This is a genomic window from Spirillospora sp. NPDC052242 (genome assembly GCF_040679555.1).
Taxonomy (GTDB): Bacteria; Actinomycetota; Actinomycetes; order Streptosporangiales; family Streptosporangiaceae; genus Spirillospora.
The window spans coordinates 1-55,697 of record NZ_JBFAUZ010000054.1 but is presented as its reverse complement, the minus strand read 5'-3'; the positions used below and the strand labels follow the sequence as shown (position 1 = coordinate 55,697).

At 75.4% G+C, this 55,697-nt stretch carries 54 protein-coding genes (1 of these 54 running past the window's edge); 26 read left to right on the top strand and 28 right to left on the bottom strand.

The genetic code is table 11. The features are described 5' to 3' along the window. The 3 genes from AB0L25_RS33860 to AB0L25_RS33850 all read left to right on the top strand — a co-directional run. Window positions 1–1,216, top strand: the 3' portion of a protein-coding gene (locus AB0L25_RS33860; RefSeq protein ID WP_500176836.1) for an MCE family protein. 68 nt of this gene lie to the left of the window's left edge; only the last 1,216 of its 1,284 coding nucleotides appear in the window; its start codon lies off the left edge, out of view; it ends in the stop codon at window positions 1,214–1,216. Then, window positions 1,213–2,163 (top strand): hypothetical protein, encoded by a 951-nt coding sequence (locus tag AB0L25_RS33855; protein ID WP_500176835.1) that lies wholly within the window; start codon window positions 1,213–1,215, stop codon window positions 2,161–2,163. Before AB0L25_RS33860 ends, AB0L25_RS33855 begins: the two co-directional genes overlap by 4 nt. 65 nt (window positions 2,164–2,228) lie before the next feature. Further along, the gene (locus AB0L25_RS33850) at window positions 2,229–2,855 is read left to right on the top strand and encodes a TetR/AcrR family transcriptional regulator (protein WP_500176834.1); all 627 of its coding nucleotides are present in this window, start codon (window positions 2,229–2,231) and stop codon (window positions 2,853–2,855) included. 76 nt (window positions 2,856–2,931) lie between these two features. Here the strand turns inward: AB0L25_RS33850 and AB0L25_RS33845 are convergent, their stop codons facing one another. The 7 genes from AB0L25_RS33845 to AB0L25_RS33815 all read right to left on the bottom strand — a co-directional run bounded on the left by AB0L25_RS33845 (window position 2,932) and on the right by AB0L25_RS33815 (window position 10,704). Further along, window positions 2,932–4,125: a cytochrome P450 gene (locus tag AB0L25_RS33845; RefSeq protein WP_500176833.1), complete on the bottom strand. Its 1,194-nt coding sequence runs from the start codon at window positions 4,123–4,125 to the stop codon at window positions 2,932–2,934. Window positions 4,126–4,169: 44 nt separating this feature from the next. Then, a complete protein-coding gene (locus tag AB0L25_RS33840; protein WP_500176832.1) occupies window positions 4,170–5,006 on the bottom strand; it encodes a mycofactocin-coupled SDR family oxidoreductase in 837 nt (278 codons plus the stop codon). Between the two features lie 38 nt (window positions 5,007–5,044). Further along, window positions 5,045–5,551 (bottom strand): (2Fe-2S)-binding protein, encoded by a 507-nt coding sequence (locus AB0L25_RS33835; protein ID WP_500176831.1) that lies wholly within the window; start codon window positions 5,549–5,551, stop codon window positions 5,045–5,047. Continuing rightward, window positions 5,544–6,437 (bottom strand): FAD binding domain-containing protein, encoded by an 894-nt coding sequence (locus AB0L25_RS33830; RefSeq protein WP_500176830.1) that lies wholly within the window; start codon window positions 6,435–6,437, stop codon window positions 5,544–5,546. The genes AB0L25_RS33835 and AB0L25_RS33830 overlap by 8 nt, the downstream gene beginning before the upstream one ends. Next, the gene (locus AB0L25_RS33825) at window positions 6,434–8,776 is read right to left on the bottom strand and encodes a xanthine dehydrogenase family protein molybdopterin-binding subunit (RefSeq protein ID WP_500176829.1); all 2,343 of its coding nucleotides are present in this window, start codon (window positions 8,774–8,776) and stop codon (window positions 6,434–6,436) included. Before AB0L25_RS33825 ends, AB0L25_RS33830 begins: the two co-directional genes overlap by 4 nt. Window positions 8,777–8,897: 121 nt before the next feature. Continuing rightward, window positions 8,898–9,164, bottom strand: a complete 267-nt coding sequence (locus tag AB0L25_RS33820) for a hypothetical protein (protein ID WP_500176828.1) — start codon at window positions 9,162–9,164, stop codon at window positions 8,898–8,900. A 103-nt stretch (window positions 9,165–9,267) separates the two neighbouring features. Next, window positions 9,268–10,704, bottom strand: coding sequence for a sugar porter family MFS transporter (locus AB0L25_RS33815; RefSeq protein WP_500176827.1), 1,437 nt, complete (start codon window positions 10,702–10,704; stop codon window positions 9,268–9,270). Window positions 10,705–10,883: 179 nt separating this feature from the next. On the opposite strand from AB0L25_RS33815, the gene AB0L25_RS33810 reads away from it, so the two are divergent. From AB0L25_RS33810 to AB0L25_RS33790, 5 genes are read left to right on the top strand one after another with little or no spacing between them, the layout of a single operon-like run. Then, window positions 10,884–11,780 (top strand): ABC transporter ATP-binding protein, encoded by an 897-nt coding sequence (locus AB0L25_RS33810; protein WP_500176826.1) that lies wholly within the window; start codon window positions 10,884–10,886, stop codon window positions 11,778–11,780. Next, on the top strand, window positions 11,777–12,505 hold the full coding sequence (locus AB0L25_RS33805; RefSeq protein ID WP_500176825.1) for an ABC transporter permease: 729 nt from the start codon (window positions 11,777–11,779) through the stop codon (window positions 12,503–12,505). The genes AB0L25_RS33810 and AB0L25_RS33805 overlap by 4 nt, the downstream gene beginning before the upstream one ends. Window positions 12,506–12,518: 13 nt before the next feature. Then, on the top strand, window positions 12,519–13,661 hold the full coding sequence (locus tag AB0L25_RS33800; RefSeq protein ID WP_500176824.1) for a sensor histidine kinase: 1,143 nt from the start codon (window positions 12,519–12,521) through the stop codon (window positions 13,659–13,661). Next, on the top strand, window positions 13,658–14,263 hold the full coding sequence (locus tag AB0L25_RS33795; RefSeq protein ID WP_500176823.1) for a response regulator: 606 nt from the start codon (window positions 13,658–13,660) through the stop codon (window positions 14,261–14,263). Before AB0L25_RS33800 ends, AB0L25_RS33795 begins: the two co-directional genes overlap by 4 nt. Before the next feature lie 44 nt (window positions 14,264–14,307). Continuing rightward, entirely contained in the window at window positions 14,308–15,033 is a 726-nt protein-coding gene (locus tag AB0L25_RS33790) for a class I SAM-dependent DNA methyltransferase (protein ID WP_500176822.1), read from the top strand. Between the two features lie 106 nt (window positions 15,034–15,139). Here AB0L25_RS33790 and rfbH read toward each other — a convergent pair whose 3' ends face one another. Beyond that, entirely contained in the window at window positions 15,140–16,459 is a 1,320-nt protein-coding gene (gene rfbH / locus AB0L25_RS33785) for a lipopolysaccharide biosynthesis protein RfbH (RefSeq protein WP_500176821.1), read from the bottom strand. A gap of 173 nt (window positions 16,460–16,632) precedes the next feature. On the opposite strand from rfbH, the gene AB0L25_RS33780 reads away from it, so the two are divergent. Genes AB0L25_RS33780 through AB0L25_RS33755 form a run of 6 tightly spaced genes read left to right on the top strand, consistent with a single transcriptional unit; the run spans window position 16,633 to window position 19,284 of the window. Continuing rightward, complete coding sequence (locus AB0L25_RS33780) at window positions 16,633–16,953, top strand: TcmI family type II polyketide cyclase (RefSeq protein WP_500176820.1); 321 nt, start codon at window positions 16,633–16,635, stop codon at window positions 16,951–16,953. Between the two features lie 56 nt (window positions 16,954–17,009). Beyond that, window positions 17,010–17,267, top strand: a complete 258-nt coding sequence (locus AB0L25_RS33775; RefSeq protein WP_026401575.1) for a phosphopantetheine-binding protein — start codon at window positions 17,010–17,012, stop codon at window positions 17,265–17,267. Further along, window positions 17,267–17,731 (top strand): SRPBCC family protein, encoded by a 465-nt coding sequence (locus tag AB0L25_RS33770; RefSeq protein WP_500176819.1) that lies wholly within the window; start codon window positions 17,267–17,269, stop codon window positions 17,729–17,731. The genes AB0L25_RS33775 and AB0L25_RS33770 overlap by 1 nt, the downstream gene beginning before the upstream one ends. Further along, complete coding sequence (locus tag AB0L25_RS33765; RefSeq protein ID WP_500176818.1) at window positions 17,728–18,504, top strand: SDR family NAD(P)-dependent oxidoreductase; 777 nt, start codon at window positions 17,728–17,730, stop codon at window positions 18,502–18,504. Before AB0L25_RS33770 ends, AB0L25_RS33765 begins: the two co-directional genes overlap by 4 nt. Then, window positions 18,501–18,890 carry an antibiotic biosynthesis monooxygenase family protein gene (locus AB0L25_RS33760; protein ID WP_500176817.1) on the top strand — a complete coding sequence of 130 codons (390 nt, stop codon included), beginning with the start codon at window positions 18,501–18,503 and terminating at the stop codon, window positions 18,888–18,890. Before AB0L25_RS33765 ends, AB0L25_RS33760 begins: the two co-directional genes overlap by 4 nt. After that, complete coding sequence (locus AB0L25_RS33755; protein WP_500176816.1) at window positions 18,865–19,284, top strand: SchA/CurD-like domain-containing protein; 420 nt, start codon at window positions 18,865–18,867, stop codon at window positions 19,282–19,284. The genes AB0L25_RS33760 and AB0L25_RS33755 overlap by 26 nt, the downstream gene beginning before the upstream one ends. A gap of 109 nt (window positions 19,285–19,393) precedes the next feature. On the opposite strand, the gene AB0L25_RS33750 is transcribed toward AB0L25_RS33755, so the two are convergent. From AB0L25_RS33750 to accB, 3 genes are read right to left on the bottom strand one after another with little or no spacing between them, the layout of a single operon-like run. Beyond that, entirely contained in the window at window positions 19,394–20,593 is a 1,200-nt protein-coding gene (locus AB0L25_RS33750) for a DegT/DnrJ/EryC1/StrS family aminotransferase (protein WP_500176815.1), read from the bottom strand. After that, window positions 20,590–21,810, bottom strand: coding sequence for a nucleotide disphospho-sugar-binding domain-containing protein (locus AB0L25_RS33745; RefSeq protein WP_500176814.1), 1,221 nt, complete (start codon window positions 21,808–21,810; stop codon window positions 20,590–20,592). Before AB0L25_RS33745 ends, AB0L25_RS33750 begins: the two co-directional genes overlap by 4 nt. Then, a complete protein-coding gene (accB, locus tag AB0L25_RS33740; protein WP_500176813.1) occupies window positions 21,807–22,310 on the bottom strand; it encodes an acetyl-CoA carboxylase biotin carboxyl carrier protein in 504 nt (167 codons plus the stop codon). Before accB ends, AB0L25_RS33745 begins: the two co-directional genes overlap by 4 nt. A gap of 150 nt (window positions 22,311–22,460) precedes the next feature. Between accB and AB0L25_RS33735 the strand changes: the two genes are divergently transcribed. Then, window positions 22,461–24,002, top strand: coding sequence for an FAD-dependent monooxygenase (locus AB0L25_RS33735; protein WP_500176812.1), 1,542 nt, complete (start codon window positions 22,461–22,463; stop codon window positions 24,000–24,002). A 7-nt stretch (window positions 24,003–24,009) separates the two neighbouring features. Continuing rightward, window positions 24,010–25,131 carry a nucleotide disphospho-sugar-binding domain-containing protein gene (locus AB0L25_RS33730; RefSeq protein ID WP_500176811.1) on the top strand — a complete coding sequence of 374 codons (1,122 nt, stop codon included), beginning with the start codon at window positions 24,010–24,012 and terminating at the stop codon, window positions 25,129–25,131. A gap of 71 nt (window positions 25,132–25,202) precedes the next feature. On the opposite strand, the gene AB0L25_RS33725 is transcribed toward AB0L25_RS33730, so the two are convergent. Genes AB0L25_RS33725 through AB0L25_RS33715 form a run of 3 tightly spaced genes read right to left on the bottom strand, consistent with a single transcriptional unit; the run spans window position 25,203 to window position 27,021 of the window. Beyond that, entirely contained in the window at window positions 25,203–26,219 is a 1,017-nt protein-coding gene (locus AB0L25_RS33725) for a hypothetical protein (RefSeq protein ID WP_500176810.1), read from the bottom strand. Further along, window positions 26,216–26,563: an antibiotic biosynthesis monooxygenase family protein gene (locus tag AB0L25_RS33720; protein WP_500176809.1), complete on the bottom strand. Its 348-nt coding sequence runs from the start codon at window positions 26,561–26,563 to the stop codon at window positions 26,216–26,218. The genes AB0L25_RS33725 and AB0L25_RS33720 overlap by 4 nt, the downstream gene beginning before the upstream one ends. Then, window positions 26,560–27,021 (bottom strand): anthrone oxygenase family protein, encoded by a 462-nt coding sequence (locus AB0L25_RS33715; RefSeq protein ID WP_500176808.1) that lies wholly within the window; start codon window positions 27,019–27,021, stop codon window positions 26,560–26,562. The genes AB0L25_RS33720 and AB0L25_RS33715 overlap by 4 nt, the downstream gene beginning before the upstream one ends. Window positions 27,022–27,168: 147 nt before the next feature. Between AB0L25_RS33715 and AB0L25_RS33710 the strand changes: the two genes are divergently transcribed. After that, window positions 27,169–27,975 carry an SDR family NAD(P)-dependent oxidoreductase gene (locus AB0L25_RS33710; RefSeq protein WP_500176807.1) on the top strand — a complete coding sequence of 269 codons (807 nt, stop codon included), beginning with the start codon at window positions 27,169–27,171 and terminating at the stop codon, window positions 27,973–27,975. A 46-nt stretch (window positions 27,976–28,021) separates the two neighbouring features. On the opposite strand, the gene AB0L25_RS33705 is transcribed toward AB0L25_RS33710, so the two are convergent. Genes AB0L25_RS33705 through AB0L25_RS33685 form a run of 5 tightly spaced genes read right to left on the bottom strand, consistent with a single transcriptional unit; the run spans window position 28,022 to window position 34,267 of the window. Further along, window positions 28,022–29,209, bottom strand: a complete 1,188-nt coding sequence (locus tag AB0L25_RS33705) for a nucleotide disphospho-sugar-binding domain-containing protein (protein WP_500176806.1) — start codon at window positions 29,207–29,209, stop codon at window positions 28,022–28,024. A 13-nt stretch (window positions 29,210–29,222) separates the two neighbouring features. Beyond that, entirely contained in the window at window positions 29,223–30,422 is a 1,200-nt protein-coding gene (locus AB0L25_RS33700; RefSeq protein WP_500176805.1) for a nucleotide disphospho-sugar-binding domain-containing protein, read from the bottom strand. A gap of 12 nt (window positions 30,423–30,434) precedes the next feature. After that, entirely contained in the window at window positions 30,435–31,148 is a 714-nt protein-coding gene (locus AB0L25_RS33695; RefSeq protein ID WP_500176804.1) for an N-acyl homoserine lactonase family protein, read from the bottom strand. 36 nt (window positions 31,149–31,184) lie between these two features. Beyond that, entirely contained in the window at window positions 31,185–32,669 is a 1,485-nt protein-coding gene (locus tag AB0L25_RS33690; protein WP_500176803.1) for a sialidase family protein, read from the bottom strand. Between the two features lie 38 nt (window positions 32,670–32,707). After that, complete coding sequence (locus AB0L25_RS33685; protein WP_500176802.1) at window positions 32,708–34,267, bottom strand: FAD-dependent monooxygenase; 1,560 nt, start codon at window positions 34,265–34,267, stop codon at window positions 32,708–32,710. Window positions 34,268–34,396: 129 nt separating this feature from the next. Between AB0L25_RS33685 and AB0L25_RS33680 the strand changes: the two genes are divergently transcribed. Next, a complete protein-coding gene (locus tag AB0L25_RS33680) occupies window positions 34,397–35,332 on the top strand; it encodes an NAD(P)-dependent oxidoreductase (protein WP_500176801.1) in 936 nt (311 codons plus the stop codon). Window positions 35,333–35,359: 27 nt separating this feature from the next. Here the strand turns inward: AB0L25_RS33680 and AB0L25_RS33675 are convergent, their stop codons facing one another. Further along, window positions 35,360–35,794 (bottom strand): hypothetical protein, encoded by a 435-nt coding sequence (locus AB0L25_RS33675; RefSeq protein ID WP_500176800.1) that lies wholly within the window; start codon window positions 35,792–35,794, stop codon window positions 35,360–35,362. Window positions 35,795–35,920: 126 nt separating this feature from the next. Here AB0L25_RS33675 and AB0L25_RS33670 point away from each other — a divergent pair, with 126 nt between their 5' ends. From AB0L25_RS33670 to AB0L25_RS33645, 6 genes are read left to right on the top strand one after another with little or no spacing between them, the layout of a single operon-like run. Beyond that, window positions 35,921–37,453, top strand: a complete 1,533-nt coding sequence (locus AB0L25_RS33670) for an FAD-dependent monooxygenase (RefSeq protein WP_500176799.1) — start codon at window positions 35,921–35,923, stop codon at window positions 37,451–37,453. Further along, window positions 37,450–38,985, top strand: a complete 1,536-nt coding sequence (locus tag AB0L25_RS33665; protein ID WP_500176798.1) for a peptide MFS transporter — start codon at window positions 37,450–37,452, stop codon at window positions 38,983–38,985. Before AB0L25_RS33670 ends, AB0L25_RS33665 begins: the two co-directional genes overlap by 4 nt. Before the next feature lie 18 nt (window positions 38,986–39,003). Next, window positions 39,004–40,077, top strand: a complete 1,074-nt coding sequence (locus AB0L25_RS33660; protein WP_500176797.1) for a glucose-1-phosphate thymidylyltransferase — start codon at window positions 39,004–39,006, stop codon at window positions 40,075–40,077. An 11-nt stretch (window positions 40,078–40,088) separates the two neighbouring features. Beyond that, on the top strand, window positions 40,089–40,283 hold the full coding sequence (locus AB0L25_RS33655) for a hypothetical protein (protein WP_500176796.1): 195 nt from the start codon (window positions 40,089–40,091) through the stop codon (window positions 40,281–40,283). Beyond that, on the top strand, window positions 40,280–41,662 hold the full coding sequence (locus tag AB0L25_RS33650) for an acetyl-CoA carboxylase biotin carboxylase subunit (protein ID WP_500176795.1): 1,383 nt from the start codon (window positions 40,280–40,282) through the stop codon (window positions 41,660–41,662). Before AB0L25_RS33655 ends, AB0L25_RS33650 begins: the two co-directional genes overlap by 4 nt. Then, window positions 41,655–42,119: an anthrone oxygenase family protein gene (locus tag AB0L25_RS33645; protein WP_500176794.1), complete on the top strand. Its 465-nt coding sequence runs from the start codon at window positions 41,655–41,657 to the stop codon at window positions 42,117–42,119. Before AB0L25_RS33650 ends, AB0L25_RS33645 begins: the two co-directional genes overlap by 8 nt. A 264-nt stretch (window positions 42,120–42,383) precedes the next feature. Here the strand turns inward: AB0L25_RS33645 and accD are convergent, their stop codons facing one another. The 6 genes from accD to rfbB are packed head-to-tail and all read right to left on the bottom strand — an operon-like array spanning window position 42,384 to window position 48,486. Continuing rightward, window positions 42,384–44,069, bottom strand: coding sequence for an acetyl-CoA carboxylase, carboxyltransferase subunit beta (accD, locus tag AB0L25_RS33640; protein ID WP_500176793.1), 1,686 nt, complete (start codon window positions 44,067–44,069; stop codon window positions 42,384–42,386). After that, entirely contained in the window at window positions 44,066–44,419 is a 354-nt protein-coding gene (locus AB0L25_RS33635) for an antibiotic biosynthesis monooxygenase family protein (protein ID WP_191333937.1), read from the bottom strand. The genes accD and AB0L25_RS33635 overlap by 4 nt, the downstream gene beginning before the upstream one ends. Next, window positions 44,416–45,672: a ketosynthase chain-length factor gene (locus AB0L25_RS33630; protein ID WP_500176792.1), complete on the bottom strand. Its 1,257-nt coding sequence runs from the start codon at window positions 45,670–45,672 to the stop codon at window positions 44,416–44,418. The genes AB0L25_RS33635 and AB0L25_RS33630 overlap by 4 nt, the downstream gene beginning before the upstream one ends. Next, window positions 45,669–46,937, bottom strand: a complete 1,269-nt coding sequence (locus tag AB0L25_RS33625; RefSeq protein WP_500176791.1) for a beta-ketoacyl-[acyl-carrier-protein] synthase family protein — start codon at window positions 46,935–46,937, stop codon at window positions 45,669–45,671. The genes AB0L25_RS33630 and AB0L25_RS33625 overlap by 4 nt, the downstream gene beginning before the upstream one ends. Beyond that, entirely contained in the window at window positions 46,937–47,422 is a 486-nt protein-coding gene (locus AB0L25_RS33620) for a cupin domain-containing protein (protein WP_500176790.1), read from the bottom strand. The genes AB0L25_RS33625 and AB0L25_RS33620 overlap by 1 nt, the downstream gene beginning before the upstream one ends. 41 nt (window positions 47,423–47,463) lie before the next feature. Beyond that, window positions 47,464–48,486 carry a dTDP-glucose 4,6-dehydratase gene (gene rfbB / locus AB0L25_RS33615; RefSeq protein WP_500176789.1) on the bottom strand — a complete coding sequence of 341 codons (1,023 nt, stop codon included), beginning with the start codon at window positions 48,484–48,486 and terminating at the stop codon, window positions 47,464–47,466. 171 nt (window positions 48,487–48,657) lie between these two features. On the opposite strand from rfbB, the gene AB0L25_RS33610 reads away from it, so the two are divergent. Beyond that, the gene (locus AB0L25_RS33610; RefSeq protein ID WP_500176788.1) at window positions 48,658–49,917 is read left to right on the top strand and encodes a cytochrome P450; all 1,260 of its coding nucleotides are present in this window, start codon (window positions 48,658–48,660) and stop codon (window positions 49,915–49,917) included. A gap of 106 nt (window positions 49,918–50,023) precedes the next feature. On the opposite strand, the gene AB0L25_RS33605 is transcribed toward AB0L25_RS33610, so the two are convergent. After that, on the bottom strand, window positions 50,024–51,907 hold the full coding sequence (locus tag AB0L25_RS33605) for an AfsR/SARP family transcriptional regulator (protein WP_500176787.1): 1,884 nt from the start codon (window positions 51,905–51,907) through the stop codon (window positions 50,024–50,026). 650 nt (window positions 51,908–52,557) lie between these two features. Continuing rightward, window positions 52,558–54,411 (bottom strand): AfsR/SARP family transcriptional regulator, encoded by a 1,854-nt coding sequence (locus AB0L25_RS33600; RefSeq protein ID WP_500176786.1) that lies wholly within the window; start codon window positions 54,409–54,411, stop codon window positions 52,558–52,560. A gap of 177 nt (window positions 54,412–54,588) precedes the next feature. Here AB0L25_RS33600 and AB0L25_RS33595 point away from each other — a divergent pair. Next, on the top strand, window positions 54,589–55,697 hold a 1,109-nt coding region (locus AB0L25_RS33595), incomplete at its 3' end, for a nucleotide disphospho-sugar-binding domain-containing protein (protein WP_500176785.1).

The following is a 55,697-nucleotide window of genomic DNA, read 5'->3' as shown; positions in this document are numbered from 1 at the left end:
GGTGCGCAACGTGCTCGAGTTCGACCCGTTCTCGCGCCCCTACCGGATCACCGCGCAGTTCGCGCGGTCGCCGGGGCTCCAGCCCGGCTTCGACGTCACCTACCTCGGCGTGGCGGTCGGGGAGATCGGGTCCGTGCGGCTGGAGAAGGGGCTGGTGGCGGTCGACCTCACCATCGACAAGGGCGAGCGGGTGCCGCAGGGCGCCACGGCCGCCGCCGGTCTCAAATCCGCGATCGGCGAGCCGTACGTGGACCTCGCGCCCGCGCGGGGCCGGCTGGACGCCCCGCCGATGCGTCCCGGCACCGTCATCCCGCTGTCCCGGACGAGCGTCGCCCGCACCTACGGCGACCTGTTCGACGCCGTGACCGACGCCGTGACCGGCCTCGACCCGAAGAACCTCCGCGTCGTCACCCGGGAGCTGGCCGACGGCCTCGAGGGCCGCGGCGGCACGCTCCGCACGACCGTCGACGGCGCCGCCCGCCTCGCCGGCACGTTCGCCGAGGACACCCGCGTCCTGGACGACCTGATCGGCGACCTCAGCGCGCTGACCGGCACGCTCGCGGCGAAGCGCGGCGAGCTGGCGGCGGGCGTGTCGGCGACCGCCGGGCTCACCGCCGCCCTCGCCGACGTCGAGGCGGACCTCGCCCGCATCCGTGACGAGTCCCCCGATCTGGCGGCGAAGTTCGCCGGGTTGCTGCGCGCGTCCGAGCCCGCCGCGCGGTGCGCGCTCGGCGCGCTGGGCGCCGCGCTGCCGGTCGCCCTGTCGGACGGCAACGTCGCCGCCCTCGCCGAGGGACTGGCGTGGTCGCCGCGGCTCGCGGAGGCGATGCGGGGCGCGGTCACGTTCGTCGACGGCGAACCGAACCTCAACATCAACTTCGTGATCACTCCCGGGCCGGTCGAGGGCGCGGTCGAGTACCGGAACCTCGCGCCGCTGCCCGAGATCCCGCCCGTCCCGTCCTGCGCTGGCGTCGACCCGCCCGCGGCGCACAAGCCGCCGAAGCCCGGGGCGTCGGCGGCGCCCGGCGCGGACACCGGACCCGCTACCGCGGCGCGGACCGCGGTTCCGACGGGCGCCGCCGGTGCGGGCCGTGACGACGGCACGCCGTGGCTCGTCTACCTGCCGCCGGCCGTGGCCGGCCTGATCCTGCTGCGCGCGGCCTTGAGCATGCTCGGGGCGGCCCGGCGCACGACCTGGAGGAGGAGAAGCCGATGAAGGGCGAGACCGCGGTCTACGAGTACGGGCTGACGCTCGGCACCGCCGACGAGGACGGGCGAACCGAGGACGGGCGGGACGGCGGCGCGGGGCGGCCCCGGCGGCGGACCGCTCCCGGGCTCGACGGACGGCGGCCGCCGAAGGTCCCGCCCGCGATCCTGGCCGCGTCGTTCCGCAAGGACGAAAGCAAGGACGAGAGCAAGGACGAGAGCAAGGACGAGAGCAAGGACGAGAGCAAGGGCGGGAGCAAGGACGAGGACGCCGACGGGCCCGCGGACGCCGCCGTGAAGCCCGCGGACGCCGGGAGCGGCGCGCGCGCCCGCGGGCCGCGCGTCCGGCTCGCGCTGCGGGTCGTCCCGGCTGTCGCGCTCGTCGCGGTGGGCGCCGCCCTCGGCGTCGTCTGGCAGGACGAGCGCGAGCTGGCGCGCGAGGCGGAGCTGCGCCGGGACCTGGCGGGCGCGGCGGGCAAGGTCGCGGACACCTTCTTCAACTGGGACTACCGGCGCATGGACGAGTCGTTCGCGGCGAAGTACCCGCTGCTGACCGAGAAGGCCGCCGACGCGATCCGTCCCACCGCCGCGAGCCTCACGAGCTACTTCACGAAGAACAAGGTCAGTTCGCAAGCCCGCGTCCACGGGGTCTACCCCGGTGAGATCGAGGACGGCGCCGCGAACGTGCTGGTCGTCATCAACACGAAGGTGACCACGGCCGAGACCGTGCAGAGCAACAACGGGGCCACGGTCGCGCTCAGCATGGAGCACGCGTCGGGAAGGTGGCTGGCGGGCAACATCACGCTGCTCAGCCCGGGGGCGGAGTCGGTCACGGACGAGAACGGCGAGCCGCTGCCCGGCCAGGACGGCGCCGAAGGCGCGGACGGCTCGGAAGGCGCGGAAGGGTCGGCGGGCTCCGGGCTGCCGGGCGGGCTCCCGTCCACCGGGCGGCCCTAGCCCCCGGGGCCGTGTAGCGTTCCAACGGACCCGATCGACCCGAGCGTTCAAGGGGGAGCTCACTCATGCGCACGCACGGCTGGCAGGGCGATCCTCCTCGGGACGACGACGAGGCCCGGCGGCGGATCATCGACGCGATGACCCGGTGCGTGGACCGGTACGGCGCGCGCAAGGTCGGCTTCACCCAGGTCGCCGAGGAGCTCGGCGTCACGCGCGCGACCGTGTACCGGTACTACCGCAACATCGAGGAGCTGATGACGGCCGCCGGGCTGGCCGCCGCGGGCGAGTTCGAGGCGCGGATCGCGGCGGAGCTGGCCCACCTCGCCGACCCGGCCGAGATCGTCGTCGAGCTGTTCGCCCGCGCCGTGGAGCAGCTGCCCCGCGAACCGTACGTCGGGATGCAGCTCACCAGCGGGCACACGGCCAGCCTCGGCTCCGACATCCTCTCCGGCGTCGCGCTCGCCGAGATGAAGGCGTTCTTTCTCCGGCTGCGGATCGACTGGGCGGCCCTCGGCTACGGCACCGCCGAGCTCGACGACCTCGCCGAGTTCTTCATGCGGCTGCTGTTCTCCTTCCTCGCGGTGCCCGAGGCCGCGCGCGCCGATCCGCGCCCGTTCGCGCGCCGCTGGATCGTCCCGGGGCTCCTCGCCGGTGCGGCCGCCGGGGCGTCCGAGACGTCCCGGGCGTCCTAGTGTCCGGCCGGCCGGCCCGCCCCGGCGCGCGCGGCGCGGACCCTGCGCGCCGGGGCGGGAGCTCGGCGATCCGCGCTCACCCGATGACGAGCGGGAGGGTCTCCCAGCCCCGGACGGTCGAGGTCTGCGCCAGCCGGGCGCCGTCCCAGTCCACGTCCCAGCGCGGGAAGCGCCGGAGGATCTCCTCCAGCGCCACCCGGCCCTCGAGCCGGGCGAGGGCGGCGCCGAGGCAGTAGTGGACGCCGAGGCCGAACGTCAGCTGCTGGCCCACCTTGCGGCGGACGTCGAACCGGTCGGGGTCGGGATACCGGTTCCCGTCGCGGTTGGCGGCGGCGACGATGAACATCATCGCGCTGCCCTCGGGCACCGTCCGTCCGTGGTACTCCACGTCCTTCGTGACGTACCGGGCGATGAACGGGCCGGGCGGCTCGTATCGCAGCACCTCCTCGATCGCGCCGGGGATCAGCGACGGATCGTCGACGAGCGCCTGCCGCTGGTCGGGGTGCTGGGCGAGCACCGACCCGAGCCAGCCGATGAGCCGCCCGGTGGTCTCGTTGCCCGCCCCCGCGACGACCGTGGTGTAGGTGAGGGCCTCGTCGTGGGTGAGCGTGCGGGTCCTGCCGTCCTCGTCCTCGAACTCGGCGGTCAGCAGGCGGGTCATGAGGTCGTCGGACGGGTGCTTCGCGCGCCATTCGATGTAGTCGCGGAACAGCTCGCTGCTGATGATCGCCATGTCCTGGAGGTCCATCTGCCCGCCGGCCTCGGTGCGCAGGCTCGCGTCGGCGGAGTCGCGGATGGCCTCCTGGTCGGCCTCCGGGATGCCCAGCAGCATCCCGATCACCCGCATCGGCAGCTCCGCGCTGACCTCCCGGATCAGGTCGAAGTTCGTCGCGCCGACGAGCGGGTCGAGGGTGCGGACGCAGTAGTCGCGCACCTGCGGCTCCAGCTCGGCGATCCGGCGCGGGGTGAACACGCGGACGAGCAGGCGGCGGTGGACGTCGTGGATCTCGGGGTCCTCGAAGATGAGCGTGCCGGGCGGCATCTCGATGCCGGACTTGACCATCTCCAGGATGCCGCCGCGCGCCGAGGAGAACGTCCGCCAGTCGGGCAGGCCGCGTTCGATGTCGTCGTACCGGCTCACCGCGTAGAAGTCGTGCTTCTCGTTGTAGTAGAGCGGCGCCTCCTCCCGGAGCCGCCGGTAGGTCGGGTAGGGGTCGCGGGTGAACCTGGTGTCGTAGGGGTCCCAGTAGAGCGGCTCGTCCGTGTGCACGTGCCCTCCTCGCGTGTCGGCGGCCGTGAGCGGCGCGCGTCCGGTCACTTGAGCATCGAGCCCGCGTCGATCGGCAGCGGCACGCCCGTGATGTAGCGGCTCTCGTCGGAGACCAGGAACAGGACGGCGTTGCTGATGTCCTCGGCCTCCACCCACGGGACGGGCAGCGCGTTCATCATCTGCGAGATCGGCGCCATGTCCTCCTGGGTCGGGTTCTCCAGGTCGGGGCGGAACATCCGGTAGGTCATGTCGTTCATCAGCATCGGCGTGTTCACCTGCGTGGGGTGAACGGAGTTGACGCGGATGCCGTACTGCGCGAGCTCCACCGCCATCGAGCGCATCAGTCCCACGACGCCGTGCTTGGCGGCGACGTAGTTGGCGATGTTCGGGTGGGCCTTCAGCCCGCCGACGGAGCTGGTCAGGACGATGGAGCCGCCCCGCTCGCCCTCGATGACGTGCGGGATCGCGGCCTTGCCGGTGTGCCAGACGCCGGTGAGGTTGACGTCGATCGAGTCGCGCCAGAGCTTCGCGTCCATCTTGTGGATCTCGTCGCCGTCGGCGGCGAGCCCGGCGTTGGCGACGACGATGTCGAGCCGGCCGAGGCGGGCGACGCCGTCGTCCACCGCGGCCTTCAGCGCGTCGAAGTCGCGCACGTCCGCCCGCGTGGCGACGATCTTGCGCCCGGTCGCCTCGACCAGGGCGACCGTCTCGGCGAGGTCCTCGGGGGTGGACATGGGGATCGGGACGGTGTCGATCTGCTCGCAGACGTCGACGGCGATGATGTCGGCGCCCTCCTGCGCGAGGCGCACGGCGTGGCTGCGTCCCTGGCCGCGCGCGGCGCCGGTGATGAAGGCGACCTTGCCTTCGACTCGTCCGGGCATGGGGGTCCTCTTCTCTCTCCGGAAGGGGTGGCGGTGCTTCAGCGGGACTCGCCGCCGGCGGCGGGCGGGTCGGCGGCGGCCGTCCGCGCCGCCGTCCGGACGGCCCTGAGGATGCCCTGGTAGCCGGTGCAGCGGCACAGGTTGCCGGACAGCGCCTCGCGGATCTGCTCGTCGGTCGGGTCGGGGGTGTCGCGCAGGAACGCGGTCACCGACACGACGAACCCGGGCGTGCAGAAGCCGCACTGCAGCCCGTGCTCGTCGCGGAACGCGGCCTGGACGGGCGACAGCGCGCCGTCGGGCGCGGCGAGGCCCTCGACGGTCGTGACGTCCGCGCCGTCCGCCTGGACGGCGAACACCAGGCAGGCCCGCACGGCCTCGCCGTCCAGCAGGACCGTGCAGGCGCCGCACACGCCGTGCTCGCAGCCCAGGTGCGTCCCGGTGAGGCCGCAGCGTTCCCGCAGGTAGTCGGCCAGGGTGAGCCGGGGCGGGACGGTCGCGCGGCGAAGCGCGCCGTTGACCCGCACCCGGATGTCGGCGTCAGGCATGCGCGGCCTCCCGGACGGCTCGTCGCCAGGCGCGCGCCGTCACGACGGCCCCGACGTGTCTGCGGTGGTCGGCGGACGCGTGCAGGTCGGCCGGGACCACGTCCAGCCCGGCCACGGCGGCGCGTCCCACCTCGTCGGCGGCGATGTCGGCGACGGCCATACCGGTCGCGGCCTCCTCCGCCGCCGCGGCGCGCAGCGGCGTGGGGCCGAGGCCGAACAGGCCGATGCCGCAGCGCCGGACCCGGTCGTCGCCGGCGAGTTCGACGGCGACGGCCGCGCCCGCGATCGCGAAGTCGCCGCCGCGGCGGGCGAACTCCTCGATCGCGAACCCGCGGCGGCCGCGCCACACCGGGAAGTCGACCGCCGTCAGCAGTTCGTCGTCCGCGAGGTCGGTGGTCCACATGCCGGTGAAGAAGCGGTCGGCGGGGATCGTCCGGGCGCCGCGCGGCGACCGGGCGTGCATCCGGGCGCCGAGCGCCAGGGCGACCGACGGGTACTCGGCGGCGGCGTCGGCGTGGGCCAGCGATCCGCCGACGGTGCCGCGGTTGCGGATCTGGAAGTGCCCGATCAGCGGGGTCGCGCGGGCGAGCAGCGGGACGGCGCGGGCCGCGTCGGCGGACCGTCCGATCGCGGTCTGCGTGGTGCAGGCCCCGACCCGCAGGACGCCCTCGCACCCGTCCGCCGGTTCGTGCTCGGCGACGCCGCGCAGCCCGGCCGTCCGGCGCAGGTCGACCAGGTGCTCGGGGACCGCCAGGCGCAGCGCGAGCATCGGGACGAGGCTCTGCCCGCCGGCGAGGACCTTGGCGTCCTCGCCGAGGTCCGCCAGCATCGCGACGGCCTCGCCGACGTCGGCGGGGGCGTGGTGGTCGAACGCGGCCGGTTTCATCGCGGCACCGTCCCGTCCGCGGCGCGCACCAGCGCCACGATCGACTCCGGGGTCAGGGGAAGCCGGGTGATCTGCGCGCCGAACGGGGCGAGGGCGTCGGCCACGGCGTTCACCACGGCCGGGGGCGCGCCGATCGCGCCGCCCTCGCCGACGCCCTTGTAGCCGCCGGGGCCCGCGGCGGGGGTCTCGACGTGCCCGTACTCGATGACCGGCACGTCGCCGGCCGTGGGGAGGAGGTAGTCCATGAACGTGGTCGCGACCGGGTTGCCCTCGCCGTCGTAGGCGAGGTGCTCGAACAGGGCGCCGCCGATGCCCTGGACGACGCCGCCCGCGATCTGGCCCTCGACGACGTTCGGATTGATCATCGGGCCGCAGTCCTCGCCGACGACGTAGCGCAGCAGCGTCACCGCGCCCGTCACGACGTCCACCTCGCAGGTGCACACGTGCGTCGCGTTCGCGAAGATCACCGGTGTGGCGGGGCGGTACCGGCCGCTGTGCTCCAGCCCCGGCGGGACGCCGGGCGGCAGCTCGTCCGGCCGGAAGTAGGCCAGCTCGGCGATCTCGGCCAGGGACACCTCCGCGCCGGGAACGCCGCGCACCCGCGCCCGTCCGCCCGTCAGTTCGACGTCGCCAGGCGCGGCCTCCAGCCGGTGCGCGGCGATCGCCGTGATTCGCTCCCGCAGCACGGCCGCCGTCTCGCCGACGGCGCCCGCGGTCATCGACCCCGACCGGCTGCCCGCCGCGCCGCCACCGAACGGGGTGACCGCGGTGTCGCCCTGGATGGTGCTGACGTCGGCGATGTCCACGCCCAGCGCGTCGGCCGTGAGCTGCACGACGGTCGTCTCGATGCTGTTGCCGCTCGACCCGCCGGACACGTAGACGTTCACCTTGCCGGACGGCTCGATCCGGATCGTCGCGCCCTCGGTGGCGTGCAGCGCCATCGCGGCCGTGGTGGGCTCGACGTAGGTGCAGGTGCCGACGCCGAGGTACCGGCCCTCGGCGCGGGCCCGCTCCTGCTCCTTCCGGAACTCCTCGTAGCCGAGGATCTCCAGCGCCCGCTCGAACGTCTCCAGCGGCGTGATGTCGCTGTACGGCATCCCGTTGGGGTTGGTGTACGGCAGTTCGTCCCGGCGCAGCAGGTTACGGCGGCGCAGGTCGGCGGGGTCGAGGCCCATCCGGCGGGCCGCGACGTCCAGCAGCACCTCGCGGGCGAGCGACTCGAGCTGCCACGGGCCCCGGTAGGCGTTGCGCCCGACGGTGTTGGAGAACACCGACGTCGACGTCCAGGTGGCCCGCGTGACGCGGTAGGGGCCGGGGAAGAACATCCCGACGGCCGCGGCCGTGCCGACCGGCCACGGCACCGGGTACGCGCCGACGTCCTGCACGTGGTCGACCGCCGCCGCCAGGATCGTCCCGTCCGCGGCGAAGGCGAGCCGGGCGTCGGCGTGCTCGTGCCGCGCCTGCCCGGCGGACATGAGGTTCTCCCGCCGGTCCTCGATCCACTTCAGCGCGCCGGGCACCTTGCGGGCGGCCAGCATCACGCACATGTCCTCGCGCTGCGGGACGACCTTCTGCCCGAAGCCGCCGCCGGTGTCGCGCATCACCACCCGGACGCGCTGCTCCGGGAGCCCGAGCAGCCGCGAGCAGAACAGCCGGACCTCGTGCGGCGACTGCGTCGCGGTCCAGATCGTCAGCTCGCCCGCCGGCGCGGACCACTCGGCGACCAGCCCGCGCGTCTCGATGGGCACCTGCGCGTACGCCTGCTGGCGGATCGTCTCCCGCACCACGAGCGCGGCCCCGTCGAAGACCGGGGCGAGCTCGTCGAGGGGCGGGCCGCCGAGCGTGCCCGCGACGTTCCCGGGGTAGCCCTCGTGCACGAGTTCGTCCGACTCGTGCGCGGTGGCGTAGTCGACGACGGGCGGCAGCGGCTCGTAGTCCACGGCCACCAGTTCGGCGGCGTCCTCGGCGACGTAGCGGTCGGCGGCGACGACCAGCGCGACCGGGTCGCCGACGAAGCGGACCTCGCCCTCGGCCAGCGGCGGGCGCGGGGTGTCGGGGACGTCCCGGCCGATCAGCGTGTACCACTGCTCGCGGACGTCCGGGTTGAGGTCCGCCGCGGTGAACACCGCGTGGACGCCCTCGAGCGCGAGCGCCTCGGCGGCGTCCACGCCGAGGACGCGGGCGCGGGCGAGCGGGCTGCGGACGAAGCAGGCGTGCAGCATCCCGGGCCGCACCACGTCGTCGACGTACGTGCCGTGGCCGGTGAGCAGCCGGGGGTCCTCCACCCGGGGCACCCGGGCGCCCGCGTAGCGCGCCGCGGCCGCCCGCACTCCGGTCACCGGTCCGGTCCGGGCGGTCGGGGCGGGACGTGTGCCATCCGGGGCCTCCTCGGGCGGTGCCGGTAATGTCGTTCTCGTTCAGCGATGCTGAGCATATGCTTAGCATCGCCCTCGGGGGCGGTCAAGGGCCCCCCGCGCCGCCTGCGCGGGGGCTCCCGCGCCCCGGGAAAGGGCCCGCCGGGCACCTCGCGTACGGCGCGTCGACCGGGCTCGAACCGGGCGGCCGGGCGCCCGGCGTCAGCTCCCCCACGCCGATCCCGAGGATCACCCCGGTGAGCAGGTGCAGCGCGTTCACCCCGCGCCGTCCCCGGACGGCGTTCAGCGCGACCACGGCGGCGATCGGCGCGAAGAACGGCTGCCGCGCGCCGCCGACGGCGTCGGCGATCACCCACGCGAGGACGGCGGCCGCCGTCTGCTGCGGCAGCGGCCAGAACCCGCCGGCCGGCCGGTGCAGGGCCGCGGCGCCCGCGGCGCGCGGGCGGGCCCCCGGGTCAGCCGCCGGCAGCGGTGTTCTCCGGCGGACGGCGCCCGAAGCGGCGCTGCAGTTCGGCGTCGATGGCCGCGTAGTCGCGGTGCTTGGTCTCCGGGACGTAGCGGACCACGAACAGCAGTCCGAGCAGCGAGATCGCGGCGAAGATCCAGAAGGTCTCGCCCTGGCCGATCGCGCCCGCGATCGGCAGGAACGCCAGGCTGACCGCGAAGTTGGACGCCCAGTTGACGGCCGTCGAGGCGCCCGAGCCCGCCGCGTGCGCCCGCGCCGGGAAGATCTCGCCGATCATCGTCCAGAACACCGGCCCCAGCCCGGCCGCGTAACCGGCGATGTAGACGACCATGAACACCAGCGACAGCTCCGACGACCAGTCCGCCACGAACGACAGGCCGAGCAGGACCATCGTCACCGTCATCACGGCCAGCGACGCCAGCATGAGCCGGCGCCGCCCGGCCCGGTCGATGGCGCGGATCGCCACGATCGTCATCAGCAGGTTGATGACGCCGATGGCGATCGAGTAGAAGATCGCGTTCGACGCCGTCAGCCCGGTCTGCTCGATGATCGTCGGGGCGTAGTAGATGATCGTGTTGATCCCCGCGAACTGCTGCAGGGCCGCGAGCGCGAGCCCGACCACCAGCGCCGGGCGGACGCGCGCCCCCAGCAGCGCCCGCGCCCCGGTCTCCCGCGGCCCGCGCCGCGCCGCCTCCTCGCTCGTCCGCCGCTCGTACCGCTCGATCAGCCGGTCGGCGGTCGCCGTGTTGGTGACCGAGGCGATCAGCTCCCGGCACCGGCCGCGCCGCCCGTGCTCGAGCAGCCACACGCCCGACTCCGGCAGGACCAGCACCGCCGCGGCCACGATCACGAACGCCGGGATCGCGCCGATCGCGATCATGGCGCGCCAGTCCCCGGATCCGGAGAACGCCAGGTTGACCAGGTACGCGACCAGGATGCCGACCGTGATCATCAGCTGGTTGAGGGTGAGCAGGCGGCCCCGGATGTCCTTCGGGGAGATCTCCGACAGGTAGATCGGGACGGTCGCGGACGCGGCCCCGACCGCGAGCCCGAGGACCAGCCGTCCCGCCAGCAGCGTCCCGTAGCCGGGGGCGAAGACGGCGATCACCGTCCCGGCCAGGAACACCAGGCCCTCCACCTCGAGCGCCCGCTTGCGGCCGAACCGGTCGGCGATGCGGCCGGACGTCAGCGCGCCCACCATCGCCCCGAGCACCAGCACGCTGACGACGCTGCCCTGCTGGAAGGAGTTCAGGCCGAAGTCGGGCCGGATGAACAGCAGCGCCCCGGAGATCACCCCGGTGTCGAAGCCGAACAGGAAGCCGCCGAGGGCGATGAGGACCCCCCACGTCCAGATCTTGCGCAGCCCGGCGGGCGGGACCTCGTCCAGCGGTCCCTCGCGTACCGGAGCGGCGGAGAACCCCTGCATGCCCGTCCCTTCCCGGCCTCGCCGATCGGCGCCGATACCGATCACCGGACGTCCTCCCCCGGCCTTCCCACCGCCGCCGGACGCGATCTCGAGCTTTCGCAAAATGATCGTGACGGCGCCGCCGCGGTCCATGACATTTCGCACTGTCACGGCGACCGCGCGGGCGGGACGCTGGTGCCATGACGGACCTCGCGATCCGCCTGGCGGGCGTGCGCAAGACGTACGGCCCGGTCACGGCGCTCAACGGAATAGACCTGGAGATCGAGCGCGGCCGGGTCGTCGCGATCCTCGGTCCCAACGGGGCGGGCAAGTCGACGACGCTGAACGCGGTCCTCGGCCTGACCCGGCCGGACTCCGGCACCCTCGAGGTGCTGGGCGGCCCGCCGCGGGCCGCGCTGGCGGCCGGGCGCGTCGGCGCGATGCTCCAGGACAACGGACTGGTGGACGAGGCGACGATCGCCGACCTGCTGCGCGCGTTCGCCGCCTGGTACCCGTCCCCGCGCCCGGTGGAGGAGGTGCTGGAACGCGCCGGGCTCACCGCGGAGCGCGACCGGCGGGTGCTCAAGCTGTCCGGCGGCCAGAAGCAGCGCGTCCGGTTCGCGCTCACCCTCATCGGCGACCCCGAACTGCTGATCTTCGACGAGCCCACCGTCGGCATGGACGTCGCGTCCCGCCAGGCGTTCTGGGACGAGCTGCGCCGCCTCGCCGAGGACGGCCGCACCATCGTGTTCGCCACCCACTACCTCGCCGAGGCCGACGCGTACGCCGACCGGATCGCGCTGATCACCGAGGGCCGCGTCGTCGCCGAGGGCAGCGGCACCGAGATCAAGAACCGGGTCCCCGGCCGCGCCGTCCACGTGACCCTCGACGCCCCCGACGCGACCGCGATGGCCGCGCTGCCGGGCGTCACCGACCTGGACGTCGAGGGCACCCGGGTGCACATCACCTCGACCGACGCCGACGCGACGCTGCGCGCGCTGCTGGCGAAGCACGACGACGCCCGCGACATCGAGGTCGGCGGCGTGGACCTGGAGGCGGCGTTCGTCGCCCTGACCCGTGGGGAGAAGGTGTCGTGAGCGCCCTGCTGCGTTTGGAAGTGATCCGGCTGCTGCGCAGCCCGCAGTTCCTGATGTACCTGGCCGCGTTCCCGGTCGGGATGTACCTGATGCTGGTGAAGGTCCTCGACATCGGCGCCGACGACCCGAACGCCGACCCGGCCGCGGTCATGGTGTCGATGGCGACCTACGGGTCGCTCGGCATGGCGCTGCTCGCGGCGGGCAGCATCGCGACCGAGCGGCACAGCGGCTGGACGCGGCAGCTCGCGATCACGCCGCTGACCACCCGCGCGTACGTCATCGCCAAGACGCTGTCCGGGCTGTTCGTGGTGCCGCTGGCGCTCGGCCTGGTGCTGCTGGCGGGCGCGTTCGTCGGCGAGGTCCGGCTGGACGCGCTGCAGTGGATCGAGATCATCGTGCTGGTGTGGCTGGCCGCGACGCCGTTCGCGGTGCTCGGCGTCACGATCGGCTACCTCGCCGCCGGGCAGGCGGCGCAGGGCCTCACCGTCGGCCTCTACTTCGCGCTCGCGATCCTCGGCGGCCTGTGGTGGCCGACGTCGCTGTTCCCCGAGGGGCTGCGGCCGTTCGCCGAGGCGTCCCCGGCGTACTTCGCGGGGTCGCTCGGCTGGGACGCGGTGGACGGCGAGCCGGTGAACCTGACGGCCATCGGCGGGCTGGCGGCATGGACGGTCGTTTTCGCCGCAATCGCGGCATGGCGCTACAAGCGGGTCGCCGCCGCGGGATGACACCATGACGACCGTGGACCAACAGACACTGGACGGCGCGTGGTGGCGGACCGCCGCGGCCAAGCGGATCTGGTTCGCGCTGTTCCTCGTCTACCTGGTGTTCCCCACGATCGTCTTCCTCGAGGGCGCCCACTCCCCCGCCGACGTCGCGATCACGCTGGCCGGCATCGCGGCGTTCGCCCTGCTCTACCTGCGGGTGATGTGGGCGTCCGTCGACCGCTTCGGGCAGAACCGGACGCCGGTGGCGCTGGCCTGCCTGGTCGCCGTGTCGATCGGCCTGGTGTTCGAGCTCCCGCAGGACTGGCTGATCGCCCACCCCTACTACCTGTTCGCGGCGTTCGCCGTCAGCCTCCGGGCCCGCGGGTACCTGCTCGGCTGCGCCCTCGTCCTCGGCTCGCAGCCGCTGCTGGCCTGGGCGGTGGGGTTCTCCCTCGCGGAGCTGGTCGCGATCCTCGGCCAGGCGACGATCATCGCGGTCGCGGTGCGGATCTTCGTGCAGCTCGCGGAGACCGTCGCCGAGCTGCAGGCGGCCCGGGCCGAGATCGCCCGGCTCGCGGTGGAGAGCGAGCGGCTGCGGTTCGCCCGCGACCTGCACGACACGCTCGGGCACACGCTGTCGGCCATCACGGTCAAGAGCGAGCTGGCCCGCCGGCTCGTCGAGCGCGACACCGAACGGGGCGCCGAGCGCGCCGCCGCCGAGATGACCGCCATCGAGCAGGTCGCGCGGCGCGCGCTCGACGACGTCCGGGCGACCGTCGCCGGGTACCGGACCCGGTCGCTGCAGCAGGAACTGGAGGGCGTGCGGGAGGTCCTCACCGCCGCGGGCATCGCCTGCACCGTCGAACGGCCCGGCGAGGAGCTGCCGCCCGCGACCGCGTCCCTGCTGGCCTGGGTGCTGCGGGAGGCGGCGACGAACGTCGTCCGGCACAGCGGCGGCGCGCACTGCGCCGTCCGGCTGCGCCGCGTCGGGGACTGCGCCGAGCTGGAGGTCGCCGACGACGGGACCGGGACGCGCGACGGCGCCGCGGTGCCCGGGAACGGGCTCGCGGGGCTCACCGAACGCGTCACCGGGGCCGGCGGGACCCTCACCGCCGGGCCCCGCGAGGAGGGAGGATTCCGGGTGGTGGCCTGCGTACCGCTGGACGTGCCGGCATGATCCGCGTCCTGCTCGCCGACGACCAGCACCTGTTCCGGGGCGCGCTGGCGGCGCTGCTGACGCTGGAGGACGACCTGGAGGTCGTCGCCGAGGCCGGGACGGGCGACGCGGTGCTGCCCGCGGTCCGCGAGCACCGGCCGGACGTCGCGCTGCTGGACATCGAGATGCCCGGGCGCGACGGCCTCGCCCTCGCCGCCGACATCGCCCGCGCGCACCCCGAGTGCCGCGTCGTGATCGTCACGACGTTCGGCCGTCCCGGCTACCTGCAGCGCGCGCTGGACGGCGGCGCGACCGGCTTCGTCGTGAAGGACACCCCCGCCGACCGGCTCGCCGAGGTGATCCGCCGGGTGCACGCCGGCGACCGCGTGGTCGATCCGAAGCTGGCGTCCGCGAGCGTCAGCCTGGGCCGCTCCCCCCTGACCGACCGCGAGCGCGACGTCCTGCGCGCCGCCGCCGACGGCTCCCGGGTCGCCGACGTCGCCGCGCGGCTGCACCTGGCGAAGGGCACCGTCCGCAACCACCTGTCGTCGGCGATCCTCAAGACGGGCGCGAAGACCCGCAGCGAGGCGGTCCGCATCGCGGAGGAGAACGGCTGGCTCTAACGCTCCTCGACCGCCCCGTGAGGACCGCGCGCGACGCTGCGGGCATGTTCCAACAGAATCTCGCCGAGGTGTACGACCTCATCTACCGGGGCCGGGGCAAGGACTACGAGAACGAGGCCGCGACGGTCTCCGAGCGGATGCGACGGCGGTGCCCGGACGCGCGGTCGCTGCTCGACGTGGCGTGCGGCACCGGGGAGCACCTGGTGCACCTCCGGAAGGAGTTCGCCGAGGTCGAGGGCCTGGAGTACACGGGGCAGATGCTCGGGGTGGCGCGCCGGAAGCTGGGCGACGACCTGCCGCTGCACTCGGGCAACATGTGCGACTTCGACCTCGGCCGCCGGTTCGACGCGGCGATCTCGATGTTCGCGTCCATCGCGTACCTGCGGACGGTCGAGCAGCTCGGCCAGGCGCTCGACTGCATCGCGCGGCACGTCGAGCACGGCGGCGTCGTCGCGGTGGAGCCCTGGTACTTCCCGGAGGACTTCCTGGAGGGGTACGTGTCCACCAGCGTCGTGAAGGACGGCGACCTGACGATCTCCCGGGTGTCGCGCACCACCCGGGACGAGCGCACCGACTGCAACGTCAACATGGAGATCCACGTGGTGCTCGCGGGGCCGGAAGGCATGCGCCACTTCACCGAAACGCAGGTGCTGTCGCTGTTCACCCGCGACCAGTACCTGGACGCGTTCACGGCGGCGGGCTGCGACGCCGAGTTCCAGGAGCCGGACGAGACGTTCGGGTGCGGCCTGTTCGTGGGGGTGCGGAAGTAGCCCCGCGGCCGACGCGCACGACGGCGGCCCCGCCGGGAGTTCCCGGCGGGGCCGCCCGCGCGTTCCGCGGCGCCCGCGTTCCCGCGGGGCCGCGGCGACCGCGGGGTCAGGCGGGCTGGCGGGCGCGGATGCGGCCGCCGACGAACTCGTGGACGGACTCCACCATGTAGTCGGTCATCTCGGGCGTGATGCCCGGGTAGACGCCGATCCAGAACGTCCGGTCGGTGATGACGTCGCTGTTGGCGAGGTCGCCGGCGATCCGGTACTCGACGTCCTGGTAGGCGGGGTGCCGGGTGAGGTTGCCGCCGAACAGCAGCCGGGTGCCGATCTGCCGCTCCTCCAGGAACGCGACGAACTCGCGGCGGGTGAACGGCGCGTCCTCGCGGATCGTGATGAGGAACCCGAACCAGGACGGGTCGCTGTCCGGCGTCGCGGACGGCAGCAGCAGCACGTCCTCGAGGTCGGCGAGGCCCTCGCGCAGCGCCGCCCAGTTGCGGCGGCGCGCCGCGCCGAACTCGGGGAGCTTCTCCAGCTGGCTCAGCCCGAGCGCGGCCTGCAGGTCGGTGCTCTTCAGGTTGTAGCCGACGTGGGAGAACGTGTACTTGTGGTCGTACCCGTACGACAGTGACCCGAGCTGGTAGTCGAACCGCTTCATGCAGCGGTTGTTCTCGCCGGGCTCGCACCAGCAGTCGCGGCCCCAGTCGCGGAACGACTCGACGATCCGGGCGAGCTTGGGGTTGCCGACGACGACGCAGCCGCCCTCCCCCATCGTGATGTGGTGCGCCGGGTAGAAGCTGGCCGTCGACATGTGCCCGAACGAGCCGGCGGGCTGCCCCCGGTAGGTGGAGCCGACCGCGTCGCAGTTGTCCTCGATCAGCCAGAGGTCGTGGTCGGCGGCGATCTGCGCGATCTCGTCGGCGGCCCAGGGGTTGCCGAGGGTGTGCGCGAGGATGATCGCCTTCGTGCGCGGCCCGATCGCTGCCGCGACCGCCTCCGGCGTGGCGTTGTAGGTGCCGAGCTCGACGTCCACGAACACCGGGGTGAGCCGGTTGTGCACGATCGGGTTGACGGTCGTCGGGAACCCGGCGGCGGCGGTGATCACCTCGTCGCCGGGGCGCAGCCGGTTCTCCACCTGCGGCGACGTCAGCGCCGACAGCGCCAGCAGGTTCGCCGACGATCCCGAGTTGGTGAGATGGGCGCGGCTGCCGCCGACCGCCCGCGCGAACCGGCTCTCGAACCGGCGCGAGTGCTGTCCCGCGGCGATCCGCAGGTCGAGGGCGGCCGCCACGAGCGCGACCCGGTCGTCCTCGTCCAGGACCGCCCCGGACGGCAGGATCGGCGTCACCCCCGGCTCGAACCGCGGCTCGGGCCGCGACCGGTGGTAGCCGCGGACGCTTTCCAACAGTGCTGCGGCGTCGCTCGTCATCGTGTGGTGCCTCCCGCTTCGGCCATGCCACCGATCGTCGCGGCGCGTCCTCGAAGGAACCTAGGGCGGCGCTGGAAGGACCCGCGCCCGGCGGTGCGACCAGTCGCCTTCGAGCGCGGCTCTAGCGCCGCCGGGTGCCCTGGGGACGAGCCCGCCGACACGAGGGAGCGCGCATGCACCGGACACTGATCGTCGCCCGGATGGAACCGGACCGGGCCGGCGACGTCGCGAAGATCTTCGCCGACTCCGACGCCACGGACCTGCCGCACATGATCGGCGTGTCCGCGCGGAGCCTGTTCCGGTTCCACGACCTGTACTTCCACCTCGTGGAGGCGGACGAGGACATCGCCCCGTCGCTGTACAAGGCGCGGAGCCACCCGCTGTACGGCGACATCAACACGCGGCTGGCCGAGCACATCCGCCCCTACGACCCGAACTGGAAAGAGCCGAAGGACGCCATGGCGGAACCGTTCTACCGCTGGACGGCGCGCTGACCCGCCCCCCGGCCGGGACGCCCGGCCGGCCACTGCGAGGGAGATCGAGAAGGACGATGAGCGAGATCACGCTTGATGACCTGCGGCGGCTCATGCGGGCCAGCGCGGGCGACGACGAGAACGTCGACCTGGACGGCGACATCCTGGACCGGTCGTTCGGCGAGCTGAGCTACGACTCGCTGGCCGTGCTGGAGCTGTCGGTGCAGCTGTTCCAGGAGTACGGCATCGAGGTGGACGACGACGTGCTGACGGGGCTCGAGACGCCCCGCGCCTTCCTGGACCACGTGAACTCGCTGAAGTCGGCGGCCGCGTGATGGCCGGGCACACCGAGAACTCGATCGTCATCGACGCACCGATGGACCTGGTCTGGGACATGACCAACGACGTCGCGTCGTGGCCGTCGCTGTTCAGCGAGTACGCCGAGGCGGAGATCCTGTCCGAGGAGGACGGGGCGATCCGTTTCCGGCTGACGATGCACCCGGACGAGAACGGCAAGCAGTGGAGCTGGGTGTCCGAGCGGCGCCCGGACCCGGCGACCCGCACCGTGCGCGCGCGCCGCGTCGAGCCCGGCAACTTCGAGTTCATGAGCATCTTCTGGGAGTACCGCGAGGTCGACGGCGGCGTGGAGATGCACTGGGTACAGGACTTCCACATGCGCCCCGAGGCGCCCGTCGACGACGCGTGGATGACCGACAACATCAACCGCAACACCCGCGTCCAGATGGAGCGGATCAAGAAGCTGGTCGAGCAGGCCGCCGCGGAACGGAGCATGCGATGACGACCGTGATCCCGGGCGGCGCCCGGCTGGTGACCGGCGGCGCCCACCTGGTGACCGGCGGCACCAAGGGCATCGGACGCGCGATCGTGCTGGGCCTGGCGGAGTCGGGCGCCGACGTCGTCGCCTGCTACTCCTCCGACGAGGACGCGGCCGAGCGGCTCCGCAAGGAGCTCGCCGAGACCGGCGGGAACCACGCGGTGGTGAAGGCCGACGTGGGCCGCGCCGCGGACGTCGAGGCGCTGCTGGAGGAGGCGAGGACCCGGTTCGGGCGGCTCGACTCGCTGATCCACAACGCCGGGATCATCAGCCACGTCCCGTTCGACAAGCTGCCGGACGACGAGTGGGGCCGGGTGATCGACACGAACCTGACCTCGGCGTTCCTGCTGGCGCAGCGGGCGCTGCCGCTGCTCGGCGAGGGTTCGTCGCTGGTGTTCGTCGGGTCGAAGGCCGCGCTGGTGGGCATCCCGCTCCGGGCGCACTACACGGCGTCCAAGTCGGCGCTGATCGGGCTCGCCCGGTCCCTGTCGAAGGAGCTGGGGCCGCGCGGGATCCGGGTGAACGTGGTCGCGCCCGGCATCGTCGACACGACCGAGCCGGACGCGGAGGACGCCGCCGACCCGGGGATGGCGGCGCGGCTGGAGGAGTACCGCAAGCGCAGCCCGCTCGGGCGGCTGGCGTCCCCGGCCGAGGTCGCGGCGGTGGCGATGTTCCTCGCGGGACCGCTGTCGTCGTTCGTCACCGGCGAGACCGTCAACGTGGACGGCGGCCTGTGACCGCGACCGGGCGCGTCCGGGTGCTGGTCTGGCACCGGCCCGGCGAGCGGGCGGACGAGCTGGCGGCGCAGTACCACCGGATCAGCCGCGCGATGGCGGGCACGCCCGGCCTGCTCGGCAACGAGCTGTGGAAGTGCGGCGACCTGCGGGTCGTGATGAGCGAGTGGGCCGACGCGGACGCGTTCGACCGGTGGGCGCGCGACGCCGAGCAGCACCGGGTCACCGCGTCGCTGCGGGAGTACCGGGCGCCGGACGACCCGCCGGCGCTGCTGTGCCGGGTCGTCGCCGGGGAAAGCGCGCGGGAGGGTGCGCGGGACGGTGCGCGGGAGGCCGCGCGGGAGAACGGAAGGGAGTCCGCCGATGCCGTACGCGGCGATCACGTATGACGTCAAGCCGGGTCACGAGGCGGAGATCCGGGACGTGTTCAGCCGGTTCCGCCGCCCGGAGTCGCCCGTCCTGCACGACGCGGACGGCGCCCCGGTGGGGATGCTGCTGGGCACGGGGCTGTTCATCCAGGGCGGCCTGATGGTCCGCGTCATCCACTACGAGGGCGGCACGGTCGAGGACGTCGCGCGGCACATGTCCGTCCAGGAGGGCGTCCACCTCATCGAGACGGAGCTGGCGCCGTACCTGGCGACGCCGCGGGAGACCGACACCACGACGCCCGAGGGGTTCGTCGCGCACTTCGAGACGGCGCTGATGGCGGAGATCCAGCAGTTCCAGCTGCCCGGCGAGATCGCCGAGCGGATCCGCGCGAAGGCGTTCGCGGGGAACGGCTGACGGTCCGGCGGACGAACGAGGCGAGGGGCCCGGCGAGATTCGCCGGGCCCCTCGGTCTCGTCCTGGTCCGCGTCCTGGTCCTCGTCCGCGTCCTCGTCCGCGTCCGGTGTCAGGCCGGGACGGGCTCCGCCATGCGGCGGGCGACATCGGCGCCGTTGCGGGCGACGAAGTCCAGCAGCCCGCACAGCGCGCCGATCTCGGCCGGGCCGACCGCGTTGCCGGTCGGGAAGGTGATCACCCGGGCGGCGAGCGCCTCGGTGTGCGGGAAGCCGGCCGGGTCCGCGGTGGCGCTGTAGGGCGCCATCCGGTGGCAGCCCGGGGAGAAGTGCGCGCGGGTGATGACGTTCTCCGCCTCGAGGACCCGCATCAGGGCGTCCCGGCCGACGCCGCAGGCCCGCCCGTCCACCTCCGCGACGACGAACTGGTGGTTGGCCCGGACGTCGGCGGGATATTCGTGCAGGGTCATCCCCGGCACGTCCCGCAGCCCCTCCCGGTACGCCGCGTGGTTGGCCCTGTTGGTGCGCAGCAGCGCGTCGAGCGAGTCCAGCGAGGTCAGGCCCATCGCGGCGCACAGCTCGTTCATCTTGGCGTTGGTGCCGACCGCCGCGACGTCCTCGCCCGCGAACCCGAAGTTGCGCAGCGACCGGGCCCGGTCGGCCAGGTCGGCGTCGTTCGTCACGAGCGCGCCGCCTTCGACGCTGTTGACGAACTTGGTGGCGTGGAAGCTGAACACCTCCGCGGCTCCGAAGCCGCCCACCGGGACGCCGTCCGCGGCGACGCCGAACGCGTGCGCGGCGTCGAACAGCAGCGCCAGCCCGTGCCGGGCCGCGACCTCCTCCAGCTCGCGCGGGAAGCACGGCCGCCCCCACACGTGGACGGCCAGGATGCCCGTGGTCCGCGGGGTGACGGCGCGCTCCACGGCGGCCGGGTCCAGGTTGCCGGTGACGGGGTCGACGTCGCACAGCACCGGTGTCGCGCCCGTCCAGCCGAGGACGTGCGGCGTCGCCGGGTAGGTGAACGACGGCACGATGACCTCGCCGGTCAGTCCCAGCGCCCGGACGGCGACCTGGAGGCCGATCGTCGCGTTGCACATCGCGACGCAGTGCTCGACCCCGGCCAGCGCCGCCACCCGGCGCTCGAACTCCACCACCAGCGGGCCGTTGTTGGTGAGCCACCGGCGGTCCAGGACGCCCCGGACCCGGTCCAGGAACGCCTCGGTGTCGCCGAGGTTCGGCCGCCCGGTGTGCAGGGTCTCGCCGAACAGGGGGTCCCCGCCGAAGATCGCGAGGTCCGAGAGGGTGCGCTTCACGGAATCTCTCCTTCGCCGTGCGCGGGTTCGCCGTGCGCGAGCCGTTCCAGCGTCCGGACGGCGGCGGCCGGGGACGGCCGGCCCCGCATCTCGGCGGCCAGCCCGCGCGCCGCGGCGGCCGCCGACGGATCGGTGCGCAGCCGGGCGACGCCGTCGCGCAGCGCGTCCGGGGTCGTCTCGTCCGGGACGAGGAACGCGCCCGCCCCGGACTTCTCCAGCGGGATCGCGTTGACCACCTGGTCGGGGGTCTGCACGACCGCGAGCTGCGGGACGCCGTGCAGCGCCACCGTCAGAGTCGTCCCAGCGCCGCCCTGGTGGACGACGGCGGAGCAGCCCGGCAGCAGCGCGTCCAGCGGCGCCGACTCCACGAGCCGGACGCCGTCCGGGACGTCCGGGACGAGCGCCCGCTGGTCGGGGGTGACCGCGAACACCACCTCGGCGTCCGGCCCGGCGAGCGCGGCGACCACCTCGGGCAGCCGGGCCGCGTGCTCCGCGCTGAACTTGGCGGTGGTGGTGCCCCAGCTCACCAGGACGCGGGGGCGGTCCGGCGGGTCGAGCGTCCAGCCCGGCAGGTTCGGCTGCCCGCTGTACGGGACGTACCGGACGTGCAGGCGGCGCAGCGGCGCGGGGAACTGCAGCGCCCCCGGCACGGGGTCGACGGTGAGGTCGCCGAGCGGGTCGATGCGGTCCACGCCGAACCGGTCGGCGAGGGGCTGCGCCGCCGCGGACTCGAGGTCGGCGATGTCCACGTTGAAGTCCGGCCCGAACAGCGACCGGACGGCGGGCACGCCGACGAGCCCGGCGACCAGCGGGCCCGCGTAGGTGAGCGGGTCGTGCACCACGAGGTGCGGGCGCCACCGGCGCGCCACGTCCAGCAGGTCGTCGGCCATCAGGTCGGCGATCTCGGCGAACTTCGCGAACCCCTGCCGGACGCGGGCGCGCTTCGCCTCGTTCCACGCCGCCGGCGGCTCGGCGTCGCGGGTCACCCGCAGCCCGGCGTGCTCGGCGCGGTGGTAGCCGACGATGTCGAGGTCGGATCCCACGACGGCCGCCGGGTGCCCGGACCGGGCGATCGTCTCGGCGAGCGCGGGCTGGCTCGCGATCAGCACCTGGTGCCCGGCGGCGCGGAACGCCCACGCCAGCGGCACCATCGGGAAGTAGTGCGACGGCCACGCCCAGGTGGTGAACAGGACCCGCAGCGGCCCGCCCGGGTTCACGCGGCCCTCCCGGCCTCGTCCGGTTCGGCGGCGATCGCGAACAGCGGCTGGTCGTACTCGACCGGGGAGCCGTCCTCGACCAGCACCTCCAGGATGCGGCCGGGCCGGTCGGCGTTGACCGGGCTGAGCAGCTTCATCGCCTCGATGATCGCGATCTGGCTGCCCGCCGCGACCACGTCGCCCTCGGCGACGAAGCTGTCGGCGCCGGGCGCGGGCGCGCGGTAGAAGGTGCCGACCATCGGGGCGCGCAGGTACTCCCGGCCGTCCTCCGGTTCGGCGGCGGGCTCGGCGGCGGGGACGACCGCGGGGCCGCCCGCCCCCGCCGCCGGGGCGGCGGCCGCGGCGGCCGGTGCGGCCGCCGGCTCCGGCCACTCGAGCTCCAGCCGGGTCTCCCCGCTCTGGAGGCTGAGCCGCCGGACCGGGCCCGGCAGGCTCGCCAGCAGCTCCGCCGAGCGTCGGCACAACGTTTCGACGACGTCCTGAGGTTCTTCGCCATCCATGGATCCCGAGAGTGCCGGACCCGGTTCGCGGGCCGCTCGAAGGAAGCTGGACGCCGGCGCGGACCCAGCGAAGCTCCAGCCGGGCTCGAACCGGGCCGGTGAGACTGCCGCCGCGCGCGTCCGCCCGCGGCGCGGCACGGGAGGGAGCGAATGGAACGGACCTCGGTTCTCATCGCGGGAGGCGGCCTGACCGGCCTGTCGGCCGCCGCCTTCCTTGCCTGGCACGGCGTTCCGGTGACGCTGCTGGAACGCCGGACGGGCGCGCTCGCGCACCCCCGGGCGCGGGCGGTGAACCCGCGCACCGTCGAGCTGTACCGGCGGCTCGGCATCGAACCGGCGATCCGCGCCGCCTGCACCTACGAGCTGGGCGGCGACTCGCTGCTGGTCCGCGCGGAGACCCTCGCCGGACCGGAGCTGCGGCGGGTGCCGCTGGAATCGGAGACCGCGGACGAGCGGATCGGGCCGTGCGCGTGGGCGACCATCTCGCAGGACCGGCTCGAGGCGATCGTCGCGGACCGCGCGGCGGAACTGGGCGCGACGCTCCGGTTCGGGCACGAGCTGACCGGTTTCACCGACACCGGCGACGGCGTCGTCGCGACCGTCCGGACCGCCGACGGCGGCGGGTACCGCGTCGCCGCCGACCGGCTCGTCGGCGCGGACGGGCACCGCAGCCCGGTCCGCGCCGCGCTCGGCGTCGGGTCGGACGGGCCCGGGTCGCTCGGCCACACCGCCACGTTCGTGTTCCGCGCCGACCTGGAGCCCGTGCTGCGCGGCCGCCGGATCGACATCGCGAACCTGGACCGCCCCGCCCCCGGGACCGTCCTGCTGCGGCACGACGCCGCGGACGGCTGGGTGCTCAGCGTCCCGTTCCGGCCCGAGCACGGCGAGTCCCTCGCCGACTTCGACGAGGCGCGGTGCGTCGCGGCGGTGCGGGCGATGGCCGGGCTCCCGGACGCGGCCGTCGCGCTCGTCCCGCAGCTCCCGGACGGCACCACGGTGCTCGGCTACGAGATCGCGGCGCGGGTCGCCGACCGGTTCCGGGCGGGGCGGGTGCTGCTGGCCGGCGACGCCGCGCACGTCATGCCGCCGAGCGGCGCGCTCGGCGCCAGCACCGGCGTGCAGGACGCGCACAACCTCGCGTGGCGGCTCGCCGCGGCCGCCGGCGCCCCGGCGCGCCGGGCGGACGCCCTGCTGGACGGGTACGACGCCGAGCGGCGGCCGGTCGCGTGGCTGACGCTCGCGCAGGCCCTGCACCAGCTCCACGTCCGGACCGGGCGGGACGTGCCGGGCCGCCCGGACAGCGCCGCCTCCTACCAGGCGGTGATCTTCGGCTACCGGTACGGGACGGGCGGCGGCCCGGCGGCCGTCGAGCCCGCGGAACTGTCCGGCGAACCGGGCACCCGCGCGCCGCACGTCCCGCTGGAGCTGGCCGGCCGCCCGGTGTCCAGCCTCGACCTGTACGGGCCGGAGCACACGCTGGTCACCGGCCCGGAGGGCGCGCACTGGGCGAAGGGCGCCGGGCCGGACGTCCGGACGTTCGTCCTGGGCGTGGACGTGGAGGACCCGGGCGGGACGTTCCCGGCCCGGCACGGGCTGCCCCCGGACGGCGCGGTGCTGGTGCGCCCGGACGGGTTCGTGGCCTGGCGGTCGACCGACGGCGGGACCCTGCCCGCCGTCCCGGTGGAGGAGTGAGGAAGCGATGCGGGTGCTGATGACGACGTGGGCGACCGCGTCGCACTATCTGCCGATGGTCCCGCTCGGCTGGGCGCTGCGCGCCGCCGGGCACGAGGTCCGGGTGGCGTGCCAGCCGTCCTTCGCGGAGTACGTCGCGGGCACCGGGCTGCATCCGGTGGTGATCGGCGAGGACGTCGACGCGGGCGTGTTCTGGCGCGGCGCGTCGGTCGACGACGCCCCGGCGGCGCGGTCGGCCCGCGCGGTGACGATGTTCGCCACGGTCGGCGAGCGGCTGGCCGACGGCGTCACCCGGTTCGCGCGGGACTGGCGCTGCGACGCGGTGGTGTACGAGCCGCGCGCCTACGCCGGGCTCGTCGCGGCGGCGCGGCTCGGCGTCCCGGCCGTCCGCCACCTGTACGGGGTGGACTACACGTACGCGCGGCACCCCGACGAGCGGGACCTGCTCGACCCGGTGTGGGCGCGGCTCGGCCTCACCGCCGTGCGCCCGCACGGCGACCTGACCGTCGACCCGTGCCCGCCGACCCTGCAGATCCCGGGCGCCGGGAACGCGCACGCCGTCCGGCACGTCCCGTACAACGGGCCGGAGACGGTCCCCGGGTGGCTCGCGGAGCCGCCGGCGCGGCGCCGGGTCTGCGTCACGTGGGGGACGACCTTCGCGAAGACGGCCGGTCACCTCGACCCGCTGCGCGCCGTCCTCGCGGGCGTCGCGGACCTCGACGCGGAGATCGTGCTGGCGATCGCGAAGGGGCAGCGGGACCTGGTGGAGCCGGTCCCGGACGGCGTCCGGGTCGTGGAGTCGATGCCGCTGAGCCTGCTGCTGCCGGGCTGCTCGCTGGTGGTGCACCAGGGCGGGCCGGGGACGGCGCTGGCGGCGGTCGCGGCGGGCGTCCCGCAGGTGACGATCCCGTCGATCGGGGACCAGCCGCTCAACACCGAGCGGCTCGAGGCGGCGGGCGCCGCGCGCGGCATCGCGTTCGCCGAGCTGTCGCCCGCCACGGTCCGGACCGCCGCGGCGGCGGTGCTGGACGACCCCGCGTACGCGGCGGCCGCGGCGGCGCTGCGGGCGGAGAACGCGGCGCAGCCCGCCCCGGCGACGGCGGTGGACCGCGTCCTCGCCATGGTCTGACGGCGCGGGAACGGCGGAAGCGGCCGGTGGGAGGTCCCACCGGCCGCTTCCGGCGTCTCGCCGGGTCCGGGTCAGCGCAGGTCGATCACACTGGTCATGCCGGTCGCGGCGGCGTCCAGAAGGGTGTCGGAGTCGCGCAGCCAGGAGAACAGCCCGTAGGTGTCCGGGGGCATCTCGTACCCCATGATGATCTGCTTGTCCGGGGACAGCGCGAGCATCCCGCCGATGGAGTCGCCGAAGGGGCGCGGCGGCAGCGGGCGGCCGTCCAGCTGGGCGTCGAAGTACGCGCGGACGTCACGGTGCGTCGCGCCGTCCCGCAGGTCCATGAACACGGTCTCCTGCGGCTGCCGGGTGTGGTTGATCACCCACACCCGGCCCTGCGCGGGCAGCCGGCGCGGGGCGATCATGACGTCGCGCCCGCCGGCCTCGGTCATGTAGACCAGGCCGTCGATGCGCGGCAGCCGGGCCGGCCGGTACTCCTCGGTGATGTCCAGCCAGCCGAAGACCGACGGCTCCTGCGCCCGCACGGCGGCCTTCGCGGCCGGGAGGCCGTCCGGGGTCGGCGCCGCGACCTCCGCGGGGGCGCCGCCGGCCGCGGCCGCCGGTTCGGGGGCGCCCTGGGGGCCGGGGATGGCCAGCGAGCCGAAGTAGTACGTTCCAGGCGTCAGCGTCTGGGTCAGCTCCAGCGGCTTGCCCGGGTACACCTTCGCGCCGCCCGACCACTCGACGTAGCGGTAGAGGTTCTTCATCGCGGCGCGCGCCACCTCGGGGTCGTCGGAGCCGCGCTCCGCGTTCCAGGTGACGAACTGCTCGATCGTCGCGCCGTCCAGCAGCTTGTAGACGTTCCACCAGTAGCCGTGCGCGCCCTCGGCGGTCACCCGGAAGGTGACCGGGCCGCCGGGCCGCGGGTTCGGGCCGGGCACGACGAAGCCCTGCGGCGTGACGTGCACGTTCAGGACGGGCGCCGGGTCGAGGCGGGACGGCTTGGCGGGCGCCGACTGCGCGGGCGCCGCCAGGCCGACCGCCGCGACCGCGAGCAGCACGGCCAGTGCCGCCGCCCGCGCCGTGGTCAACCAGGTCCGGGTCATGGGATGGGGATCTCCTTGTCTTCGGGCGGCGCGGCGGGATATTCCGCCGCCAGGACGAACAGGTGGTGGTGGCCGCCGGGGCGGTCGCGGTCCTGGAACGGGCGCAGCGGCGACGGGTGCCCCGCCGCGCGGTGCCGCTCCTCCCAGGCCCGGTAGTGCTCGACGCTCGTCCAGTCCATGAGCAGGACGCGCGCCGCGGGGTCCCCCGGGACGTCCAGCAGCTCGGTGCCCAGCAGCCCGGGGACGTCCGCGAGGTCGCGGGCGGCGGCCCGGTAGGCGGTCTCGACCGCGTCGGGGCGGCCGTCCGGAACCCGGTGGTGGACCAGCACCCGCGCCCGGCTCACAGCAGGACCCCGACGAGCGCCGTGTTCACCGTGAGGCCGAGGACCGCGAGGATCGTGCGGACGAGGTTCCAGTTCCGCCACCGGACGCGCGGCTCCATGCTGTCGAAGTCGTCCGGCAGCGCGGCCGGGTCCAGGCCCGCCACCCACCGGTTGATCGGCACGTTCTTGGTGACCGACACGATCACCACGGAGGCGTACAGGAGCACGGCCGCCCCGGCCATGGCGCGGGTCGCGCCGTCGTCCCCGACCGCCGCCAGCAGCGCGTCGCAGACCAGCGCCGTCAGCAGGCAGATCGGCATGAACGGGTCGAACCGCGTGACGAGGAACTTGTGGACCGGCAGGTAGCTGTCGGCGGGCAGCGCGAGCAGCATCGGCGCCCCGCCGAGCGCGGACAGCACCAGTGCTCCCGCGGCGAGGCCGCCGGCGAGCAGCGCCACCGGCAACAGAATCTCGATCATCGTCACCGTCCCGTGCGGAAAGGGCGCCCGGCCTTCTGCGGGCGGCACCGCGGATCAGCGTTCCGCGCACCGCTCGAAAACGGCTAGAGGACAATTGGAGAAAAGCATTCCTGGACGATTCGAAATTCGCGTGGTTATGTTTCTCGGGTGACTCGCTACAGGACCGCACTCATCACCGGGGCGTCGGGCGGGCTGGGCGCCGCCTTCGCCCGCGCGCTCGCCGCCGGCGGCACCTCGCCGGTCCTGGTGGCGCGGCGCGCGGACGCGCTGACGGAGCTGGCGGACGGGCTCTCCGCCGCGCACGGCGTCACCGCCGAACCCCTGCCGGCCGATCTGGCGGACCCGTCCGGGCTGGCCGCCGTCGAGGCCCGGCTGAGCGACCCCGAACGCCCGGTCGACCTGCTGGTGAACTGCGCCGGGATCGTCGGCGGCATCGGCCCGCTCCCGCACCAGGACCCGGCGGCGCTGGACGCGCTCGTCGCGCTGAACGTGACGGCGGCGGTCCGGCTGACCCGCGCCGCGGTCGGGCCGATGGCGGCGCGAGGCCGCGGCGGGGTGCTGAACGTCGCCTCGACCGGCGCGTTCGCGCCCGCGCCCGGCGGCGCGGCCTACGGGGCCAGCAAGGCGTTCCTCGTGGCGTTCAGCGAGTCGGTGCACGGCGAGGTGACGTGGCTGGGCGTGCACGTGACGGCGCTGTGCCCGGGCGCCGTCCGCACCGGCGTCCACGACGCGTCCGGGCACCGGGGCAAGCGGATCGGCCGGGTGCTGGAGGCCGACGACGTGGTCCGGGAGGGTCTGGCGGCGGTGGCGGCCGGGCGCCCGATCCACGTCCCGGGCCTCGACTACCGGGCCCGCGCGCGGCTCGCCCGGCTCGCGCCCGCCCTCGTCCGGCGGCGCCGCTACACCACCTGGGGACGCCGTACCGCGCGGGCGCTCGCCGAGCCCCGCGCATGACGTCCGTCCCGCCCGGCCGCGGCCGGGCGGGACGGACGCCGCGCGGTCAGGCCGCCAGTTCCTCCATCGCCCGCACCGCGTCCGGCATGCGCGGCAGCCGCTCCATGTCGTCGGCGAGCGCGCGGGCCTGCCGGCGGAACGACGAATCGGGCTCCAGAATACGCGCCGCGTTTTCCCGAATTGTTTCCGCGTCGGCTTCGTCCGGCCGCAGGAAAACGCCCGCGCCGGACGAGCAGAACGTGCGCGCCGTGAGGAGCGTGTCGGGCATCAGCGGGAGGATGAGCTGCGGCACCCCGTAAAGCGCGGCGGTGTGGCTCGTCCCGGAGCCGCCGCGCTGCACCACCAGGTCGCAGGTGGGCAGCAGCACGTCCAGCGGGACGGACTTCGCGATCGTCACCTCCGGCGGCAGGTCCGGCAGCAGGTGCTCCTGGCGGGCGGCGATCGCGATGACCAGTTCGGCGTCCAGCGACAGCATCGCCTCGAGCACGTTCGGCGGCAGGAACGCCGTCTCCCCCACCATCCGGTCGGTGGTGGTCCCCCAGGTCAGGCAGACCCGGGGACGCCCGGACCGGCCGGGCTCGTGCGCCGCCGGCGGGACGACCGGCAGCGCGTTGTAGGGCACGAACCGGATGTGCTGCCGCCGCACCGGCGCGTCGATCTGGACGTACGGCGGGCACGGGTCGACGGTCAGGTCGCCGAGCGTGCTCTCCGGCCGGTCCAGCCCGAGCGACTCCAGCAGCGGGTCGAGGACGTCGGTGTGCTCGGGCCGGATCGCGGCCGACAGGTCGGGCCCGAACAGGCTCCGCACCGCCGGGACGCCCAGGTCGTCCGCCACCAGGACGCCCGCCCACGCGAGCGGGTCGTACACGACCGCGTCCGGCCGCCAGTCGCGGGCGTAGTCGAGCAGGCCGGGCGTCATGGCGGCGGCGATCGCCGTGTAGTGCTCCATGACGGCGCGGCTGCGCGCGGCGTGCCGCTCGGCCAGCTCGGCCTCGCCGCGCGCGTGGTCGTTCTCGTAGTCCATCACGGTGACGATCCGCTCCTGGAAGTCCCCGACGATGTCGAAGTCCTCCCCCGCGGTGACGGCGGGCAGCCCGGACGCCACGATCGACGGCACCAGGTCGGACGGCGCCGCGAAGCGGACGTCGTGCCCGGCGACCCGGGCGGCCCAGGCGAGCGGGACCATCGGGTAGAAGTGCGTGGTCCAGGCCCAGCTGGTGAACAGGATGCGCATGGCGGGCTCCTCCTCAGGCGGGCACGGCCCGCTGCGCGAGCCGCTCCAGGTCGGCGACGATCTCCCAGGGGGCGGGCTGCGCGGCCAGCTCGGCGCGGAGCCGCGCCGCCGCCGCGCCGAACGACGGGTCGGTCAGCAGCCGCCGCACCAGCGGGCCGGTCCCGGCGCGGACGGCCGCGGCGCCGCCGTCGCGCGGCAGCAGCATCAGCCCGGCGCCGCTCGCCTCGACCCGCAGCGCGTTGCGCACCTGGTCGGGCGAGAGCGCGACGACGAGCTGCGGCACGCCCGCCGCGACCGCGCCCAGCGTGCTGCCGCTGCCGCCGTGGTGGACGACCGCCGCGCAGGTCGGCAGGATCGCGTGCAGCGGCACCTGCTCCAGCTCCCGCACGCCGTCCGGGACCGGGCCGAGCAGCTCCGCCTGGTCCGCGGCGCGCGCGACGAGCACCTCCGGGTCGTCCCCGGCGAGTTCCGCCGCGACCGACGCGACGGCCTCGCGCAGCCAGAACGCGTCGGGCCGTCCCATCCGGGACATCGCGGTGCCCCAGGTGACGAGCACCCGGGGCCGGGCGGCGGGGGCGTCGAGCCAGCGCGGGATCTCGCCGGGGCCGTTGAACGGGACGTACCGGACGGGCCGGTGGTCGGGCGTGCCCGCCTCCCGCAGCGACACCGGGCCGGGGTCGAGCGTCAGCTCCCCGCCGAGGTCCACCTCGGTCAGCCCGAACCGCTCCCACAGGGGGGTGAGCAGCCGCCGGTGCAGGTGCTCGACGGGCGCGGTGACGTCCGGTCCCCACAGGTGCCGGACGGACGGGACGCCGAGCACGGCCGCGACCAGCGCGCCCGCCGCGGCCGTCGGCTCGTGCACGACGAGGTCGGGGCGCCACGACCGGGCGAACGCCACGAGATCGTCCGCCATCCGGTCGGCGATGCCGGCGAAGACGCCGACGACCGCCTCCGCGTCCGCCTCGGCCGCCGCCGGCTCGCGGTCGCTCCAGTCGATGTCGTACATCGGCCCGACCCGCTCGGCGAACAGCGGCGCGACGTCGCCGTCCGGCCCGCACACCACGATCTGGTGCCCGGACCGGCCGACGGCGTCGGTGAGCCCGGGACCGGACGCGATCCGCACCTCGTGGCCCGCGCCGCGCAGCGCCCAGGCGAGCGGCGCCAGGACATGGAAGTTCGTCGGCCACGGGACCGTCACGAACAGCACGCGCATCTGTCGTCCCCTTCAGGAGTAGTAGGCGGGCCCGGTCGTCAGCTCGGGCCACTGCTCGGCGCAGTGCCCGTGCACCACGAGCGCGCCCGTCGCCTCGGCCAGGTCCATCAGCCGTGCGGTGGCGGCGCGGGTGGCGGGCTCGTCCTGGTCGAACGGGTACATCGGGCGCGTCTCGGCGTCCCGGGCGGCCCGCTCGGGGATCGCGTCGACCGCGAGCAGCACGGGCCCGGTGTCGGGCAGCCGCACCAGCAGCGACTGGTGCCCGGCGATGTGCCCGGACGTCTCCAGCAGGTCGATCCCGCGCAGCAGTTCGGTGTCTCCCTCGACGCGGCGGTACTTCAGCTCGGGGCGGTCCCAGGCGGAGCGCGTCATCTCCAGCCGGGGCACCGTCCCCGACAGCGCCAGCTCGTGGTGCTCGCGCTGGATGACGAACTCGGCGTCCGGGAACGCGTCGTGGTTGCCGGCATGGTCGGGGTCCAGGTGCGAGCAGACGACCATGTGGACGTCCTGCGGCGCGAGCCCGACCTCGGCCAGCCGGGACACGACGTCCTCCCCGGCCTCGACGCGGATGGGCTCCGGGGACCCGGGCGCGTACCGGCCGGCGCGCGCCCGGGGGTAGCCGGTGTCGACGAGGACGTTCACGCCGTCGTCGGTCTGGATGAGGTAGCAGGCGATCGGGGCCCCGGTGGCCACGAGCGTCCCGGTGCGGAACAGGTACAGGCGCATGTCGGCTCCTCGCGGATGAGGGTGGCGGTGCTGGTGTCAGCGGGCGCGGTGCGGCCGGGTCACGACGACGCCGGTGGGGTCGCCGGGGGCGCCGCCGGTGACGAGCGCGGCGACGAACCCGCGTCCGGCGTGCGCGAGCCCGGTGTAGGTGCCGATGTAGGGGCCGCCGAACCAGTACGGCGCCGCGGCCAGGTCGGCCGGCGCGGCGAGCCGCCGTTCGGTCCACTCCCCGGTGGCGGCGCAGTCGTCGCCGCGGCAGGTCGCGAGCCACACCGCGGCGGGCGCGCCGGCCTCGGGGGTGTTGCCGCGGAAGTCGTAGTAGCCGACCCCGACGGTGCCGTCCGAGGAGACGTCGACCTGCGGCAGGAACGCCTGCCCGGAGCCGTACTCGTCCGAATCCGGCGTGAGGTTCGCCTTGCGGCGCGGCGTCCAGGTGGCGCCGCCGTCCTCGGACGCGGACAGGCCGACCGCGCTGAGGCTCCGCGACAGCCCCGCCTCGCCCCACACGACGTAGACCCTGCCGGTGCGGTCGTCCACGGCGATGTCGGGGACGGAGCCGGGCGCCATCATCGGGACGTACGGCGGGTGGTCGGGCAGGATCGGCGTGTTCATCTCGACGTCGGCGACGGTGACGGGGTCGCTCCACGTCGCGCCGCGGTCGGCCGAGCGCAGCACCCGGACCCGTTCGGGCAGGTCGCCGGGGTGCGGGCCGCCGCCCACCGGGTGCTCGTTCTCGAGGAACACGGTGACGAGGCGGCCGTCGGGCAGCACCACGACCTGCCCGCCGAACGTGCCCGCGCCGGGCGTCTCGGGACGGTGGATCGAACGCGGCTCGGCGAACGTCCGCCCGCCGTCGTCGCTGACGGCCAGCAGCAGGTCGTGGGTGCCGGCCTCGACGTCCCGCCGGTTCCACACGGCGTACACGCGCCTCGGGTCGCGGGGGTCGACGGTGACGGTCGACTTGTCGTTGAAGTAGCGGGGGCGCGGGTCGTTCGTCAGGGCGACGGGGTCGCTCCAGGTGCGGCCGCCGTTCCACGACCGGCTGACGACGACGCCCGTCGCGTCCTGCCCGGTGGCGCTGACGGTCGCGTACAGGACGCCGCTCGGCCCGAACGCCACCCACGGGTTGGTGGCGCGGCCGTTGGCGCCGCCCGCGCAGGCGCCGACGCCCGGCAGGACGGTGCGCCGCCAGGTGCGGCCGCCGTCGGCGGTGGAGGCGACGACGATGCCGCGCGAGCTGCCGCTCGCCCACAGGTCCTGCCGGTAGGCGACGGCCCGCCGCCACGGGCGGCGCGGATCGACGGCGATGTGCGACTCGGACTCGGCGTGCAGGGTGAAGGTGTCGCCGGGGGTCTGGTCGGCGGTGCAGTCCGCGAACGGGCTCGGCCCGTCGAGGCGCCGCTCGGGCGACCATCCGGGGCCGGCGGCCGCCGCGGGCGGCGCGGCGACGAGCGCCCCGGCCAGTGCGGCGGCGGTGACGGCCGCACCGGTGCGGCCGGTACGGGATCGGGGTCGGGACACGGGGCGGCTCCTTGCTCTCGGGCGCGGGGTCGGGGCGGTCAGGCGAAGACGCGGCCGAGGTAGCCGCGCAGCGCGGTGAGGTCGTGCAGCGGGCCGCGGAACCCGATGTGGCCGTCCGGGCGGACGACGTACACCCTGGGCTCGTCCGCGCCGACGGCGCGGTGCAGGACGCCGTCCGGGTCGGCGGTCTCGCCGGGGCGGGGCTCGCCGGGGGTCAGCAGGCAGGTCCGCAGCTCCGGGTAGGCGTCGGCGAGGGCGCGCACCCGGACGGTGTCGGTGCCGGGGCCGTCCAGGCCGGCGAGCCCGGTGAGCGCGACGAGCGCCCAGTCGGCGCCGAGCGTCTCCGACAGCGGGCCCCGGGCGCCGTCCGGTCCGCGCACGGGCGGGTCCGGGAGCCGCTCCCCGGCGGCGGGGCCGGGCAGGTCGGCGGCGTCGCGGCACAGCTCCCCCGCCGGGTAGCGGACGGGCGGCTGGGTGCGGACGTCGTGGGTGGCGGTGCGGACGCGCGGGCCGTGCAGCGCCTCGGCGTCCGGGTGGGTGCCGTAGGCGAGGATGCGGGACGCGTGCTCGATGGTGGCGCGGGCGACGGCGCGCCGCTCGTGGTCGTAGGCGTCGAGCACCGCCTCGCCGGTGACGCCGCGCTCGACGTCGGCGAGCTTCCAGGCGAGGTCGTGGGCGTCCTGCACGCCGCCGTTCAGCCCGTGCACGGGCATCGGCACGGTCTTGGCCGTCTCGCCGACCACGAAGCAGCGGCCGGAGCGGAACCGCCCGGCGAGGCCGCGCGCGGGACGGGACCGCCAGACCGGCCCCGCGTACCGGGGGTCGCCGGTCATCCCCGTGACCTCGCGGACCGTCCCGGCCAGCACGGACCAGTCCGGCGCCGACCAGTCGGCGGGGTCCGGGTCGGGCTCCATGGTGAAGAGGCGGTGGCGGCCGTCCGGCAGCGGGACGAACCCGATGTTGCGGTGGTCCGCGAGGAAGATGTGCTCCTCCTCGGGCGGCAGCGGGAGCACGCCGCCGAGGTCGACGTCCAGGTGGAACATGCGGACGCCGGGGACCGCCTCGCCCGACCAGCCGAAGCCGAGGGCGGTGCGCAGCCCGTCGTCCGCCGCGCCCTGCGCGAGCACGACCCACCGGACGCGGATCCGCTCGACGCCGCCGGGGCGCCGCAGCTCGACGTCGGCGCCGTCCGCGTCCTGGCGGACGGACGCGGCGAGCACCGGGCGCTCCACCGGGACGCCGCGCGCGGCGAGCGCACGGGTCAGGACGTCCTCGGTGACCGGCTGCGGCAGGGTCAGCGGCAGCGGCCAGCGGCCGTCCTCGTCGGCCATGGAGTGCGCGAAGGACTCCCCGCCGAGGTGGAACACCTTGCGGCGCAGGGTCACGGCGGAGCGGGCCAGCTCGCCGACCGGCGCGCCCGCCCGGTGCAGGACGCCCAGGGTGCGGGGCCACAGCATGTAGCAGCCGGTCGCGGCGGCCGGCCGGGGCGTCCGGTCCACCACGCGGCACGGCACCCCGCGCCGGGTCAGTTCCAGGGCGGCGGTCAGGCCCGCGGGGCCCGCGCCCACGATGAGCACGGCGGTCGCTGCGTCGGTCATGGCCGGGACGCTAGGAACGCCGGATCGAGACCCGGTCGAGGGCGGCTGGGGCGAGCGGTCCTCGACCCGCCTTCAAGCCCGGCCGCCCAGCATCGGCGCCGGAGACCGACACCGAGGAGGCGGCGGGCGATGCACGCGAACACGGAGACCGGCACCGGGACGGGCACCGAGACAGGCACCGGGACGGGCACCGGGACGGGCGCGGAACGGCGGGCGGTGGCGTTCGTCGGGCTGGGCGGCATGGGCTCGGGCATGGCGCACGCCCTGCTCGAGGCGGGCTTCCCGCTCACGGTCCACAACCGGACGGCGAGCCGCGCGGAGCCGCTCACGGCGGCGGGCGCCGTCGCCGCCCCGACGGCCGGGGACGCGGTGGACGGCGCGGCCGTCGTCGTGGTCAGCCTCGCCGACGAGGCCGCCGTCGAGGAGGTCGTGTTCGGGAGTCTCGCGGGACGGCTGCGGCCCGGCGCGCTGCTCGTGGACACCTCGACCGTGTCGCCCGGCTACTCCCGGGACGCCGCCGGCCGGCTCGCCGCCCTCGGGGTGCGCCGGGTGGAGGCGTGCGTCGTCGGGAACCCGCTGATGGCCCGGGCCGGGAAGCTGCGGGTGTTCACGGCGGGCGACCCGGCCGACGCCGAGGCCGCCGGGGACGTCCTCGCCGCGCTCGGCCGGGAGGTCCGGCACCTGGGCGCGACCGGGAACGCGTGCGTGCTGAAGCTGGCGTTCAACGTGCTGCTCGGCGTGCAGGTCGCCGCGCTGGCCGAGGCGGTGACGATGGCCGAGGGCGCGGGCCTGCCCCGTGAGGAGCTCCTCGACGCGCTCACCGGCAGCGGCTTCAGCGCCCCGACCCTCGACTTCCGCGCCGGGTTCATGCGGTCCCGCGAGTACGCGCCCGCCGCGTTCCGCACCGCGCTGATGGCCAAGGACCTGCGGCTGGCGCTGGACGTCGGCGCGTCCGGCGGGACGCCGATGCCGGTGACGACCCGCGCCGCCGAGCGGTACCGGTCGGCGGCGGAGGCGGGCCGCGCCGACCAGGACGCCGCCGCCATCGTCGAGCTGCCCGGCTGACCGGCGGCCCGCCGCCGGGCGGGAGCGTCAGCCGCGCGCCTTCTTGCGGGCGTCGTGCCGGGCGGCGAGCGCCGACCCGACGAGGACGACGTAGCCGATCGCGCCGCGCGCCGCACCGTCCACGGCGGAGCCCGCGACGGTCTCGTCCATCCCCCAGGCGAGCGCGCAGGCGCGGCGCGCGGCGAACACCAGCACGGCGATCAGCACCGCCGGGACGACCGCGAGGACGGGCGCGAGCCGGCGGACCGTGTCCTGCGCGGCGGCGTTCCCGCCGTCCTCGCGGAGCACCATGACCAGCCCGCCGAGCAGGAAGAACACCATGATCCCGATGCAGAGCGGGCTCGCCACGAGGATGCCCCGGAAGTCCCCGCCGGACAGCGACAGCACCAGCCAGCCCACGGTGACGGCCGCCGCGCACAGGGCGGACATCTTCCACGGGAACAGGCGTACCGCCTCGCGCATGTGCTCTCCTCGCCTCACGGTCGGTGAACGACGATCCTCGCACGGGGCGGTCGAGGATCGGTCGAGAACGGCGGCGCCGATCGTTCCTCGACCGGGCGTCGAGGCCCGCCGCCCAGCATCCTCGGCATGGACGCGCAGGAACGCACCTCGGTACTGATCGTCGGCGGCGGTCTCGTCGGGCTGGCCGTGTCGGCCTTCCTGGCCCGGCTCGACGTGCCCGCCCTGCTGGTGGAGCGGCGCTCCGGGCCGTCTCCGCACCCCCGGGCGCGCGGGGTGAACCCCCGCACGATGGAGCTGCTGCGGCTGCTCGGGATCGCCGACCGCGTCCGGGCCGCCGAGTCGGCCCGCGCGCTGGCCGGCAACCACGGGATCGTCGCGGTCGAGACGCTGGCCGGGCGGCGGCTCGGCGAGCTGGCCGAGCCGTACTTCCGCGGCGTCCGGGACCCGGCCGGCCTGTCCCCCGAGTCCTGGTGCATGATCCACCAGGACGAGCTGGAGCCGCTGCTGCGCGACCGGGCCGCCGAGCTCGGCGCCGCGCACCGCTTCGGGACGGAGTACGTCGACCACACCGAGACGGGCGACGGGATCGTCGCGACGGTCCGCGACACGGCGTCCGGGCGGACCTCCGCGGTGGCCGCCGACCGCCTGGTCGTCGCGGACGGCGCGGGCGGCGGGCTGCGCGAGCGGCTCGGGATCGGGACGCACGGCCCCGGGGCCCTCGCCCGGTTCGTTAACATCGCCTTCACCGCCGACCTGACCGGGCCGCTGGACGGCCGCCGGTTCATCATGTGCTACACGACGGGCACCGGCACCCGGTCGGCGCTGCTGCCGGTCAACAACACCGACCGGTGGATGCTGCACGTCCTGCGCGACGCCGACGACGCGTCCCTCCCCGGGCCGGACGAGTGCGTCGCCCTCGTCCGCGCGGCGGCCGGCGTGCCGGACCTGCCCGTGCGCATCGACGGGGTCCTGCCGTGGGTGTCGGCGGGCCGCGTCGCGGACGGGTTCGCCGCCGGGCGCGCGTTCCTCGTCGGCGACGCCGCGCACGTGATGCCGCCGTCCGGCGCGTTCGGCGCCAACGTCGGGGTGCAGGACGCGCACGCCCTCGCCTGGCGGCTCGCGGCCGTCGCCCACGGCGCCGCCGGTCCCGCGCTGCTGGACGGCTACGACGCCGAGCGCCGCCCCGCCGCCGACCACGCGATGCGGCAGGCCGTGCTGCGGTCGCAGGACCGGCCCCGGTTCGTCGGCGGCGGCGACGCCCCGCCCCCGAACCCGGAACTGGAGCCGGACGAGAACGTCGTGTTCGGCCCCGAGCCGGACGGGACGCCGGGGCGCCGCGCACCGCACGTCGTCCTGCCCGGCGGGACGTCCACGATCCACCGGTACGGCACCCGCTTCGTGCTCGGCCACGGCCCCGCCGGGGACGGGTGGGGGCGCGCCGCCGCGGCCGCGGCGGCGGACACGGGCATCGACGTCGACGCGTACGGCGGCGACGACGCCTGGTGCGCGGCGCACGGCGTCGCGCGCGACGGCGCGGTGCTCGTCCGTCCGGACGGCGTCGTCGCGTGGCGGGCGGCGACCGGGCCGGACGACCCGGGCGCGCTCGCCGGCGCGCTCCGCGAGGCGCTCGCGGCGCCCGTCCCGGGGGCGGCGCGATGAGCGTCCGGGCCGCGTTCACCGGGCACGGCCCCTGGTACCGCACGCTGTTCCTCACCGACATGTGGGAGCGGTTCAGCTTCTACGGCATGCAGGCGATCCTCGTGCTGTGGGCGGCGGCGCCGGCCGCCGAGGGCGGGCTGGGGCTGGACGAGCCGACGGCCGCGGCGCTGTTCGGCGTCTACATCGGCGGCGTGTTCGTGCTGGCGATGCCCGGCGGCTGGCTGGGCGACCGGGTCCTCGGGGAGCGCCGCGCCGTGCTGTGGGGCGGCCTCGGGATCATGTGCGGGCACTTCGCGATGGCGCTGCCCGCGCGTCCCGCCGCGTACGCGGGGCTGCTGCTGATCGCGGCGGGCACCGGGCTGCTCAAGCCGAACATGAGCGCGCTGCTCGGCCGCTTCTACGACGCGGGCCGGTCCGTCGAGCGGGAGGCCGCGTTCTCGGTCTTCTACATGAGCATCCAGGTCAGCGCGCTCGCCGCGCCGCTGCTCGTCGGGTTCCTCGGCGAGAGCGTGAACTGGCACCTGGGGTTCGCCGCAGCCGGGGTCGGGATGGCGTTCGGCGTCGCGCAGTACGCCGCCGGGCGCCGCCACTTCGGCGAGGTCGGCGACCGGCCCGTCCGCCGCGCGGCGCCCGCCGAGCTGCGCCGGGTCGGGCTGGTGGCGGGGACGGTCGCCGGTGCGGTGGCGGCGCTGCTCGCCGTCGACGTCGCCGCGGGGACCTTCGTCCCCGACCACCTGATCGTCCCGGTCGGGCTGGTGATCATCCTGGCGGCGCCGGTCGCGTACACCGGGATGCTGCGCCGTCCCGGGCTGACCGCCGCGGACCGCGCCCGCGTCCGCGCGTTCGGGTGGCTGTTCCTCGCCGCGGCCGTGTTCTGGATGCTCGTCGGCCAGTCCGGGTCGGTGCTGAACCTCTTCGCCGAGCGGTCCACCGACCGGGACGTCCTCGGCTGGACGGTCCCGGCGAGCTGGTTCCAGTCGGCGACCCCGCTGTTCGTGCTGCTCGTGGCGCCGGTCACCGCGGTGGTGTTCCTGCGGCTGGGGCCCCGGTTCGGGGTGCGCGGCAAGTTCGTGACGGGGATGGCGCTGTCGGGCGCGAGCTTCGTCGTCATGGCGGGCGCGGCGCTCGCCGCCGGATCCGGGAAGGCGTCCCCGCTGTGGCTGCTGGCCGTGCTGTTCCTGCACGCCTGCGGAGAACTGGTGCTCGGCCCCGTCGGGCTGAGCGCCGCCGCCGACGCCGCCCCGCCGGCGTTCCGCGTGCAGATGCTCGGGCTGTGGTGGCTGTTCTGCGCGATGGGAATGGGCCTCGGCAGCTCCACCGCGCGCGTCTCCGAGGCCGTCTCCCCCGCCCTGTACTTCGCGGCGCTGGGCGTGCTCGCGCTGGCCGTGGCCGTCCTGCTCGCGGTCCGCGCCGGGTCGGCCGCCCGCCGTCTCGCCTACGCCGCGCCGGCGCCGACCGCGCCGGCGCCCGCCGACCGGACGGCCGGTCCGGCGGCCGGGCCGCGCACGACCGGCCCGCTGATCACCGACTGAGCAAGGGATGGGAACAACGTGAAGGCTCTGGTACTCGCCGGGGGCACGGGGTCGCGGTTGCGTCCCCTCACCCACAGCATGCCCAAGCAGCTCGTCCCCGTGGGCGGGCGACCCGTGCTGTTCCACGGGCTGGAGGCCCTGCGGGACGCGGGGGTGCGGGAGGTCGGCGTCATCGTCGGCGACCGCGGCGCCGAGATCCGGGCCGCGCTGGACGCGGTGGACGGGCTCGGCCTCGACCTCACCTTCATCCCGCAGGACGCGCCGCTGGGGCTCGCGCACTGCGTGCTGATCGCCCGCGACTTCCTCGGGGACGACGACTTCGTCATGTACCTCGGCGACAACGTCATCCTGGACGGCGTCGCCGGCATCGTCGGGGCGTTCGGCCGCGCCCGGCCCGCCGCGCAGATCCTGCTGGCGCCGGTGCCCGACCCCGAGCACTACGGCGTCGCGGAGGTGGACCGGTCGGGCCGGGTCATCGCGCTGGCGGAGAAGCCCGCCGAGCCGCGCAGCGACCTCGCGCTCATCGGCGTGTACGTGTTCTCGCCGGAGATCCACGAGGCGGTGCGGGCGATCGAGCCGAGCGACCGCGGCGAGCTGGAGATCACCGACGCGATCCAGTGGCTGCTGTCGCGGGGCCGCCCGATCGCGTCGCACCGGTTCGACGGCTACTGGAAGGACACCGGGCGCGTCGAGGACCTGCTGGAGTGCAACCGCGCCGTCCTGGAGGGCATCGTCCCGGACGTGCGCGGCAAGGTCGACTCGACCAGCGAGATCATCGGCCGGGTCGTCGTCGCGGAGGACGCCGAGGTGAGCGGCTGCCGGATCGTCGGCCCGGTGGTCATCGGCCGGGGCAGCCGCCTGTCGGGGACCTACGTCGGCCCGTTCACCTCCGTCGGCGCCGACTGCCGGGTCACCGACTCGTCGCTGGACTTCTCGATCCTGCTCGACGGCTCGACCGTGGACGGCGTCCGCGGGCTGCACGGCTCGCTGCTCGGCCGGGAGACCACGATGGGACGCCCGCGCGGCGCGCACACGGCGAGCCGCGTCGTGGTGGGCGACCACAGCAGGCTGCAGATCGGGGGCGTGCGGTGAAGGGGCGTGCGGTGAAGGAGCTCGGCACGGTCCTCGCCCTGGGCGTCCGGCGCTGGTTCGAGGGCCTCGCGTGCGTGACCGTCGCGCACGGCTGGCTGCCGCCGGACCGCGCCGCCGCGGGCCCTCTGCTGGACGAGCCGCCCGCCGGCCATCCCGAACGGCTCGTCGCCGGCGACGTCGAGTGGCACCGGGAGTGGGTGCGATGAGCGGGCCGGCCGTCCCGTTCCGCAGCGTGCTCATCGCCAACCGGGGCGAGATCGCGCTGCGGGTCGCGCGGACCTGCAGGGAGATGGGCATCCGGACGATCGCGGTGTACTCCACCGCGGACCGCGACTCGGCCGTGGTCCGGTTCGCCGACGAGGCGGTGCACATCGGGCCGTCCCCGGCGCGGGCCAGCTACCTGAACGTGCCCGCGATCGTGGAGGCCGCCGCGGCGACGGGCGCGGAGGCGATCCACCCCGGCTACGGCTTCCTGTCGGAGGACCCGGACTTCGCCGAGATCTGCGACGCGAACGGCCTCACCTTCGTCGGGCCGCCGCCGGCGCTGATGGCGCGGCTCGGCGACAAGTCCGCCGCCCGCGCGATCATGGCGGAGGCCGGGCTGCCGGTCCTGGGCGGCAGCACCGGCACGCTGGACGGCGCCGCGCAGGCCAAGGCCGTCGCCGACGACATCGGCTACCCCGTCATCATCAAGGCGACGGCGGGCGGCGGCGGGCGCGGCATGCGGGTGGTGGACGGGCCGGGCGCGTTCATGCGCGCCTACAGCGAGGCCCGCGCCCAGGCGCACTCGGTGTTCGGCGACTCGCGGGTGTACGTCGAGCGCTACGTGAATCCGGCGCGGCACGTCGAGGTGCAGATCCTCGCGGACGAGCACGGCGGCGTCGTCCACCTCGGCGCCCGGGACTGCTCGGTGCAGCGCCGCTACCAGAAGCTCGTGGAGGAGACGCCCGCGCCGCGGCTCGACCCGGCCGCCGCCGAGGAGCTGTGCGCGGCGGCCGTGCGGGGCGCGCGGGAGATCGGGTACGCGGGCGCGGCCACGTTCGAGTTCCTGCTCGACGCCGACGGCGCGTTCCACTTCATGGAGATCAACTGCCGGATCCAGGTGGAGCATCCGGTGACCGAGATGGTGACGGGCGTGGACGTCGTCCGCGAGCAGCTCCTCGTCGCCGCCGGCCTGCCCCTGTCGATGAAGCAGGAGGACGTGGCGTCGTCCGGGGTGTCGATCGAGTGCCGAATCAACGCCGAGGACCCGGCGACCGGTTTCCGGCCGACGCCGGGGCGGCTGGACGAGCTCGTCCTGCCCGGCGGCCCGTTCACGCGCGTGGACGCGCACGTGTTCCCCGGCGCGGCCGTCGCCGCCGAGTACGACCCGCTGCTGGCCAAGGTCGTCGTCTGGGCGCCGGACCGCGACCTCGCGATCGCCCGGATGCGGCGGGCGCTGGACGAGTTGCGCGTGTCGGGGCCCGGCGTCCGCACGACCGGGTCGTTCCTGCGCGACGTCCTGGACCATCCCCGGTTCCGGGACGGCTCGCACTCCACCGGGCTGGTGGCCGAGATCATGAGCGGGGAGGGCGGTCGTGGGTGACGTGCTGGGCGAGGGCGTGGCGCTGGTGGCGCTGCTGTGCACCGGCGTGGCGGCGGGTGTGCTGTTCGCGGTGGCGGTGAGCGTCGTCCCGGCGCTCGCCGCGCTCCCCCCGGACCGCTACATCGAGACGCACAAGCTGCTCGGCCGCAACTGGGATCCGACGATGCCGATCATCGTGCTCACCGCGACCGCGGGGCACCTCGTGCTGGTCGCGGTCGCCGACGGCGCCGCCGACCGGGTGCTGTCGGGGATCGCCGCCGCGCTGATGCTCGGCACCGCCGCCGTGTCGCACCTGCTGAACGTGCCGCTGAACCGCGCGGTCAAGGCGCTGGATCCGGCGCGCGGCGTGGGCCCCGACTGGTTCGACCCGCGCCCCCGCTGGCGGCGGTTCCACCTGGTCCGCACCGCGTTCGCCGTGCTCGGCTTCGCCTCCGCCGCCCTCGCCGTCGTCACCTGAGCACCCCCGCCGCCCCCGGCGCCCCCGCTCCGAAGCCCGGAGCGGGGGCGTTCGGCGTCCGCCGCGCCGCCGAATTCCCGCCAGTCCCTGCCCGACGACACCGCCGAACACGCCGAACTGCCCCGCTCCGGTGCCCGGAGCGGGGGCGTTCGGCGTCCGCCGCGCCGCCGAGTCACGGCCGGTGCCGGCCGACGGGACCGGCGAACGGCGCGAAGCGCCCCCGCTCCGGAGGCGGGAGCGGGGGCGGTCCGGGCGGTCGGCCGGCTACCGCGCCGGAACGTCGCGGACGGCTTCGCGGCCGAAGGCGCGGAAGCGGGCGCGGCGCGCGCGCACCAGGTCGCCGGGCGGGACGCCGTCCAGGTCGGCCAGCGCGTCCAGCAGCACGCGGCGCAGCCGTTCGGCCGCGCCCGCCGGGTCGGCCTGCGCTCCGCCGGGCGGCTCCGGTACGCAGCCGTCCACGATTCCGAGGCGCAGCAGGTCGGGGCCGCCGATCCGCAGCGCGCGGGCCGCCTCCTGCGCCCGTCCCGCGTCGTTCCAGAGGATCGCCGCGCACCCCTCCGGGCTGATCACCGAGTACACCGCGCCGGCGAGCGCGTACACCCGGTCGGCGACGCCCAGCGCGAGGGCTCCGCCGCTGCCGCCCTCGCCCGTCACCACCGCGACGACCGGGACCGGCAGGCCCGCCATCAGCCGCAGGTTCTCGGCGATGGCGAGCGCCTGCGCGTTCTCCTCGGCGGCGATGCCCGGGTAGGCGCCGGGGGTGTCGACGAGCGTCACGACCGGCAGGCCCAGCTTCGCGGCGAGCCGCATCAGCCGGGCCGCCTTCCGGTAGCCCTCGGGGCCGGCCATCCCGAAGTTGCGGGCGGACAGCTCCGCGGGCGTGTGCCCCTTCTGGTGGCCGATCAGCATGATCGGGACGCCGTCCAGGGTGCCGACGCCGCCGACGATGGCCGGGCAGTCGGCGCGGTGCCGGTCGCCGTGCAGCTCGAGGAAGCCGTCCAGCAGCGAGAACGCGTAGTCGAGCGTGGTGGGCCGGTCCAGGTCCCGGGCCGCCCGGACGGCCTCCGCCGGGTCCCGCTCGGGCAGCGCCTCGGGGTCGGTCACCGGCGCGCCGCCCGCGCGGCGCGGGGCCGCCCCGGGACGGCCGAGCGCGAGCAGCCGCCCCAGGGTGGGGCGCAGTTCGGCGCGCGGCGTGATCCGGTCGACGACGCCGTGCGCGGCGAGGAACTCCGCGGTCTGGAAGTCGGCCGGGAGTTCCTGGCGGATCGTCTGCTCGATGACCCGCGGCCCCGCGAACCCCATCCGGGCGCCCGGCTCGGCGAGCAGGACGTCCGCGAGCGTCGCGAACGACGCGGCGACCCCTCCGTAGGTGGGGTCGGTCAGCACCGCGATCGTCAGCACCCCGGCCTCGTCCAGCGCGGCCAGGGCGGCGCTGGTCTTGGCCATCTGCATCAGCGACAGCGCGCCCTCCTGCATCCGGGCGCCGCCGGACGCGGTGACCAGCAGGAGGGGGGTGCGGTCGGCCAGCGCCGCCTCGGCCGCCCGGGTGACCAGCTCCCCGGCGGCCGAGCCGAGGCTGCCGCCGAGGAACGGGAAGTCCATGACGGCCGCGACGACGGGCGCGCCCTCGATCGTGCCGCGCACCGCCCGGACCGCCTCGTCGGCCCCGGTCCGCTCGCGGGCGTCGCGGAGCCGTTCCGGGTAGGGCCGGACGTCGACGAAGCCGAGCGGGTCGTACGGGACGGCCTCGGCCGGCAGCGGCCGGACGGAGCCGGGGTCGAACAGCATCGCGATCCGCTCGCCCGCGCCGAGCCGGGCGTGATGCCCGCACTCGGAGCAGACCCGCAGGTTCCGGACGAACCGGCGGACGTACAGCAGCGTGCCGCAGGCGCCGCAGCGCACCCAGTCGGTGGCGGCGGCGGAGCTCCGGCGGACGTCGACGACGGTCACGCGGCGCCCTCCCGGTCGGCGGCGCCGCGCAGCCGGTGCACGACGTGCATCGTCGTCATCGACCCGCCGCTGCGGTACGGGTGGAGCTTCTGCCGGTGCTCCACGTGCTCGTCGCTGTGCTCGAACTCGCGGAAGCGCGGCTCGTCCACCCAGTCGCTGACGATGTAGTAGATCCCGGGCTCCTCCGCCGACCGCATGAGCCACTGCCCGAGGTTGGCGGGATGGCCGGTGATCACGTCGCCGACCGACCGCCACACGTCCTCGAACTCGGCCTCCACGCCCGGCTTGATCTGCATCCGGAGCATCACCCGGAACGCCACGGCGGGACGTTCCCCGGCCTGCACGGTCATCTGCTCTCTCCTTCGGTCGTCTCCACGACGAGGGCGGCGTTGAAGCCGCCGTGGCCGCGCGCCACGACGAGCGCGCGGCGCAGCGGGAGCGCGCGGGGCGCGCCGCGCACGAGGTCCAGCGGGTACGGGCACGGGTAGTCCCCGGCCGTCGCGGGCACCAGCCCGTCCCGCAGCGCCAGCAGCGCGGTCGCGACGTCCAGCGACGCACCGCCCGCGTACAGCCGTCCGGTGAGGGTCTTCGGCGCGGTGACGGGGACGCCCTCGGGGCCGAACACCGCGACGAGCGCGTCGGCCTCGGCCCGGTCGAGCTCGGGGTCGGCGACCGCGTCGGCGAACACCGCGTCCACCTCGGCGGGCGCCGCGCCCGCGTCGTCGAGCGCCGCGCGGATCGCCCGCTCCAGGGTGGGCGGGCGGTCCGAGCCGGGCGGCGGGTCGAACGTGGCCGCGTAGCCGGTGATCCGGCCGTAACCGGCGACGCCGCGCTCGGCGGCGTGCGCGGCGTCCTCCAGCACGAACATCGCGCCGCCCTCGCCGGGCGCGTAGCCCGCCGCGTCGGCGGCGAACGGCCGGTAGGCGGCGGCCGGGTCGTCCGCGGTGCTGAGCCTCCCGGTGGCCGTCTGCGCCGTCAGCCCGTACGGGCACAGCGACGCGTCCGTGCCGCCGGTGACGACGAGCCGCGTCCCGGTGCGCAGCAGCCGCCGGGCCTGCGCGAGGGCGTCCAGCCCGCCCGCCTGCTCGGTCGCGACGACGCCGCAGGGCCCGCGCATCCCGTGCCGGATCGAGATCTGGCCGGTCGTCGCCGCGTAGAACCAGGCGATCGACTGGTACGCCCCGACCGCGCGCGGCCCCCGCGACCAGAGCCGCTCGATCTCGCGCTGGCCGAACTCGGTGCCGCCGGACGAGCTGGCCGTCACCACCGCCATCTCGTACTCGGGCAGGTCGGCGGGGTCGGCGGCGGCGTCGGCCAGCGCCATCTCGGCCGCCGCGAGCCCGAGGTGCGTCCAGTGGTCGGTCTGCGGGATCAGCCGGCCCGGGACGCGCTCGGCGGCGGAGAAGCCGGGGACCTCGCCCGCGACCCGCACCGGGTAGCGGGACGGGTCGAACCGGGCGAGGACGCCCAGGCCGCTGCGTCCCGCCCGGGTGGCGTCCCAGTAGGCGTCCGTGCCGAGCCCGTTGGGCGCGACGATCCCGATCCCGGTCACGACCGCGTCGCGCGCGCTCGCGCCGTTCCCGGTCGCGCCGTTCCCGGTCACGCCGCCCTCCCCGGGCGGGTCAGCACCATCGCGGTCTGGAAACCGCCGAACCCCGACCCGACCGTCAGCACCGCGCCGGTGCGGTGGTCGCGCGCCTCCTTCGGCACGTAGTCCAGGTCGCATTCGGGGTCGCGGGTCTCCAGGTTCGCGGTCGGCGGCACCACCTGGTGCTCCAGCGCCAGCACGCAGGCCGCCGCCTCGATCGACCCGATCGCGCCGAGCGAGTGCCCGACCATCGACTTGATCGAGCTGACCGGCACCTCGTGGGCGCGGGCGCCGAGGCTCCGCTTGAACGCGGCCGTCTCGTGCCGGTCGTTCTGCTTGGTGCCCGACCCGTGCGCGTTGACGTAGTCGATGTCGGACGGGTCGAGCCGCGCCTCGTCCATCGCCACCCGGATCGCCTCGGCCATCTCGCGTCCGTCCGGCTTCAGGCCCGTCATGTGGTAGGCGTTGCTGCGGGCCGCGAACCCGGCGAGCTCGGCGTAGACGTGCGCGCCGCGCGCCTCCGCGCGCCCCGCCTCCTCCAGGACGAGCACCGCCGCGCCCTCGCCGAGCACGAACCCCTTGCGGTCCAGGTCGAACGGGCGGGACGCGTGCTCGGGGTCGTCGTTGCGCGGGGAGGTCGCCTTGATGGCGTCGAAGCACGCGACGGTGATCGGGGAGATCGGCGCGTCGGTGGCGCCCGCCACCATGACGTCCGCCGCGCCCTCCTGCACCAGCCGCAGCGCGTGCCCGATCGAGTCCAGCCCGGACGTGCAGCCGGTCGAGGTCAGCGACACCGGCCCCTCCGCCCCGACGCGCCACGCCACCTCGACCGCCAGCGTGCTCGGCACCATGTGGCCGTACAGGTGCGGGACGGCGTACTCGGGGTCGACGAGCCACTCGCGGCCGCCGTCGCTCAGCACGACGTACTCCTGCTCCAGGCCCATCGTGCAGCCGACCGCGCTGCCGATGCTGACGCCGGTGCGTTCGGGCACCAGGTCGTCCACGGCGAGCCCGGAGTCGGCGAGCGCCTCCTCCGCCGCCACCACCGCGAACTGCGCGGCCCGGTCCATCCGCCGGATCTCCCGCGGCCGCAGCCCGGCGGCGGCCGGGTCGAAGTCGACCTCGGCGGCGATCCGCGACCGGTATCCGGTGGCGTCGAACAGCGAGATCGTGCGGGTCGCGGTGCGGCCCGCCGTCAGCATCGCCCAGAACGCCTTCGCGCCGACCGCGCCGGGCGCCACCACCCCGACGCCGGTCACCACGACCCGACGGTCCGCCATCACGCGCCACCCACCTGCGGGCCGGCCTCGTCCGGGGCCGGCAGCGGCTCGGTGTCGACGTGGCCGAGGTCGGGCCGCGGCGCGAGCGGGCTCAGGTGGAACACCACCTCCGCCCGTTCCGTCCCGGCGTTCTCCAGCCGGTGCCGCACCCCGATCGGGACCATCAGCGCGTCGCCGGTCCGCAGCGGCACCGGCTCGTCCGCGACCCGCATCAGCAGCTCGCCGCGGACGACGTACAGGAACTCCTCGGAGTACGGGTGGTAGTGCTCGGACACGAACTCGCCCGGTTCGAGCGTCAGCACGCCGAAGAACCCGGAGGTGGAGCCGACGGTCTTCGGGCTGAGCAGCACCCGGATGTCGCCGCCGCGCCGCCGGTTCGCGGCGACGTCGTGCGCGCAGACGGGCCGGACGGCGGAGGCCGGCTCGACGGCGGCGGGCCGGGCGGGGGCGGTGGCGGCGAGCTCGGTCGCCTTGCTGGACGTCATGGTGTCTCCCTGGAGGTCGTCGGAACGTGTGCGCCCGCCGGTCACGCGGGCAGCGCCGCCGCGGCCTCCCGCAGCGGACGGTGCGGGGACAGCGCGGCGCGCTTCTTCAGCGGCTCCCACCAGTCCCGGTTCTCCCGGTACCAGCGGACGGTCTCGGCCAGCCCCTCCGCGAACGCGACGCGCGGCCGGAAGCCCAGCTCCTCGCGGACGCGCCGGTCGTCCAGGGCGTAGCGGCGGTCGTGGCCCTTGCGGTCGGCGACCCGGCGGATCCGGCCGCGGTCCGCGCCGACGGCGTCCAGCAGCAGTTCGGTCAGCTCGAGGTTCGACAGCTCGGTGTCGCCGCCGATGTTGTAGGTCGCGCCCGGACGGCCGCGCTCCAGCACGAGCTGGAGGCCGCGGCAGTGGTCGTCCACGTGGATCCACTCGCGGACGTGCCGCCCGTCCCCGTACAGCGGGACGTCCTCGCCGTCCAGCAGGTTCGTGACGAACAGCGGGATGACCTTCTCCGGGAACTGGTAGGGCCCGTAGTTGTTGGAGCAGCGCGTGACGGACGTCTCCAGCCCGTGCGTCCTGTGGTAGGCCCGGACGAGCAGGTCGCTGGACGCCTTCGACGCCGCGTACGTGGAGTTCGGCTCCAGCGGGTGCCGCTCGTCGGACCGTCCGTCCTCGACCGATCCGTAGACCTCGTCGGTCGAGACGTGCACGAACCGCCGCACCCCGGTGCGCAGGCAGCACTCCAGCAGCGTGTGGGTGCCGACGACGTTCGTGGTGACGAACTGGGCGGCGCCCGAGATGGACCGGTCGACGTGCGACTCGGCGGCGAAGTGGACGACGGCGTCGTGACCCGGCAGCAGGTCCATCATCAGGCCGCCGTCGCAGATGTCGCCGTGGACGAAGTGGAGCCGCGGATGGGCCAGGTTCAGGCTGTCGAGGTTCCCCGCGTACGTCAGCTTGTCCACGACCGTGACGTCGACCGGGTCACCTCCCGTCAGCCTTCCCTCCAGCGCGCTCCGGACGTAGTGCGAGCCGATGAATCCGGCACCGCCGGTGACGAGCAGCCGCACGGTTCTCAATCCCTCCGAAGTGAAGACGGGACGGACGTCCCTATGCGAGGAGACTCGGGGGCGGCAGTCGAGAGCCGTTCGAGACCCGCTGGACCGGCCCCCGGCCGGGGGCTCGACCGAGGCTCGACCGGCACCGAGCACGCTGGGCGGCGACAACCGAAGGGGGAGCCCATGCCGGAAGAGGCCATGCCGGAAGAGGCCACGCCGGAACAGGCCGCGCCGGAAGAGGCCGCGCCCGAACCGCCGCCGTTCCCGTTCCCCGTCCCGGACGGCCCCGACCCGGCCGCCGAGTTCGGCCGGCTGCGCGCGGCCGGGCCGGTCGCGCGGGTGCGGCTGCCGTCGGGGACGGACGCCTGGCTCGTCACCCGGTACGCCGAGAACCGGGAGGTGCTGGCCGGGACCGCGTTCAGCCGCGCCGCCGCGGCCGCGGCGGGGGCGCCCCGGCTGCGCCGCGTCCCGCTGGAGGCGGGGTCGATCACGACGCTGGACCCGCCCGAGCACACGCGGCTGCGCCGGATCGTGGCGGGCGCGTTCACGCACCGCCGCGTGGCGGCGCTGCGGGTCCGGGTCGCCGCGATCGCCGACGAGCTCCTCGACGGCCTCACCGCCGGGACCCGGACCGCCGAGCTGGTCGGCGGGTACGCGCGGCCGCTGGCGATGACGGTGATCTGCGAGCTGCTCGGCGTGCCCCGCCCCGACCAGGACCGCTTCGCCGCGCTGAGCGCCGCCTACCTGGGCGGCGCCGCGACGCCGCCGGAGGAGACCGAGCGGGCGGCGAAGGAACTGCGCGGCTACCTCGCGGAGCTGGTCGCGCGGCGGCGCGCGGAGCCGTCCGGCGATCTGCTGGGCACGCTGGTGCGGGCCCGCGACGACGACCGGATGACCGAGACCGAGCTGGTCGCGCTCGGCCTGACGATCCTCGTGGCCGGGTTCGAGACGTCCGCCGGGATGGTCGCGGGGTCGGTGCACGCGCTGCTGCGCCGCGACGGGATGCTCGACCCGCGGCTGGCGGACCGGGACGCGCTGGGCACGGCGGTGGAGGAGCTGCTGCGCTACGTCGCGGTCTCGGCGGCCGGGGGGACGATCCGGGTCGCGACGCGGGACGTGCGGCTCGGTCCCGCGGGGGCCGGGGTCACCGTGCGGGCGGGCGAGGCGGTGCTGCCCGCCACGACGTCGGCGAACCGGGACCCGGCGGTGTTCGCCGAGCCCGACCGGCTCGATCTGGCCCGCCGCCCCAACCCGCACCTGGCGTTCGGGCACGGGCCGCACCACTGCCTGGGCGCGTCCCTCGCCCGGGTGGAGCTGGAGGAGGCGCTGGCCGCGCTGGTGCGGCGCCTCCCGGCGCTGCGGCTCGCGGTGCCGGACGCCGAGGTCCGCTGGCGCGGCGGGGGGATGGTGCGCGGGCCGGAACGGCTGCCCGTCTCCTGGTGACCCGCCCGGTGACGCGGATGGCGGCGCGCGGCAGCGTGCTCCGCCCCCGCCCCCTGAACCGCCGGTGATGATGGCCCGTGTCCCGGACGGGCCATCATCACCGGTCCTAGCTGGCGCGCAGGCTCTCCGACAGCGACTCGACCACCTGGTCGCACACCATGATGCGGTGCAGTTCGGAGGTCCAGCGGTAGACGCGGTGCTCGGCGCCGGGGTCGGTGCCCTCGTACATCGCCGTCGCCCGCAGGAAGCGCGCGGCCGTGAGCCGTTCCAGCACGTCGGACGCCTGCGCCCGGTCGGTGCCGATCAGCGCGGCGCACCCCCGCGGGGTGAAGGCGGAGCCGGAGAGCAGGCTCAGCCAGCGCAGCGCCGTCCGGTCGGCCTCGCCGAGCCGCCGGTAGGCGGCCTCGAGCTGCGCGCGCAGGTCGAAGTCGGACGAGCGCAGCTGGGCGAGCCGCTGCCGTTCGACCGCGAGCTGCTCGGCGTAGGCGGCCAGGCTCAGGAACGGCAGCGCCGCGAGGCGCGCCCCGGCGGCGCGCACCGCGAGCGGGAGCCGCCCGCAGTACCGCACGATCCGGTCCGCCGCCTCCGGCTCGTCGGCCAGCCGCTGCCGTCCCACGACCCGGCCGAGCAGGACGCGGGCGGACTCGGCCGACAGCTCGCCGATCCCGACCTCGCGGTCCCGCAGCGGTTCCGGGGGGACGCCCCGCATCGTGGCGATCAGTGCGCAGCCCGGGTCGCGGGGCAGCAGGTCGGCGGTGCCCGGCCGGTCGCCCATGTCGTCCAGCAGGACCAGCGTCCGGCGTCCCTCGAGCCGCCGCCGGTACAGCTCGGCGCGGCCGGCGCGGTCCGGCGGGATCTCCTCGGCCGCGACGCCGAGCGCCCGCAGGAACCCGTACAGGACCATCGCGGGATCGGCGGGGTCGGTGCCGGAGCCGCGCAGGTCGACGTACAGCTGGCCGTCCGGGAAGGCGTCCCGGACCCGGTGCGCGGCGTGCACGGCGAGGGCCGTCTTGCCGGTCCCCACCGCCCCGGTCAGGACCGCGGCGGGCGCGCCGGTGCCGGCGGGCTGGCCGGACAGCATCCCGAGGACGGCGTCCAGCGACCGGGTGCGCCCGGTGAAGTCGGCGATGTCGGGCGGGAGCTGCGCCGGGGGCCGCGGCCCGGCGGGCGCGGCGGCGGGACGCGGCCGCGCCGGTCCGAGCGGCCCCCGGTCGGCGGTGCGGGGCAGGTCGAGCGACGGGTCGCCGGTCAGCACCGCCTGCTGCAGCTCGGCGAGTTCCGGGGACGGCTCCAGGCCCAGGTCGCCGACCAGCACCTCGCGCAGCGACCGGTAGGCGTTGAGCGCCTCCCACTGCCGGCCCGAACGGTAGAGCGCCAGCATCAGCGGCCGGTGGAAGCCCTCGTGGTAGGGGTGCTCCGCGGTCAACGCCTTCAGTTCGCTGATCAGCTCCCGGTGCCGGCCGCAGCGCAGGTCCGCCTCGATCCGCATCTCCAGCGTCCGGATGCGGCTCTCCTCGAGCCGGGTCACGTGCGCCTGCAGCAACCGGCCCGTCCGGACGTCCGCCAGCGCGGCGCCGCGCCACAGGCCCATCGCCTCGCTGAGCAGGTCCGCCGCCGTTTCGGGGTCACCGCCGTGCAGCGCCGCCCGCCCGCGCTCGGTGAGCGCCTCGAAACGGAACAGGTCGATGTGGTCGCTGGGCACCGCGGCCATGTAACCGGACGGCCGGGTGAGCAGGAACCGCTCCCCCGCGTCCGGCTCGAGTTCCTCGTTGATGATCTTCCGGAGCAGGTAGATGTAGGTCTGCATGGTGGTCATCGCACTGCGCACGGGCGAGTCGCCCCACAGTTCGTCGATGAGCGCCTCGGTCTGCACGATCTGGTTCGGATGGAGAATCAGGAAGCACAGCACCCTCCGCAGTTTTGGTGCGGTCGGAGTGATGTCTCGGCCGTCGTGGAGTACTTCAAGACCCCCGAGGATCTTGAATTCCATGCTGCCTCCATGGTGAAACCCGGGATCATCCGGCGATCCGCCGCGCCGGCCGACCGGATGTCGGCTCCGCCGGGGCGGCATCCGACGGATGCGGTCTCGGTCGAGACCTGGCGCCGGTGATCTCCACGCCCGGACAACGTGACGATCATCTGATAGCGCCGGTCGGACTTTATCAGGGCATATTTCGACAGTCCAGGACTTATAGCGCCAGGAGCCCGCAAAGTCGCTAATCGTTCGCAAACCCAAGACAATTGAAAGACGAACCTTCGGCGAGCGGAAGGGACTCGTGACAGATGACACTTGCGCCGCGAAGTCTCCCCGCCCGGGTTTCGGTCAGGGACCGAAACCAGATCGATGGCACGCTCCGACACCGGGACGCCCCCGATCCCCCGTCCGCCCGAGTCGGCTAGCGCCGTCGACAGATGCCGTCAGTGCATGACAGGGGCCCTCGAAATCCGGTCGGACCGAAACCCGTACCACGAGACGGGACGGTGGGCGGCCGTCAGGACCGCCGATGCGCCCGGGACCTCGCCCGTTTCTCGTTCCGGAGCGGATCCGGGGCGGCGCGGGAGCGATTCCACGCCCCGCCCCATGGTGTCCGTAATTGAATGAAATCCGGTATTACGGATTCTTGCGGGCCCGGCGGCGCCTCAGCCGAAGTATTCGACGAGGAAGGCGTAGGCGAAGGCTGCGAATTGGTAACACATCCGCCCCTCGCCGGTGTACCCCGTTATCGCGAGGAAACAATGCTCGGCCGCGACGGCCACGAGCGCCTCGGCGGCGCGCTCGTCCGTCTGCAGCGCCCGCGCCGCGTCCGCCACCGTGGCCGGGCCCGGCTCCAGCTCCGCGAGCCGGCGGACGGCGGCGCGCTCGTCCTCCGACAGGCGGGCGTACATCGAGGCGCACAGCGCCCGCAGCCGCTCGCCGCCGGCGCCCAGCTCGTCCAGCGGGCGCCGCGCGTGCATCAGCCGGTCGGCGAGCGCGCCGGCGGGCAGGGCCGGGTCCTCGCGCAGCCTCCCGGCGACGGCGCGCGCCGCGAGCGGGCTGCCCGCGCACAGCCGCGCGAGCCGCTCCAGCCCGCGCCGCTCCCCCTGGCCGCGCCGCCCGGCCGCGGCCAGCAACCGGACGAGGTCGTCGCGGGACAGCCCGTCCAGCCGCAGGACGCGCGCGCCCGCCAGGCCGTACAGCGGGACGCGGCCGGTCACCAGCACCGCGCTCAGCGGGCAGCCGGGCAGCAGCAGCCGCGCGTCCGCCGCGGACGCCACGTCGTCGAGCACCAGCAGCGTGCGGCGGCGTTCCAGCACGGTCCGCAGCAGCGCCGAGCGCTCCGCCGTCTCCGCGGGAAGCTGCCGGGACGGGACGCCCAGCGCGCACAGCATCCGCTCCAGCGCGGCGTCCACCGGCATCGGGTCGGGGCCGCTGCCGCCCAGCGGCACGAACAGCGTCCCGCCCCGGAAGCGCCGCGCGACCCGGCGGGTGATCTCGGCCGCCAGCGCCGTCTTGCCGATGCCCGGCATCCCCGCGAGCGCCACGATCGGGGTCGCGACCGCCGCCTCGCCGTGCTCCAGCAGCATCCCCACGGCGGTGCCGCGGTCGCCGCGCCGCCCCACGAACGGGTCCGGCACCGGCGGCGGTCGCAGCCCGCCCGGCGGCACGCTCCGCGCCGCGCTCCCGGCCCCCGGCGGGCGGGCGCCCCCCGCGCCGCCCCCGCCGGAGCCGTCCCGCCCGTCCGCGCCGTCGGCGCCGTCGGCGCCGTCGGCGCGGTCGTCGTCGAGGGCGAGGTACAGCCGCCGCAGCGCCTCCGACGGCTCCAGGCCCAGCTCGCCCGCCAGCGTGCGGCGGACGCGCCGGTACACGTCGGCGGCCTCGCGGCCCAGCCCCGAATGGGACAGCGCCGTCATGAGCTTGTGCGTCAGGCCCTCGTGCGTCGGGTGGTCGGCGCTGAGCCGCCGCAGCTCGGTGATGACCTCGCGGTGCCGGCCGAGCCCCAGCTCCGCCTCGATGCGCCACTCCAGCGTCGTCAGCCGCCGCTCCTCCAGCCGCATGGCGTGCGCCGCCAGCGACCCGCCGGGCGCCGCGCCCGCCAGCGCCGGGCCCCGCCACCACGACAGGGCCTCGGCCAGCGTCGTCCGCGCGCCCGCCGCGTCGCCCCGCGCCAGCATCCGCCGGCCCTGCTCGCTCAGCCGCTCGAACCGGCACAGGTCGAGGTCGTCCGGGGTGATCCGCAGCTGGTAGCCGCGCGACCGGGTCAGCAGGACGTTGTCGCCCCCGAGGATCCGCCGCAGCTTGTACACGTACGTCTGGACCGTGGACGCCGCACTGTGCGGCGGGCGGTCCCCCCACAGCTCCTCGATCAGCTCCGGGATCTGCACCACGCGGTCGTGGTGCAGCAGGAGCAGGGTCAGCAGGGCCTGCAGCTTCGGCGTCGTCGGCGTGACGTTCCCACCGTCGCGCCGGACGCTCAGCGGGCCGAGCACCCCGTATGTCGTTCGTCCATCGCTCATCGCACGGCTGCTCTCACGCGCCCCCCGTACCGGATGCCCGCACAGTCACACCGACTGCTCGAATCCCCCTCGAAGCCGCCTGGAAGGAAGCGGCGCGCCCGCCGCCGGACGGTCCCGTGACCTGCGGCTCGCCGGGAACTCCAGGCGTCTTCGAGCGTCCCGCGCGACGGTCCGGCCATGCGCGTGCTGATGACATGGACATGGCCGACCCACTACCTGCACATGGTCCCGCTCGGGTGGGCGCTGCGCGCCGCCGGGCACGAGGTCCGGGTGGCGTCCCGGCCCGGGCACGTCGCGGCGACCGTCCGCTCCGGGCTGCCCGCCGTCGCCGTCGGCCGGGACGTGGACGTGATGGCCGCCGCCCGGCGCAGCGCCGCGTCCGGCGACGGCGGGGCCGCGGACGAGCGGCGCTGGACGGCCCCGCACCGCGAACGCGTCCTGCGCGCCATCGGAACCTGGGCGCGCGTCGCCGACGCCATGGTGGACGACCTGCTCGATTTCGGCCGCGCCTGGCGCCCCGACCTGGTGGTCTTCGACCCGATGGCCTACGCGGGCGCGCTGGCCGCCGCCGCCCTCGGCGTCCCGGCCGCGCGGCACCTGTGGGGCGTCGACCTCGCCTACGGCGACCGCGACCGCGATCCCGGGCTGCTCGGCGACGTCCCCGAGTTCGGCCCGCTGCTCGGCCGGCTCGGGCTGCCCGGCTTCGACGACCTCGGCGACCTCACCCTCGACCCGTTCCCGCCGTCGCTGCAGATCCCCGCGCCGATCCCGCGCCGCACCCTGCGCTACGTCCCCTACAACGGCCCCGGCGCCGAGCCGGACTGGACGCTCGCGCCGCCGCGCCGCCCCCGGGTCTGCGTCACGTGGGGGACGACCGGCGGGCAGTACGCGGCCGAGGGGTACTTCCACGGGCCCGCCGCGGTGGCCGCCGCCGCCGAACTGGACGTCGAGGTGGTGGTCGCGACGACGCCCGAGCAGCGCCCGCTGTACGGGGACCTGCCGGACGGGGTGCGGGTCGCCGAGTCCGTCCCGCTGCACATGCTGCTGCGGCACTGCTCGGCGATCGTCCACCAGGGCGGCGGCGGCACCACGCTGACCGCGCTGGACGCCGGCGTCCGGCAGATCGTCGTCGGGCACCTGCCCGACCACCGGCTGCACGGGCACAAGATCGCGGCGGCGGGCGCGGGGATCGCGGCGAGGCGGAGCATGCCGGGGCGGAGGGCCGCGAGGACGATCGGGGGCGGGGTCGCGGGTGCGTTGTCGAGCTTGAAGCCCTTGACGGTGAA

Bases quoted from the DNA above. Each gene is read 5' to 3' on its own strand.
- AB0L25_RS33665 (WP_500176798.1), top strand. From the start codon at position 37,450: ATGAGCGTCCGGGCCGCGTTCACCGGGCACGGCCCCTGGTACCGCACG.
- AB0L25_RS33675 (WP_500176800.1), bottom strand. From the start codon at position 35,794: ATGCGCGAGGCGGTACGCCTGTTCCCGTGGAAGATGTCCGCCCTGTGC.
- AB0L25_RS33705 (WP_500176806.1), bottom strand. From the start codon at position 29,209: ATGCGCATCCTGTTCACCAGCTGGGCCTGGACCACGCACTTCTACCCG.
- AB0L25_RS33780 (WP_500176820.1), top strand. From the start codon at position 16,633: ATGCACCGGACACTGATCGTCGCCCGGATGGAACCGGACCGGGCCGGC.
- rfbH (WP_500176821.1), bottom strand. From the start codon at position 16,459: ATGACGAGCGACGCCGCAGCACTGTTGGAAAGCGTCCGCGGCTACCAC.
- AB0L25_RS33765 (WP_500176818.1), top strand. From the start codon at position 17,728: ATGACGACCGTGATCCCGGGCGGCGCCCGGCTGGTGACCGGCGGCGCC.
- AB0L25_RS33700 (WP_500176805.1), bottom strand. From the start codon at position 30,422: ATGCGCGTGCTGTTCGTGACGGTCCCGTGGCCGACGAACTTCCATGTC.
- AB0L25_RS33755 (WP_500176816.1), top strand. From the start codon at position 18,865: ATGCCGTACGCGGCGATCACGTATGACGTCAAGCCGGGTCACGAGGCG.
- AB0L25_RS33830 (WP_500176830.1), bottom strand. From the start codon at position 6,437: ATGAAACCGGCCGCGTTCGACCACCACGCCCCCGCCGACGTCGGCGAG.
- AB0L25_RS33855 (WP_500176835.1), top strand. From the start codon at position 1,213: ATGAAGGGCGAGACCGCGGTCTACGAGTACGGGCTGACGCTCGGCACC.
- AB0L25_RS33650 (WP_500176795.1), top strand. From the start codon at position 40,280: ATGAGCGGGCCGGCCGTCCCGTTCCGCAGCGTGCTCATCGCCAACCGG.
- AB0L25_RS33605 (WP_500176787.1), bottom strand. From the start codon at position 51,907: ATGGAATTCAAGATCCTCGGGGGTCTTGAAGTACTCCACGACGGCCGA.
- AB0L25_RS33840 (WP_500176832.1), bottom strand. From the start codon at position 5,006: ATGCCCGGACGAGTCGAAGGCAAGGTCGCCTTCATCACCGGCGCCGCG.
- AB0L25_RS33725 (WP_500176810.1), bottom strand. From the start codon at position 26,219: ATGACCCGGACCTGGTTGACCACGGCGCGGGCGGCGGCACTGGCCGTG.
- AB0L25_RS33795 (WP_500176823.1), top strand. From the start codon at position 13,658: ATGATCCGCGTCCTGCTCGCCGACGACCAGCACCTGTTCCGGGGCGCG.
- AB0L25_RS33670 (WP_500176799.1), top strand. From the start codon at position 35,921: ATGGACGCGCAGGAACGCACCTCGGTACTGATCGTCGGCGGCGGTCTC.
- AB0L25_RS33815 (WP_500176827.1), bottom strand. From the start codon at position 10,704: ATGCAGGGGTTCTCCGCCGCTCCGGTACGCGAGGGACCGCTGGACGAG.
- AB0L25_RS33850 (WP_500176834.1), top strand. From the start codon at position 2,229: ATGCGCACGCACGGCTGGCAGGGCGATCCTCCTCGGGACGACGACGAG.
- AB0L25_RS33790 (WP_500176822.1), top strand. From the start codon at position 14,308: ATGTTCCAACAGAATCTCGCCGAGGTGTACGACCTCATCTACCGGGGC.
- AB0L25_RS33810 (WP_500176826.1), top strand. From the start codon at position 10,884: ATGACGGACCTCGCGATCCGCCTGGCGGGCGTGCGCAAGACGTACGGC.
- AB0L25_RS33620 (WP_500176790.1), bottom strand. From the start codon at position 47,422: ATGACGTCCAGCAAGGCGACCGAGCTCGCCGCCACCGCCCCCGCCCGG.
- AB0L25_RS33635 (WP_191333937.1), bottom strand. From the start codon at position 44,419: ATGACCGTGCAGGCCGGGGAACGTCCCGCCGTGGCGTTCCGGGTGATG.
- AB0L25_RS33775 (WP_026401575.1), top strand. From the start codon at position 17,010: ATGAGCGAGATCACGCTTGATGACCTGCGGCGGCTCATGCGGGCCAGC.
- AB0L25_RS33600 (WP_500176786.1), bottom strand. From the start codon at position 54,411: ATGAGCGATGGACGAACGACATACGGGGTGCTCGGCCCGCTGAGCGTC.
- AB0L25_RS33770 (WP_500176819.1), top strand. From the start codon at position 17,267: ATGGCCGGGCACACCGAGAACTCGATCGTCATCGACGCACCGATGGAC.
- AB0L25_RS33610 (WP_500176788.1), top strand. From the start codon at position 48,658: ATGCCGGAAGAGGCCATGCCGGAAGAGGCCACGCCGGAACAGGCCGCG.
- AB0L25_RS33695 (WP_500176804.1), bottom strand. From the start codon at position 31,148: ATGCGCCTGTACCTGTTCCGCACCGGGACGCTCGTGGCCACCGGGGCC.
- AB0L25_RS33735 (WP_500176812.1), top strand. From the start codon at position 22,461: ATGGAACGGACCTCGGTTCTCATCGCGGGAGGCGGCCTGACCGGCCTG.
- AB0L25_RS33625 (WP_500176791.1), bottom strand. From the start codon at position 46,937: ATGGCGGACCGTCGGGTCGTGGTGACCGGCGTCGGGGTGGTGGCGCCC.
- AB0L25_RS33680 (WP_500176801.1), top strand. From the start codon at position 34,397: ATGCACGCGAACACGGAGACCGGCACCGGGACGGGCACCGAGACAGGC.
- AB0L25_RS33685 (WP_500176802.1), bottom strand. From the start codon at position 34,267: ATGACCGACGCAGCGACCGCCGTGCTCATCGTGGGCGCGGGCCCCGCG.
- AB0L25_RS33835 (WP_500176831.1), bottom strand. From the start codon at position 5,551: ATGCCTGACGCCGACATCCGGGTGCGGGTCAACGGCGCGCTTCGCCGC.
- AB0L25_RS33730 (WP_500176811.1), top strand. From the start codon at position 24,010: ATGCGGGTGCTGATGACGACGTGGGCGACCGCGTCGCACTATCTGCCG.
- AB0L25_RS33715 (WP_500176808.1), bottom strand. From the start codon at position 27,021: ATGATCGAGATTCTGTTGCCGGTGGCGCTGCTCGCCGGCGGCCTCGCC.
- accB (WP_500176813.1), bottom strand. From the start codon at position 22,310: ATGGATGGCGAAGAACCTCAGGACGTCGTCGAAACGTTGTGCCGACGC.